Origin of the sequence: Flaviaestuariibacter flavus (assembly GCF_004337505.1) — a bacterium.
GTDB lineage: Bacteria > Bacteroidota > Bacteroidia > Chitinophagales > Chitinophagaceae > Flavisolibacter > Flavisolibacter flavus.
This window is the reverse complement of the sequence record NZ_SJZI01000002.1, coordinates 395288-452958: the sequence shown is the minus strand read 5'-3', so window position 1 is coordinate 452958 and position 57671 is coordinate 395288. Positions and strand designations below refer to the sequence as shown.

Genomic DNA, 57671 nt, shown 5'->3' with positions numbered 1-57671 from the left:
TCGAGGATACCGGAATCGCCCTGGGCGAGGCTTTTGCAAAGGCGCTTGGCAACAAGCGGGGAATTGAGCGCTATGGTTTTGCATTGCCGATGGACGAAACGGAAGCGAAGGTGCTGCTTGACTTCGGCGGCCGCAACTGGATCGTCTGGAACGCGGTCTTCCGCCGCGAAAAAGTAGGCGACCTGCCGACCGAGATGTTCTTCCACTTTTTCAAATCCTTCTCCGACGCCGCCCGTTGCAACCTCAATATCGAATGCCGCGGCGATAACGAGCATCACAAGATCGAGGCGATCTTCAAGGCCTTTGCCAAAGCCCTCAAAATGGCGGTGCGCAAAGATCCGCTCAACGATCAGCTGCCCAGTACGAAAGGCGTGTTGTAGAAAGTCTCTTTGTAAGCAAAAACGACGCAATCATGCGTCGTTTTTGTTATTGTATTGCCGGCTTACCGATAGACTAACAGACCCATAGGCCTGTTTTTCTTTTACCAGGTTTTCTGTCCTTTCTTCATCTTCTCGATCGTCGTCTTGAAGCTCTCTTTATCGGAAGCCAGGCCCATGGCTTTTGTTTCTACCTGGACGGCTTCCGGCGTGCGTCCGAGCTTGTGCAGCAGGTTGGCGTACGTATCCATGAAATTGGGATCGTTGGCAACCAGCGAAGCCTTGCTCCAGGCGAGCGCTTCATTAAGCTGTTTGGTGTCGCTTACGTGCTCGAAGAAAGCCCACGCCAGGTTGTTCTTTTCTTCGGGCGAAACCTTCGGACCATACTTCTTCACGAAATCGGACGCAGCCTTCGTAAACGCGGGCCAGTTGTTTGTATTCATTGCATAATTAACGCGCGCGCGGGCATCGGCATATGCTACGGCAGCCGGGTATTTCGTTTTTAGTGCCGCTACCTGCTCGGTCGCGCCGTTATCCGAATTCCGGATCATCATGTTCTGAAGAAAGCTTTCATACAAAACTGTTCCGATGCGTTCGTTGGCGGCCCCGGTTTTGCCCAGGGCTTTATCGAAGGCTTTCGGGTCGGCGGCCATCAGCTCGAAAGCCAGGTCGGAAGGCTTGTTGGCCATAAAATAGACCAGCTGCGCGTTTTCGGGTGTCACCTGGCTGCCGGTAGCCTGCATATAATCAGTGAAGGCTTTTTCAGCCGCTTCCGGCTTGTAAGCTTTCAGCGCAGCATTGCTGAAGTTGCGCAGCAATTCCACGTCGCGGTCGCCGGAGCTGTACCGCTTCTGAAGCGTGTAAAACTGCTGGTCGGGGTTGAGCGCATTGGCGGCGTCTGCAAGCAGCCCGTCGGCATTTCCCGCTCCTGAAAAACGGTGAACGGGTTGGCCGTTTGCGTCGAAGAAGAGGAGTGTCGGGAAAACGTTTACCTGGAGCCCGTTCATCACTTTGCTCGCATAGGGGTACCACTGCTTTACGTAATCGTCGTCCTTGTCCGTCGTATCGAGCTGTAGTTTTACGGATACGAAGTGCTCATTAAAATATTTGCCCACTTTGTCCTGGGTAAAGACCTCTTTGCTCAGGTATTTGCAGGGCCCGCACCAGGTGGTGAAGGCATCTACGAAGATCATTTTCTTTTCTTTCTGTGCCTGCTGCATCACTTCCTCCCAGGAAGAAGCATGGGTAAATTGAATGCCTTTGTCTTGTGCGGCGGCCAGCAGGGGGAGGCTGCACAGCACCGCGAACCATTTTTTCATATTGCTCTTTTTGCTTTTCGAATTTAGGAAATTTCCCGCGAGCCCTATGCGGGCAGGGCTCAGCGAAGCTGCCCGTTCTTGATCACCAGGCGCACCTGGCGTACCGCGCGGATATCGGCTTCCGGGTTGCCATCGATGGCCACCAGGTCGGCGAGCAGGCCGGGACGTATGCGCCCGATGCGGTCGGTCCAGCCAAAGACGTCGGCGTTTACCGAGGTGGCGCTCCGGAGAATGTCGAGGGTTTTCATCCCGGCGGCGGCCATCAGCTCCAGCTCGCGGGCATTGTCGCCATGGGCAAACACGCCCACATCGCCTCCCATGCAGATCGTAACGCCGGCCTTCAGGGCAGCGGCGAAGCTCTCTCGTTTGGTACGGATGCGCGCCGGCTCCGGGTCAGTACCTTTCTTCCAGCCTCCGTATTGCGCGGTCGCGTCGCCGGCAGCAAGGGTCGGGCAGAGCGCGATGCCGCGCTTTTTCATTTCGACGAACGTCTCGTAGGTGCCTTCATCGCCATGCTCGATGGTAGAAACGCCGGCGCGGATGGCACGCAGCATACCTTCGTTCGTGGCGGCATGCGCCACCACGGGCCGGCCCGTTCCATTTGCTGTTTCCACCGCCATGCGGATCTCTTCTTCGCTGAGCGTAGGCACAGCCTTGCCGTTCAGCCCCGAGCGGTAATCGGCGTATACTTTAATAAGATCAGCGCCCCGGGCGATCTGGTCGCGCACTTCGCGGCGCATCTCTTCGGCCCCGGAAACCTCGGCCGCGCCCTGCGGCAGGTCGATGTCGGCATTTTTAAGGTTCGGGCCGTAGGCACCTTTGGCAACGATGGCACGGGTAGCGATGATCATGCGCGGGCCAGGCACGATCCCTTTTTCAATCGCGGCTTTCAGCCCCGCATCGTCCCAGGCCGCGCCTTCGGTGCCGAGGTCGCGCACCGTGGTGAAGCCGGCCCGCAGCGTGCGTTCGGCATGCACCACGGCCCGGGCGATACGCTCGGCGCGGCTTTCGCGAAGCACCTGGTCGTTCCAGCTCGTTTCATTATAGGGGTGCAGGAAAAGATGCGCATGTCCCTCGATCAGCCCGGGCATCAGCGTCTTGCCCGGAAGCTCAATCACCCGCGCTGGCTGGGCCGGTTTCACCTGCATATTGCCTGCCTGCAGGATCGTATTTCCACGGATCACGACGATCCAGCCGGTATGCATCGTTTCGCCGTCAAACACCCGGTCGGGACGCAGCACGTAGGTGGTGTCGTTCTGTGCGGATGCGAAAAGGGTTAGCAGTAGCGCGACCAGCAGCGAAAAGGGTTTCATGCAGGCAAGGTAAAAAAAAGATCCCGACGCTGTCGTCGGGACCGGTGGAAGAGAAAATGTCGTTGAGTGCGGCCGTCAGCCTTTCTTGAGCTTTTTTGCGAAAACCTTTTGAAACTTTTCCAGCTTGGGCCGGATCACCATGGCGCAATAAGGGTTCGAATATTTATTGTTCTGGTAGTAATCCTGGTGATAACTCTCGGCGGAGTAAAACCGGTGGAACGGTGCGATCTCGGTTACGATCGGCTTGCTCCAGGCGCCGCTCTTGTCGAGCTCCCGGCGGTAGTACTCGGCTTTTTCCTTTTGCGCCGCATCGTGGTAGAAGATAGCGCTCCGGTATTGCGGTCCCTCATCGGCGCCCTGCTTGTTCAGCGAGGTAGGATCGTGCACCTCAAAAAATACTTCGAGGAGCTCGTCGTAGGAGATCTTGGCCGGCTCGTACACTACCTGCACACATTCGGCGTATCCGGTGGAACCCGTACTTACTTCCTCGTAAGTTGGGTTCGGCTGCTTGCCGCCCGAGTAGCCCGAGGTTACCTTGAGCACGCCATTGAGCTGCTCGAAGATCGCTTCGGTACACCAGAAGCAACCGGTGGCAAAAGTGGCAGTGTCCGTACGCTCATTCATCGGGGAATCCATGGCCAGGCTCATTTTATTGGTTTGCGTTTCGGCCACGCAGCCGATCAGCACTCCGAAAAAGAGTACTGCCGCTAAAACTCTATGGTTCATCAGGTGCGTCACTTGAAGTACAAATTTCAGCCGGACAGCGGCAAATAAAATGCAAAAGGGCCTTTTTAACAAGGAGTTTCATCCTGCTTTGGCTTTCCTTTAAGAACAGGAAAAACGGCTACGTACCTTTGTGCACTTAATTAAGCAAGTAGCATTCATGAAGTTATACCCGGAATCGGCCCCGGTGCAGCTCGAGTTCGACAAGATCCGCAGTCTCCTCCATGAGCGCTGCCGCACTGAGTATGCCCGTGAGAAAGCGGCCAACCTCCGCATCCATACGCGAAAGGATATCATTGACCGTGAGTTGTTGCAGACCCACGAATACAAGCAGATCACGCAGAATGCCATTTATTTCCCCGCCGACTACGTGCTCAACCTCGGGCGCGAGCTGCGCCTGCTCGCCATCCCCGGCTCCATGCTGGTGGGTGAGGAGCTCGTCGGTATCCGCAAGCTGGCGGCGTCGCTGGAAAAGATCTTCCGCTGGTTCGACTCCGAACGCCGCGAAGCATACCCCGGCCTGGCTAACGTGATCGCCGGTACCTATTACGAGAAGGCCATCCAGGAAATGATCGATGAAGTGATCGATGATACGGGTATGGTGAAAGACAGCGCATCGCCGGAGCTCGCGCAGATCCGCATGAGCCTGTACCGCCGCCGCCAGGAGCTGCGCCGTGTGTTCGACCGCATTGTGACGAAGCTCAATAAGAACGGCTACCTCGCCGATATAGAGGAGAGCTTTATGAACGGCCGGCGGGTGATCGCGGTTGTAGCCGAGCAAAAGCGCACCATCGGCGGTATCCTCCATGGCGAAAGCGACAGCCGCCGTACCGCCTTCATTGAGCCGGAAGAGACGGTGGAGCTGAATAACCAGGTTTACGAGCTGGAGGCAGATGAGCGCAAGGAAGTGTACCGCATCCTCAAGCAGCTGACGCAGAACCTATCCGCATATGCGCCCCTGTTGCAGACCTACCACGCAATCGTGGGCGAGTATGATTTCATCTATGCGAAAGCGCAACTCGCCACCGCGCTGCATGCCGAGTTCCCGGTTGTGCACGAAAAGGCGCACATTAACCTGGTGAACGCGCGCCACCCGCTGCTGTTGCTGTACAACGAGCGGGCGGGCAAGTCCACCATCCCGATGAACCTCACGCTTGACGAGGATCGCCGCATCCTGGTGATCTCCGGTCCGAATGCGGGTGGTAAAACGGTAACGATGAAGACCGTCGGCCTGACGCAGATGATGGTTCAGGCCGGCCTGCTGGTGCCGGTGCATCCATCCAGCACCTTCGGCATCTTTAAGCAGTTGCTGATCCATATCGGCGATACCCAAAGCATCGAGTTTGAGCTGAGTACCTACAGCAGTCACCTGATGCATATGAAGTCGTTTATGGAAGTGGCCAATGGCCGTACGCTTTTCTTTATCGATGAACTCGGTTCCGGTTCCGACCCCAATCTCGGTGGTGCGTTCGCGGAAGTGATCCTCGAGGAGCTGGCGCGGAAACATGCCATCGGCATCGTTACCACGCACTACCTGAACCTGAAGGTAATGGCGGGAAAGACGAAAGGGATTGTCAACGGCGCTATGGCCTTTGATGAAAAGAAGCTGATGCCGCTTTACAAGCTGCATATCGGCAAGCCCGGTTCGTCGTACACGTTTTCCATCGCCGAGCGCATCGGCCTCGACCGCCGACTCATCGACAGGGCCCGTAGCCTGGTGGACAATGAGCACTTCCAGCTCGATAAGCTGCTCAACCGCACGGAGCAGGACCTGCAGGTGGTGGAGCAGAAACAAAAGGAACTAGACCGGCTCGTGCGCGAAAATCAGCGCCTCCGCAAGGAGATGGAGCAGGTGATGGATAAAGAGAAGCACCGCCAGCAGGTGGAACTGCTCAAGCACCAGAATATGGTTACGGAGGAGCGCCTGGCCTACCTGAAAGACATGGAGCGCAAGCTGCGCCAGATAACGCTCGACTGGCGGAAGGCCGAGAACAAGAACGATGTGTTCAAGGAGATGGCGGCCCTTCTTTTCAAGCAGAAGGACGAGCAGAAAGTGGTGAGCAAAAAGCAGAAGCAGCTCAATGCGAAATACGAGGAGCTTGCCGGTGAGATCAAGGTCGGCGACCGGGTGAAGATGAAGAAAAACCTGCAGGTGGGCGAGGTGCTGGAGCTGCGCGGCAAGCGGGCGGTGGTGAAGATCGGCCAGCTGCCGATGCAGGTGGACCTCAATAACCTGGTGCTGGTAAAGGAAAAAGAAGAGGAGGAATAAAGCCCCGCGGGTTGGCCGCGCCGGTAAGACTTCAGGCCGCGCGCAGCCATGATTCTGGCGGGGGTAAGGGTGCTGGCGGTGATGGCTGGGCGGGTTGATGTGGGAAAACTCATTTTACGGTAATGGCAGAAGTACTTACCTTAAGCAGGACAATCAACCTTTCCTACCAAAACCAACCCTTATGCGAAAGATCTTTACGCTGGCACTTCTGTGTGCGATGCTTTCACCGGATGCGGATGCGCAACGCGCTGGCAGCCGCCGGATTTCCACAACTTCCCCCGCCCGCGTGCTTACCTGCCCGGCAACGACTGTTGCCAGTACCACCCCCGCCTCCCGTTGCGGCGTGGGAACCGTTAACCTCCAGGCCACGGCGCCAGCGGGATCCGGTATCGTCTGGTACGATGCCGCCACCGGTGGCAACCAACTGGCTACCGGCAATTCCCTTACCACACCGGTGATCGGCAGCACCACTACCTTTTATGCCGAGCCGCAAACGGTCAGTACACCCTTTGCTGTCGGCCTTGCGTCCGACAATGCGGCGAACCTGACGGCATACAGCGACTATGGGATGTTTTTCGCCACCACCGATGCGGCCATCATCCAGTCGGTGGACGTTTACCCCGCCATTGCAGGCGATCTGACCATTTACCTGTACGACGATAACGACAACGAGATCGCGTCGCAGACGGTCAACATCCTGCAATCGGAGGTGAGCACCACCACGAAGAAGACCATCACGCTCAACTTCCAGGTGCCGGCCAACAAGTCGGGCTGGTATCTGTATTATGACAATGACCTCTACCGGGGTGCGGGCACCTATACCTACCCGGCCGCAGTGAACGGCTTTTCCATTACCGGCAACACGCTGGATGGCGACAACCTGACATCGGGCTCCCGGTACTATTTCTACAACTGGCAGGTAAAAACCGTTTGCGCGGGCGCCCGCGCCGCGGTTGTCGCTACCGTGACGCCGCCCCCGGCGATTACCGTGAGCGCAGGCCAGAATTCCATCTGCGCCGGGGCATCCACCACGCTTTCGGTTGCCAGCGCCAACAGCAACTACACCTATTCGTGGTCGCCCGGCGGGCTCACCGGTGCCAGCCAAACAGTTACACCGTCGGCATCGACGCGGTATGTACTCACGGCAACCGACAATGGTACCGGCTGCGTTGCTAAAGATTCGGTGTCGGTGGCTGTGAATCGTAATCCTTCCCCGGTCGTGATTTCCCCGGCAACAGCGGCGGCCTGCAGTGGTGCGCCTGCTTCGCTGGCAGGCACCGGCGGCCAGATAAACGGCCTGGTGCTGTTGCGCGAAGACTTTAACAGCGGCGCGCCCGCCTGGACCCGCACCAACCTGTCAACAGGCGGCACGCCGACGGCGGCCGACTGGACCGCGCACAACAGCGGTTACGTGTACAGTTTCGTGACGTTCGCGAGCAACGACAACTCTACCTTTATGATGAGTAACAGCGACGCCCAGGGATCCGGCAGCACAACGATCGCGCAGTTGCGCTCGCCGGCTTTCAGCACCATGGGGATGTCGACGCTCAGCCTTGAGTTCTACCACTACTTCCGCTATTATTCATTTGCGCCGACCGACTCGGCTACGGTGGAAGTATCGGTTGACGGCACTACCTGGACTTCGGTTCAAAGCTATAAGGCTGCGACCGTGGGCGCCGCCGACCAGTTCGAAACGGCAAGTGTCAGCCTTGATGCATGGGTGAACCAACCTACGCTCTACATCCGCTTCAAATACACTTCGAATTATGGATATTATTGGGCAATTGACAATGTCACCGTCCAGGGCGACCAGCGCACCAACATGACCTGGGCACCGACGACGGGATTGTTCACCGACGCGGCTGCTTCGGTACCCTATACAGGCGGTCCGGCAGCAAACGTCTATGCCAACCCTGCATCCGCCACCACCTACACGGTTACGGCCACGAGCCCCGGGGGCTGCACCAGCACGGGTACGGTCGCCGTTACGCTGGCGCCGGGTACTTCGATTGTCACCCAGCCCGTGGCTGCGCAAACGGTTTGTGCCGGCAGCCCGGTTACGTTCTCGGTTACCGGTAGTGGTTCCAACCTTACCTATCGCTGGCGCCGCAACGGGTTAGTGCTCCCGGGTGGCTTCAACCCCACCTATACCATCGCCAGTGCTACGACCGCCGACGCAGCCACCTATACAGTGGATGTGATGGGCGCCTGCGGCTCCGTTACTTCAGCAAATGCTGTACTGACGGTAAACAGCGCCACAGCCATCGGCACCCAGCCGGCAGCCACGGTTTCGGTTTGCAATGGCAGCCCGGCTACTTTCAGCGTCGGGGCCACCGGCAGCGGTACGCTAACCTATCAATGGAAGAAAGGCGGAACTAATATCAGCGGCGCCAACGCGGCTACCTATACCATTGCCGCCGCAACTGCCGCTGATGCCGCGACCTATACCGTAGATGTTACCGGCACCTGCGGCACGGTCACCTCGTCGGGCTCAGTGCTTTCCATTGCCCCGGTTACGGCCATCACGACACAGCCGGCGGCTACGCTCGCAGTATGCGCCGGTGCCCCGGCCACCTTCTCCGTTACGGCTTCAGGTGGCTCACTTACCTACCAGTGGCGGAAGAATGGCGTCAATATCAGCGGCGCCACTTCAGCTACTTATACCATTCCGGCTGCAGCTGCGGCTGATGCGGCCAACTACACGGTTGTTGTTACCGGCGGCTGCGGTTCCAGCATCACCTCAACTGCAACAGCCCTCTCGCTGAACGCCAATACCGCCATTACGACCCAGCCGACGGCGGTCACCACCTGCGCCAACACCTCGGCCACTTTCAATGTCGGTGCAAGCGGAACCGGGCTGGGCTACCAGTGGCGCAAAGGCGGTAACAATATTAGCGGTGCCAACGCGGCCAGTTACACCATTGCCTCCGTAACCGCGGCAGATGCGGCCAACTACGACGTTGTGGTCAGCGGCAGCTGCGGCAGCGCCACCTCCAACCCGGTGGCCCTTGCGGTGAACACCTGTACCGCCGTGTCGTCGATCGATCCGAACATTGGCGGGGCCGCGCTCTTCCCGAACCGGGTGCTGGCATCGGCAATGCTGCGGGTGCAGGCCGCCCGGTCGTCGCGTATCCAGTGGCAGGTGCTTGACGCCTCTGGTCGCCGCGTACTCACGTTCACCCAGAACGTTCATGCCGGCACCAACGAACTGCAACTGCGCTTTGCAGCACTGCAGAGCGGCACTTACCTGCTCTCGGGTAGCACCGAAAAGGGCAAGACCGAAGTGCTCCGCTTCGTGAAGCTTTAATGAACGCAGCAGCTGAAATAATAGAAGCCCCTCCCCGGAGGGGCTTTTTGTTGACTCATTCAGGAGCATTCCGGACGATGTTGCTACAGATATGGCGCAAGCCCCTCGCTGCCCGCGCACGGCATATATTTTGGCCTGGTGTGTATGATCAACGCAACACCTTGTGAAAGAAGTTCCTGATGATAATAAAGCATTTGTGCTGGAGGTGCATCGTCTCCTTACTGATGTATACGGGAGCGAGATCAGTTATTTCCACGACCTTGATCCGCTGAGTGAACTGGTGTCGGCGCTGCTGTCGCACCGTACCAGGAACCGGGATTCCGGCGCTGCGTTCCGGCGCCTGCGGGAGCGGTTTGCCGATTGGGAGTCGGTCCGCGACGCACCGGTGGGGGAGGTGGAAGAAACCATCAGCGTCTGCACCTGGCCGGAGCAGAAGGCGCCGCGGATACAGCAGGTGTTGCGACTACTTACCGAACGGCTTCCCTCACTCAACCTGGACTTTCTGGAAGCGATGCCGGTAGCAGCAGCACGGGCCTGGCTGGAAGCACTCCCGGGCGTCGGTCCCAAAACAAGCGCGGCGGTGCTTTCCTTCAGCACGATCCGTGGACGGGCTATGCCGGTAGACGCACACCACTTCCGTGTGGCGGTGCGCCTCGGGATCATTGAAGAAAAGCTCGGGGAGGCCAGGGCCCACAAGGTGCTGGAAGACCTGCTGCCGGAATACTTCACGGCCCAGGAAGTATACGACCATCACCAGGTGATGATGCGACACGGGCAAAAAACCTGCTACCACTTCCGGCCGGATTGTGCCCGTTGTACGCTGTTGCACCTGTGTCCGACGGGGCAGGTGCAGCTGCAAAAGAAGCGGGCTTAGGGAAATTGAAAACCCCGACAGGGCTGTCGGGGTTTTGCGGAGAGACAGGGATTCGAACCCTGGGTACAGTTGCCCGTACTTCGGTTTTCGAGACCGACCCATTCAACCGCTCTGGCATCTCTCCGGTTGGGGCGGCAAAAGTAAGACGATTCGTGTAAAAGAGCGCAACAGGAGCGCTTTTTTTCACCGGCCCTGTACATTCAGTCCCTTCTAGTGACTCGGAATTGGTGATCGGATCACCGTATAAATGTGCCGGCATTACCAAATTTGGTGAAACCGGACTGTTTATGGGTCGGTTTTTTTCCTCGTTTTTTGAAAACATTGAGTATTTCATCGACGAAAAGGTGCAGTCCCTGAAGTTTCATAACGAATGCTAAGTGTACGGTGGCGACGGCTTCCCGGTGGGCATGATCCGGCAGCACGTGCCCGGCTGGCAAAAGGTGCTGCGCCCGGTGCTCAACAAAAAATAATGAGGCCGGCGGCGAAATCTCCGCGATCAAAGGAGATTCGAAAGCGCGGAAATTTTCCATCGCCGATGCCGGAGGCAACACCAACGGTAGCACTAATAAAAAAGGGCCCGGACTTGCAAAGGAGCTATTCACTTCCGCCGATAAATACAATGTGAGCCTCGCACCGGATTTTGCCGACAACCGTACTAAGATCAATATTGTTGCAACGGCAATCACCATCGACATGGTCCTTAAAGAAAGCAAGTAGGATGTTCAGGCGGATGATTTTATAAAGCCTCCCGGTTTGGGAGGCTTTCTTCTGGAATGATAGTCGGCGCATAACCGCCTCGCATTCAGAAGCTTTTTTTGCGATTTGTTTCGCCGACCTTACATTTGCCGCGGAGAGATGGCAGAGCGGTCGATTGCGGCGGTCTTGAAAACCGTTGAGGGTCAAACCTCCGGGGGTTCGAATCCCTCTCTCTCCGCCCACAGTATGTAGCGCCTCCGGCATCAGCCGGAGGCGCTTTTGTTTTTGCTACCTGTCAGGTACCGGAATTTTACACTGTAGTACGGTAGGATTGGTGTCGCTAGGCGATTTTCTCCGGCTTTTTTGAACGTGTCATCCTGCGATAGATATTATTCGTCAACAGGCTCCATTTGAAAACATGTGGTGGCTTCCGGTCCGCACTGCCCCTTTCGAGCCTGAACCGGGAAGGCCGCACGAACAGGAAGGATAGCTGTGTCCGGCGCACGCTCCACCAAAGCAACAGAGCGCCGCTTACTGCCGCAACGGAAGTTATCATCGCCATCATACCTACATCCGGAACCAGGCCGGTCTTCAGCAATATGGCCTTTGTGGCATGCATCGGAAGGAAAAACGCGAGATAAACGACGATGGAGTTCTGCCCGCAGTAGCGGATGGGCCGGGTAGCCGCGGTACGGGCAAGCAACACCGCGACGATGACTACAGCCGCCGCGCCGGCAAAACCAAGGGGCAGGGAGATGAAGGGTTTCGCGGCGTAGCCGCCAAAGGCAAGCGCGCCATTCAGCAGGAACCACACGGAAAGGGCAAGCGCCGCAAGGGAGGTCCGGGACTGGGCCCAGGAAGCCAGGGCGAAGATTTTTGGCGCCAGCCAGTACCCGGTATAAAAATAGACGAAGCGGGAAGCAAACTGGTCGATAACGATCCAGCCGGTGTTGATATGCGCGATCTCGAGTGCGGCGCCGAAAGCGAAGATGACTGGCGGCGGTATGCGCCACACCAGTTTGATGAATACGAAAAAAACGGGAAGCTGGTAGATGAACCAAAGCGTACCGAGCGGCTGTATGAACGCTTTGCAGTAATCGGAAATTCCGGCTGCGAGCTCGTGGCTGCGCACATAACCGGGTAGTTTCAAGGCAAAGTGAATGCTGACCCAGATGAAATAGAAGTATGCAAAGTGCAGCACCTTCCGGTCAAGGTAGGAGCGCCATCCGCGGTGAATGACGCGGGAAAGAAACAGGCCGGAAATCATAAAGAAGTCCGGCATCCGGAAAGGCTTCGCAAAGGTCACGAGGTAACGCATAAAGCCTTCCCGCCCCACGGCTTCTTCTATTTCTGCCGTTGAGTGCAGCATGACAACCATAAAGATGCAGAAGCCTTTGGCAAAGTCCACCCAGTCTACCCGGGGTTCTGAGCCATGCCGGGCCGGATTGCCCGCGATCGTTTGTTGGGAAAGGTCTCCCATAGTCAGGCGGTTTGAGGTAAGACAGTACAAGTCCACACAAGCTGTCAACCGGTTAAACATGGTCAATGAAGAACGGGACTCCCTGCAATCATTGAAGACGTCCGCATCCTGTTGAAGCGCCGACACCCGCAAAGACGCCTCAAATCTTAAACCAATGCGGAAAGGATCGCGGCAGCCTGAGCCGCCCGGGAGTTTGCTCCGGACCGGCTGTCGCTTGCAGGCAGAGGTTGTGGGCCCGGTGGCATGCGAATTGTGCGCATGCTGTGCCTGCGCCAATGCAGGGCCTAAACTATGCGACTCCGACTCCAGCCCGCCTCAGCGGCCATTCAGCTCGCCATCGCTGCTTGCCCCTTATTGTTTGCATCCTGCGTTGATACACGCAAGGTCACCTACTTCAATGATATCCCGAACGATCTCCGGATGGCCAGCCCGGCGCCGGAGCTCCAGCGGATCAATCCCGGCGACCTGCTCAGCATCCAGGTGAGCAGCCCCAACCCGGAGGCCACAGCACTCTTTAATAACAACTCCAACACCACCATCAACGGCACCAACACGACTGTGGCTACGGGTTACCTGGTGGATGCCGACGGAAATATTCAATTCCCGATACTCGGCAAAATGCGCGTGGCGGGGTATACCAAGAAGGATATCACCGAAACCTTGCGCACCCAGCTGGTCGATAAAAAGCTCCTGCTCGATCCCGTGGTGTCCATCCGCTTCCTCAATTTTCGCGTGACCGTTCTTGGTGAAGTGGCCCACCCCGGCGTTGTTCCGGTGCCCAACGAAAAAATTTCTGTGCTCGAAGCCATCGGTATGGCCGGCGACCTCACCATTTACGGACGCCGCGATAACCTGCTGCTCATCCGGGAGGAGGGAGGCGAAAAGATCCTGAAACGGATCGATCTAAACGACAGGAGCCTGCTCAGCTCCCCGTATTTCTACCTGCACAATGGCGATGTTGTTTATGCCGAGCCAACGAAAGCCCGCGTCGGTCAGGCCTCGAACGGCCGGCAAATATTACCAATCATACTAAGTGGCCTCTCATTTGTTACAATTATTGTGGATCGAGTGACCCGATAAAACCGTGAAGACATGCCTAACCGACCGAAAGCGAAAAACACCCCTTTTGCTGAAGAGCTCCTTACACGCTATCTGCCATATTGGCCGCTATTCCTGGGACTGGCCATTGTATTCCTCCTGGCCGGCCTGGCGTACATACGTTACGCAACGCCGCGCTACGAAGTGACCGCGACCCTGCTGATCAGCGATGAAAAGAAAGGATCCGAAGAGATTACTGTCAGTGAATCGCTCAATATTCTCAACTCCAAAAAGATCGTCGAAAACGAAGTGGTCGTGCTCCAGTCGCGCAACCTGCTCGACGCCGTAGTGCGCCACCTGCACCTGTATGCGCCCATCAGCGAGCAGGGCCGCGTTTCCGACCGGTCGGCTTATACCACCAGCCCCGTCCTGGTGACGGCCGTCAATCCCGAAACAATCCGCACAACCAAGGAGCCCGTGCCGCTCGCCTATGATGCCGCCCGCCAGGTGGTGCATGCCGGCGGCCATAACTACCCGCTTAATATTCCGGTGAATACCCCGTGGGGTGAGCTTCAGTTCGTGACCAATCCGCACTTTGAAAAGCAAGCCGCCAAGCCGCTGCGCTTCAGCCTTGTAAAACCCAAAGTGGCTGCGGCCGATATTTCCAAACAACTGGAGGTGACCGCTGCCGGCAAGCTGTCGAGCATCGTGAAGCTGAAGTTCCGCGACGAGGTGCCTCAGCGCGGTGAGGACATCCTCAACGACCTGATCGCAGACTACAACCGCGCCGGCATCGATTACCGCAATGCCATTGCCCGCAATACAATCGCCTTTGTAGACGAGCGGATGCGCATCGTGCAACGCGAGCTTAACTCGGTAGAAAAGCAGATCCAGAATTATAAGTCGAGCAAGGGGATTGTAGATCTCAGTGAACAGGGGCGCATGTACCTTAAGAATGTTGGCGACAACGACCAGCGGCTTTCGGAGATCAATATGAAGCTTGCCGTGCTCGACCAGGTGGAACGATATGTGGTAAGCAAAGAGGGCACTTCGATTGCGCCGGCTACCCTGGGTGTTGCCGACCCGCTGCTTTCCCACCTGCTCGAAAAGCTTTACCAGGCCGAACTCGACCGGGAGCGCCTGAGCAAGACGACCGCCGAGAACCATCCGAGCATGATTGCGCTCAACGACCAGATCGAGCGGATGCGGCCGAGCGTGCTTGAGAATATCCGGAACCAACGCCGCGGCCTGCAGGCAAGCCAGCGCGATCTTTCCTCCACGAATTCGGGTTATAACTCGATGCTCCAGACGATTCCGCAAAAAGAGCGCGAGTTGCTGGACGTAAGCCGTCAGCAGTCGATCAAGAACAGCATTTATTCCTTCCTGCTTCAAAAGCGCGAAGAAACCGCAATCGGGTCGGCATCAAACATCGCCGATAGTAAAGTAGTGGAAACTGCCCGGGCATCCACGCTGCCGGTAAGCCCCAATAAGCCTTTCATACTGCTGGCCGCACTCATTGCGTCGGTGCTTACCGGTATCGCTTACGTGATCAAGCGCGAGGTGCTGAGCCAGAAGCTGCTGTTCCGCTCCGAACTCGAGCAGTATACTTCGATCCCGGTCAGCGGCGAGGTCGCTTACGACCAGGGAAGCGCGTCATTGCGCAGCAATCCCGCGATCGAGGAGCAATTGCGCCAATTGCGTGTGGCAACGGGGCTTTTCAGCAAGTCGGGCGGCAAGAAAAAGATCCTCGTCACTTCCAGCCTTAACGGGGAAGGAAAAACTTTTATCGCGGAGCGCTTGGCCGTTAGCATGTCGCTCTCTGGCAAGAAAGTTGTTTTGTTAAAGTCGGACCTTCGCCCCGCGCAGGATTCACAACTGTTATTGACAGGGTCGCCGACAGGGCTTGCCGAGTTTCTGGAAGAAGAGACAGAGCCCTATGAGGTCATTAAAGGAACGGAATATAAGAACCTATTCGTGATACCGCCCGGCACTGCGGAGACCCAACCCACGGAATTGCTCCTGAACGGAAAACTCGGCGTGTTGTTCGAGTACCTGGAAGAAACCTTTGACTTCATCATCATGGACGCCGCGCCGGTAGGAACAGCCACGGATGCCTTTATCCTGGCCGAATGGAGCGATCTTACCTACTTCGTGGTTCGCCATGCACAAACGCCGAAATCCGTAATCCGTAAGCTCGACGAAGCCTACCCGGTAGCTGCGTTGCCCAACCTGTCGATCGTGTTCAACGCGGTGAAGGCCAGGGGCTTCCAGAAAGCGGGTGGCTATGGCTACGGTTTCGGGGCCCAGGGGGGCAAGCCGTACAATAGCAATGCATCATCCTGGAGCTTTGGTACATTGTTCCGGATGCTGCGCCCACAGGTGAAAAAGGCCTGATCCAATATCGCGGGAAACCGATGAACTTGTTTTTTTCCGCCACACAGGCGGTTGATGCTAACCTATAAAACCAATTGAATGAACACCCCTTTACCCAACGGGCATTGGTATGCCTTATGCACCCGTTCCAAGTGCGAGAAAAAGGTGGCCCATCTGCTGGCCAGAAAAAAGTTCGAAACCTATCTTCCGCTCCGCACCATCACATCAAACTGGTCCTTCCTGAAAAAGACAGAGCAGGAACCGCTTTTTCCCGGGATCGTATTTGTACGGATAACTGAAGCCCAGCTCGCGCAGGTGCGTAGCATCAGCGGTGTTTGCGGCGTATTGCATTGGCTCAACGCGCCGGCGCTTATCTCGGATGAGGATATCGCCATGATCCGCTGCTTTCTTTCCGAATACAGCCAGGTGCGTGTAGCGCGGACCCCCGTTCACCCCGAGCCGGTATGCCAGGAAGAGGAAGCTGACTATAAGGTGGCCCGCATGCAGAATACGGTCAGCCGCTCCCTTGCTTCCCTTGGGTTCATTCTCGTGGCCGACATGCCCGCGCCGAGAAAGGCACACGATACACCTGTGCCGCAGATCTACCCCTATTACCGTTTCACTGATGCCGGCTGAGCCCGGGGCAACTGAAGACTATGAAGACTAGTGCAACAGGCATCGGCGGAGGTAAACGCATTGCCATGGCCAACTTCCTGGCCCTGGCAATGCTCCAGGCGGGCAACTACGTGTTGCCCCTGGTGACGTTACCGATCATATCAAGGATCATCGGTCCGGGGTATTACGGCGTGGTCAACTATGTGTTTGCCTACGTTTATTACTTCGTTTTGTTTATCAACGCCGGCTTTGACCTTTATGGCATTCGCCGTATCGTAGAGGCGCAGGGCGATAAGGAAGCGGTGAATGCCGTGGTGAGCCGCGTCCTGGTGGCGAAAACTTATATACTCGGTGCCTGCGCACTGGTGTTTTCGGTGCTGGTATGGACGGTGCCGCAGCTGGCGGCACAGAAGCTGGTGTCGTTCTTTGCGTTTTTGTATTGCATCGGCTGGGTCATCAACCCGAGCTGGGTATATCATTCAATGCAGGAAACCCGGCGCTTCGCGATATTCAGCTTTATTTCCAAACTTTGCTTTTCGATCGCCATTGTGCTGGCCATCCGTGAGCGGAGCGACTACGTGTTGCACCCGCTGATCACCAGCCTGTCGCATGTGGCGGTGTCCTTCTTCTCGCTGCGCTATGCCCTGCGGCGCTATGGCATCCGGGTGTCGTGGACGAAGGTGGGCGCAGTGAAGCAAACCCTGCTCGATATCCGCCACATGTCGGCTATGGAGTTGATCCGAAACCAGTCCCACCTCACCAACCTGATCCTGGCGGGCTCCCTTCTGAGCATCCCGGATACGGGCCTGTACTCGGCCGGACTGCGGATCGTGGTCATCTTCCAAAGCATTATTTCGATGCCGCTCAACACGGTGCTTTTCCCCTATATCGGTGCTTCCTTCCGGGAGTCGGAAGCCGCGGGGCTGGAACGGGTGCGGCGGATACTGCCTTACGTGGTGACGCTGACGCTTGGTATCTCGCTGGCGGCGCTGCTCTTTGCCGAGCCACTGATCGGCTTCGTATTCGGGCATGAGTTTGCCGGCGCTGTACCCTTATTGCGGATCTTCGCCTTCGGTCTCCTGCTTTCAAATCTCAACCTGGCCCTCGGGCAGCAGGTAATGCTGCACCTGAAGTACGAAGCCGTGTACGTTCGCTACCTGATTGCCGGGTTCGGTGTCAATATTGTATTACTACCCTTGTTGCACCACTACCGCGCCCTCGAAGGCTCGGCGCTGGCGTGGCCGCTGGCCGAACTGCTAGTGTTTGGCCTGCTGGTAGCGTTTTTGCGGCGGCGCAGCATTCGTCTTGTTGACCCTTTATACTGCCGGCCGAGGCAATTCTGCCACAATGCGCTTAGCCTGATCGCGCTCCGCAGGTAACCGTTATTCGACACCGACAAAAAAATAACCATGGAAAGCCTATCCAGGATCCTGTTTAAGGTGCGCCGGAAACTGAGAAAGAAATGGCGTGACGTTACCCTATTTCATAGCTACCTGACGCGCCGCAGCCCGGGGCGCAGCAGCACGGCGGCGCCGGCCGTGTGGTTCGACCTGACCAATAATACCTACGTGCGTTACCTCTATATTCTTTTCAAATATTTTGAAAGCGCCGGCTACCAGGTGTATGTGAACGGGAACCTCCGTTTCCTCCTGAGCCTGGGCGACGACTATTCCCGCTTTATCATAGAAGAGGAAAAAGTGCTCTTCAGCGCGGAGCCTCCGGCGGGTGCCATCACCTTTACGGACGGGCGCCGCCGCACACCGGAGCAACGGCAGCTTTCCAATGATTATTTCCGCGAAGAGCCCGGCCCGGGCACTTACCACATCCCGATCGGGATGCATCCGCACATGTATAAATATGGCTGGTGGAACGCTCCTGTTGACGACGGCAACCGGCAGCGCTCGGTGTTCTTCGCCGGAAACTTCGATGCGAATGACTACAAGATCTTTTCCGCCACAGGGCGCTTTACGATGATGGATCGGCTGGCGATGGCCGGGGCTGTTGCCGAACTGCCGGAGTGCCGGTTCCCGAAGAGCGCGGGTGAGCTGGAGAGTGGCCGCCGCCACGGTACAATCGACATCGTGGACAAAGCCAACTTTGTGGTGGAGCAAAGCGAGCTCCGCCCCACGATTGCGCAATACGCGTTCTTCATTGCCTGCCCCGGAGTCTTCATGCCGCTATCGCATAATATCTACGAAGCCATGTCGGTGGGCACCATCCCCATCCTGCACGAAGAGTATGCGCAGCTTTTTGCGCCGGCGCTCGTTGATGGCAAAAACGCCGTGGTTTTTCATAACGGCAATTTTACGGAAAAGCTCCGCGAAGCACTGGCTTACCCCGAGGAGCAGGCGGCGACGATGGTGGGCCAAGTAAAGGCCTACTACCGGAAGCACCTGAGCCCCGAGGCGATCGTCAATGAGCTCGTAAACGGCCGCCCACGCGCCCTGTACCTCAATGCAGAAAAGACCTCGATCGGCCTGCTGGTAGCGCGCGCCCGCCGCGTTGCCCGCGCCGCCTGACCCGAACCAATCATTCATTAACCCATCCCGCATGAACCTGATCACCAGCAAGCCCGCCCGTTTTCTCCTCGGACCGCTGCAACTGCTGCTGTTCATCCTCCCTTTCTCGGCGATCTTTCTCGCCATCCCCGCGCTGGCCCCGCTCGACGCGGTGCTCAACCTGCTCGGCACCGTTTGTATCGCTCTTTCAGTAGCCTATATTTTTTTCGCCGACGATATCTGCGTAAGCCTGGAGGGCAGTATCCCCTTATTCGCGGTACTTGCATTTTATGCGCTTTCCATCAGCTGGTCGCCGGTAGAGCTGCGGAGCAACAGTGTACACGATACCGTAAGAATGCTGCTGACGGTACTCCAGGCATTTGTCGTTGTAAATGTGTTAGGCCGCGAAGCACTCTTCCGCACCCTGAAGCACATAGCGATTTTCGTCGTGGTGCTCAACCTCGGGTTCATCTTTGCATTCCCGGCGCAGGCCTCCTGGTATTTCGAAGATGCGACACGCACACAGGGGCTTTTTTCATCGCCCAACAACATGGGACAGTTCCTGGCCTTTGCGTTTATCGTCATCAACCTTTTCGAGCCGCGCAGCCTGCCCTGGTTAGTGCTGCTTGCACTTGATGCCGCGATCGTTTACCAGCTGCTGCGCTGCGACAGCATGACCTCCCTGGGCGGGGTGATTGTTATTTTCATTGCCTACCGCATCCGCTTCCTGATGCGCCCGCTGTTTTATGTCGTGATCGGCCTTGGGCTGCTCGTTCCGTTTTTGAGCCAGATCATGGGGAGTACGGATATGCCGCTTGGTATCAACAACCGCGACCTTACGTTTACGGGCCGTACCGATGTATGGGAAATCATCCGCAGTGACCTGGCGGCACAGGACCGCGTCGCTACCGGCTTCGGCTCGGGGGGCTACTGGCTTTCAAAAGAGGAGTACAACCCGTTCTCGCATATTCATGAACTTTCCTGGGACCCCGGGCAGGGTCACAATGGCTATATGGACGTGCTGGTCAATACCGGAGTCGTCGGTCTTGTTTTTGTGCTGCTTTTTCTCTTCGCCATGATCGGGAGCATCTTCCGGCGGGTGCCCTGGTCGGAGCCGGTAGCGTATTTCCTGCCGCTGATCGTGCTTTTCAACAATATCACCGAGGCAAGCCTCTTCCGCGAAAAGCACCTCTATTTCGTGCTGCTGCTCCTTGTGTTCTGGTACCTGTTCCTGGAGCCCGCCGAAGCCGCCGAGCCCGAAGCAGAACCGGATGGTACCCTTTTGGCGCAACCGAACTGATCAACGATGAATTACCTCGTAAAAAAGCCCTGGTGGGTAAGAAAACTCTATGGACGTTGCACCTGGCAGGTAGCGACAAGGGAACGGTTGCTGTTTCTTACGTTCGATGACGGCCCGCACCCGGAGCTTACACCCTTCGTACTCGACGAGCTGCGCCGGTATGACGCACAGGCAACCTTCTTTTGCATCGGCGAAAATGTAGCCCGTTACCCGCAGATCTACAACAGGATCCTAACGGAGGGGCATGCCGTTGGCAACCATACCTGGCAGCACCTCGACGGGTGGCGCACCAACAACAGCTGTTACTACGCCGATGTTCAAAAGGCGCGGGGAAAGATCGCTTCGCGCCTTTTTCGCCCGCCGCATGGACATGTTACGCCCTTCCAGGTGCGCCGCCTCCGCGCAAAGCCGCTGGGGCTACAAGTGGTGATGTGGAGTATCCTCAGCGGTGATTTCGACCCCGACACAACCCCGGAGCGGTGCTACACCAACGTGGCCGGCCATGCGGAGCCGGGTGCGATCATTGTGTTTCACGACAACGATGCGGCAGCCTCCAACCTGCGCTCCGCGTTGCCCCGCATTCTTTCAGATTTTTCGGCACGCGGATACCGCTTTGCCGCGCTTTCGGAGCAGTATTTGTGTCGTTAATGCACAGCACCCCTGACGTAAGAAACCCTAAGCCCTAAATAAACCGTCTATGAAAGGCATTTCTGCCGTTGTAGCAACGTACCAGCGCAAAGATGAACTGCAACGCCTTTTTGATTCCGTGCTCGAAAACATCGTTCCCGACCTGGAGCTGATCATCGTTGACCAGAACCGCGACGGTCTCCTCGACGAGTTGATTGAAAGCTACAGCACCGTTCTTTCCCTGAAGCATATCAAGCTGACCGAAGCCAACCAGTCGCGCGCCCGCAACGTCGGCGCCGCCCAGGCACGCTTCGGGATCATCTGTTTTCCCGATGACGACTGCTGGTTCGAGCGCGGCGCCTTTGCGGCCGTGGAGCGGCATTTCGAGGAAAACAGCGATACAGAGCTGCTCATCATCAACTGGGCGCAGGCTCCCGGGCGTATTGAAACCTCGCAGGCACTCACCCGCAACGAAGTGTTTTCATTCCGGTCTGTGGGCTATGTAACGTATGTGCAGTTTTACCGGGCGGAAGCCTTCCGCAGCCTCGGCGGCTTTCTTGAAGATGTGGGCATCGGCCGCTTCATCGGCGGCGGCGAAGACAGCGAGCTTACCTTCCGCGCCCTCCAGCGCGGGATGCGGGTTTATTATGAAGCCGGCATCCGGGTCAACCATCACTACATCCCGGTGCAGGCGCGTGCCCACCACATAATCCGCGCCCGCCAGCGGGGCATGGGAATGGTGTATGCTGCATACGATATTCCTTACTATGTGATCTTCCGGGGAATGGTAGCGCCGCTGCTGAAAATGGTGGTTGCCATGAACCGGAAAAAATCGGGAGAGTTCTACAACATATTCCGCGGGCGGCTGGAAGGGTTTGTTTATACACTCCGCAACCGCCGCCGGCAACACCGGCCCGCTACCGCTCACCTCTAAATAACCATTGACGATGCCAGCCATGAATTACCTGATCTATCCGACTGTTACCAGCTGGGACGAACCGCCCCGGGCGCGCCACCAGGTAGCGCATGAACTCGTAAAGCAGGGAAACGTTTATTTCGTCGAGAAGAACCGCACCGGCCGCCCACGCATCGAGGTACGCCAGGTCGCGCCGAATCTCTATGTCATTACCCCTTATTTCTGGATCGACTACCGGGTTCGTTACCGGACGCCCGGGCTCAACGAAGCTTACCATAACTGGCTGCTGCGCGGCATCCGCGGCCTCGGGGTTACTTTCGATATGGTTTTCTGCTTCGACTTTACGGCTCCGGCGATCCACCGCTTTTTCGATAATGTGATTTTCTATGCCGTGGATGATAATGTCGGGTTCGGGAATTTCAACCCGTTTTTCATCAACCAATATCACACCCGCACCGAGCGCGCCGTTGCCAGCCGCGCGCAGCTTTGCATTGTCAGCTCCGAGTATATGGGTGAAAAGATCCGGCGCTATAACCCCAACACGCATGTGGTTCCGCTGGGAGCGCCGCTCATCGATCACCGGCCGCAGACGGCGCGGATCGATCGCAAGGGCCCATCGGTGCTGGGGCTCGTGGGTTATCTCGATAACAACCTGGATTATGAGTTGCTGGCGAGCCTGCTCGGGGAATTCGAGATCCGGTTCATTGGTCCGGCCAGCGAAGCGAATCAAAAGCGACTCGCCCGTTTCCCGAATGCCCGCCTGCTGGGACCGAAAACAGGGGAAGAGCTGTACCGGTGCCTCGGGGAGGTGGATGCCTGTATCGCGCCTTATGATGTGCGGCTGCTGAACAAGGGCGCAACGCCCAATAAGTTGTGGCTCTACCTGGCCATGGGCAAGCCCCCGATCATTACCGAGATGCCCAATACGCGCAACTGGAAGTTTGAAGAAGGCCTCGTGTATCAATGCACCAATGACCTTTTCGCGGATCAATGCCGGAAGGCGGTCCGCGAGGATAGTGAAGAACGCGCGCTGAAGCGAATTGAGCTCGCCCGGAACAATTCCTGGGAAGCCCGCATCCAACAGGTGCACCGGCTTTTCCGGGAGTGCAGCGGCGCGGGTGAGCGTCCCTTATCCGTCGTTCAAAATGCGCCCATTGTATGATAGCACTTCAAGACCAGGTTTGCCGCCTGATCCACAGGATCACGCGCTTTGATTCGTTTTCGAAGGCACGGGATTACATCAACGCACATCTCGAAGGCTGTACCATTCCGATCGTTCTCTCCTTTGTGAATGCCCATGCCGTCAACCTTTGCTATTCAGAGCCTGGTTTTATCGCGGCTTTGCTGGAGTCGGATGTGCTGCTGCGCGACGGCGTCGGGGTGTCGACGCTGTATCGCATCCTGAATATCGATCCCGGCTTCAATTTCTGCGGCACCGACTTCATCCCCTTCCTTCTTCGTACCGGTGGCCCGCGGCGCATTGCGTTGCTGGGTACAACAGAGCCCTACCTGGGCAAGGCGGCCGACCGACTTCGTGGAGAAGGGCACGAAATCGTGCTGATGATGGACGGGTTCCGGAAGCCGGAAGACTACCTGGATGCGCTTGAACCGGCCGCTCCGGACGTAGTGCTGCTGGGCATGGGAATGCCCAAGCAGGAATTTGTTTCGGCGATGATCCGGACGCACTATACAAAGCCGCTCCTGGTGATCAACGGCGGCGCCTGTATTGATTTTATGGGTGAGAAAGTAAAACGCGCGCCGCTTTGGATGCGGCGTGGCAGCCTTGAATGGGTTTTTCGCCTCCTGCAGGAGCCGCGCCGGATGTATCGCCGCTACCTGGTAGGGAACATGTTATTTCTTGCCCGGGCTGTTTGCATGCGCGGCAGGATGATTCCCCTCTTTTTATCTGACCCTAAACTCCAAGTACATGAAAATAGTAGCCATCGCATCGGGTGGCGGGCACTGGATTGAGCTGGTGCGCCTGCGCCCGCTGCTGGAGCAGCATGAGGTTGTTTTTTGTTCTACCAACGCCGGTTTTGCAGAAACGGTAAAGGGGCACCCCTTCCACCTGGTGCCGGAGGTAAGCCGTTGGAAGAAGTGGCTGGTGCTACCCGTATTTCTGCGGATCGCCGGGGTCATCCGGAAAATCCGGCCCAAGGTGGTGATCTCTACGGGCGCCGCCCCGGGCGTGCTGGGCCTGCTTGCCGGTAAGCTGCTGGGAGCCCGTACGATTTGGATCGAAAGTATCTGCCATGCCGAGCGGATCTCCCTGAGCGGAAAGATCGCGCTGCGTTTTTGCGATCGGGTATACACCCAGTGGCCGCACCTTGCCAATGATCGGGTGCTTTATAAAGGAGCTGTGTTATGAATGTTTTTGTCACCATCGGCAGCCAGGAGCCGTTTTCCCGGCTGCACCATCTTGTTGACGAGCTGGCCCCGGAGTTTCCTGCGCTGCGCTTCCTGGCGCAGACCACCGGAAGCGACAGCTTCCGGGGCAGGCACATCGAGGTGCTGTCTTTCATCCCGCCGGTGGCCTTTAAGAAGCACCTGGAGGAAGCGGACCTGGTAATCGCCCACGCTGGTATCGGAACCATCCTCAATGTACTGGAGCTGCAAAAACCGCTGATCGTCTTTCCCCGTCTTGGCCGCCTGCACGAAACCCGCGACGACCACCAGGTGGCCACAGCGCGGGCCTTCGAAAAGCAGGGTTACCTCCATGTAGCCGAAGACGGGCCGCAGCTGCGTGCTCACCTGGAGGCCTTCCTGCAGGGCCGGTTGCCGCCCGCCGCGCCAATTGCGCCGCATGCATCGCCCGGCCTGCTCGAGTCCTTGTCCGAATTCATCGGTAAATAGAAAAGCCCCATGCATAGCAAGGGGCTTCTTCGTAGTGCTGTTGCGTTGATTATTCGCCCAGGGTTACCTGGTGGTGCACAACGTTGTTGATGTTGTTGATGATCGTTTGCAGCATCGATACATTGGAATAATAGGCTATTACGATCTCGCCGTTCGTGCGGGCTGCATTGTTGAGATTCGCTGCCGTGACGCCGTTCATGATGGCTGCCAGGTCGAGGGTGATGAGTGCATTGTAGGTTTTGCCGCCCGCCAGGGTTACCGAGGGTAATTTTGTCGCGATTTCGGCAAACTGGTCAATATTTACCCGTACCGGCGTGCTCACACCGCCGGTGGTGTAGGTGCCGATCAGCTGCAGTGCGGGGTCGCGCGATGGGATCATCTGGTAATTGAATTCGGCGTCGGTATAGGTGCCGGCCGGTACGCGGACGGTGATCAGCTCGAAGGCAGGCGAATCGAAGCTGGAAGGCATAAAATTGAACTTGTACACTTCGATACGGGTGGTGCCGTTGCCTTTGAAGGCGACCTGCTTGCCCGCGCCCTTGACCGTGGTCCAATTGACCAGTCCGCTGCTTCGGTTACTGGAGGTTACCTGGTAGCGTACCGTTGCCGAGTCGGCGGCCGGCGGGGTTACGGGTTCTTCGGTGTCACTTGATTTTTTTCCGCAGGAAGCTACGAGAGCCAGGAGCAGGGCAATACCCAAAAGCTGGCGAAGGTTGGCGTTGTTCATGTTTCAGGTTATGACGGTTAGGAATATGCCGGGCGGCATGAAAATTACAGGTAGCAGGTGCTACCTGTGTAACTGAATTGCAATAGCGATGCCACGCCTAACCGTCACCATTTATGAGTAAAAGACATCTCAGCGCCTTTCAGCTCTTGTTTGCGTTTCTCGACCTGACGGCGCTGAACGTGGCCTATGTTCTATACCAGTTTTCCGACGAAAGGACCAATACGCAAAGCCGGGGTTACCTGCTCCTTTTCTTATTACTCAACGTGGCCTGGATGCTGTGCAGCGGCGCATTCTCGCTTTATAAGCGCGCCAATCTTTTTCGGGGCGAGCTTTTCCTGCGGAGCACCGCCAAGGCCTGGTTTCTTTTTCTCCAGGTGACGATACTGTATATGTTTGTAACCAGCGACGAACTGTTCCGCCCCTTTATTACCTCCTTTCTTTTTGGTTTCGGCGGCATCCTGCTCATCACCCGGCTGCTGTATACCTGGTTGTTCCGTTTTGTGGATTTTGAGGAGCGCCTTGTTCGCAAGGTGGTGATTCTTGGCTACAATGATATCGGCAAACGCATCGCCAGCATGCTTCCCGAAGAAGAGCAGCATGTGTCGATACTGGGCTATTTCGAAGACTACAACCGGGTGCAGGAGCTGTCGATGTACCCGATACTGGGCAACCTCAAGGAGTGCCTCGACTATGCGATCGCCAACGAGGTATCGGAGATCTATTCGACCTTGCTGCCGCGCGACAATCAATACCTCTACGAGCTGGCCGAGGTGGCCGAGGACAACTTTATCCGCGTGCGCTTCGTGCTCGACTACAACCTGTTCATCAACCGCAATATGCACGTGGAGTTTATCGACGACGTGCCGGTGCTTTCCCTGCGGCATGAGCCGCTCACCGAACTCGGCAATAAAATCAAGAAGCGCGCCTTCGATATCGTCTTCAGCCTGCTGGTGATCGTTTTCCTGCTAAGCTGGCTGGTGCCCCTGATCGCGCTTGTGATCCGGCTCGACAGCAAAGGCCCGATCTTCTTTACCCAGAACCGCCTCGGCCGCGATAAGAGGATCATCAAGGTTTTCAAGTTCCGCTCGATGAAAGTGGCCGAGAAAGATGCCGAATACAAGCAGGCCACCAAGGATGATGACCGGGTCACCCGCGTCGGCCGCTTTATCCGCAAAACCAGCCTCGACGAGCTGCCCCAGTTCTTCAACGTGCTTTTGGGCGACATGAGCATCTGCGGGCCAAGACCGCACCCGCTGAAGATGAACGACACCTACCGCCAGGTGATCAATAAATACATGATCCGGCACTTCCTAAAGCCGGGCATCACCGGGTGGGCGCAGGTGAACGGCTACCGGGGCGAGACCAAAGAGCTGCGCGATGTGCAGGGCCGTATCGAGCACGATATCTGGTATATGGAGCACTGGAATTTCTGGCTCGACATCAAAATCATCTTCCTCACGGTCTACAATATCATCCGCGGCGAGAAAAACGCCTATTGAACTATGGGTAGACCGGGGCTGAATCTGGCTCATAACCACGTCATCCCATTAGCACATAACTCCATCAGCACATTATCCCGCGCTTACCTTTGCGCAAACCCCTTTTGTGAAGCACCTCAGGCACCTCGGAAAATATTTTTATAAATACCGCCTGCGCCTCGCCGCCGGCATTTTCTTTATTCTTATCTCCAACTACTTCGGTGTGCTGGCGCCCCAGGTCACCGGTTTCATCATCGAGTATGTTCAGTCGGCGCTCGGCCACAAGGCGGCACATAAGGTTGCCGCCGGCGCCGGCTACGATGTTCTGGTGATGCGCTTTATCCGCTATGTGGAAGGAGCGCGGTTTACGGTTTCAGGGGCTGTGACCCTGGCCGGCATCACCATCCTGGCACTGGCCCTGCTGCGCGGGCTGTTCATGTTTTTTATGCGGCAGACCATCATCGTGATGAGCCGTCACATCGAGTACGACCAGAAGAACGAGGTATACGCTCACTACCAGCGCCTTGATGCCGGCTTTTACAAAACGCACAGCGTGGGCGACCTGATGAGCCGCATGGCCGAGGATGTGAGCCGCGTGCGGATGTTTACCGGCCCTGCCATTATGTACCTAACCAACCTCACCGCGCTCATTGCCATGACCGTGTTTTTTATGTGGAAGCGGAGCCCGGAACTGACCCTGTATGTGCTCGCACCGTTGCCGCTGCTGGCGCTTACCATCTACCGGGTAAATACGGTGATCCACCGTCGCAGCGAGGCACTGCAGGCAACGCTGGCGGCACTCACTACCAACGCGCAGCAGTCTTACAGCGGCATCCGGGTGATCAAATCCTTCGTACAGGAACGGGCCATGCTCGGCGCTTTCGAGGACAACAGCGAAAAATACCGCCGCGATGCCACCACGCTCGCCAAGATCGAATCGCTCTATTTCCCATCGATGGCCCTGTTTATCGGCATCAGCACCCTGCTGACAATCATGATTGGCGGCCTCGCCGTCATCCGTGGTATGATCGACCTGGCAACGATCGTCGAGTTCGTGATCTATATCAATATGCTCACCTTTCCGGTGAGCGCCATCGGCTGGACGGCCTCAATGATCCAGCGTGCGGCGGCTTCGCAAAAGCGGCTCAACGAGTTCTTGCATGCGGTTCCGCTGGTGCGGGACGCGCCCGACGCGGAAGACATGCCGATCTCCGGTGCTATCTCCTTTCGTGGTGTCGACTTCGTTTACCCCAACACCGGCATCAGAGCCCTGAGCAATCTCACACTCGATATCCTTCCGGGACAAAAAGTAGCTGTCGTCGGTCGCACGGGATCGGGGAAGAGCACACTCGTGCAGCTCCTGCTGCGGCTTTACGATCCGACAGCGGGCACCGTGCTGCTCGACGGCTCCGACATCCGCAGGATCCGCCTGGAAAGCCTGCGTGGGCAGGTGAGTTATGTGCCGCAGGATGGCTTTCTCTTCAGCGATACCATTGCCCGCAACATTGCCTTCGGGGCCGATGGGGCAGGACAGGAGGCGATCGAGGCGGCGGCAGCGGCGGCGGCCGTGCACCGCGACATCAGCGGCTTCCCCGCTGGCTACGAAACGGTGGTGGGCGAGCGGGGCGTGACCCTCAGTGGTGGCCAGAAGCAGCGTGTGTCCATCGCGCGGGCACTTGTGCGCGAAACGCCGGTATTGCTGCTCGATGACAGTCTTAGTGCCGTGGACACCCGCACGGAGCGGGAGATCCTCAACCACATCGGCACCTACCTGCAAGGGCGCACCTCCATCCTGGTTACTCACAAGGTGCTGAGCCTATCCGGCTTCGACCAGATCGTTGTGCTGGAGAGCGGTCGGCTGGCGGAAAAAGGCACACACGATAGCCTGCTCGCGGCAGGAGGAATCTATGCCGAAATGTACCGGAGCCAGCTGGCACAGGATGCCGGAGGGTCTGTTTAGCAAATTTGGCTGGACAAAAAATAGGATTATATTTGTAAGGGTATAAAACCAAACCGTTTACCTAACTGTAAAATTTGTGACTGTGGCGTACGAAAACAACGACAAGAAGATGGAAAGCATCTACAGCAAGCGGATCCGTGCCGGGAAGCGCCGTACCTATTTCTTCGATGTGCGCGCGACACGTGGCAACGATTACTACCTGACCATTACCGAAAGCCGGAAGCGTTTTAACGACAACGGCTACGATCGCCACAAGATTTTCCTGTACAAAGAGGATTTCAACAAATTCATCAAAGCGCTCAATGAGGCAGTGGATTATGTGAAGACCGACCTGATGCCCGACTTCGACTTCGACGCCTATAACCACGACGATCTGCTCGACGACCACGATGGCGACGAGCTCGAAACAGGCGCTGAAATCAATGTAACAACGGTTACGGCCACCATTGAGATCACCCCGGAAGCCAGCAATATCCCCTCCGCCGCCACACCGGCCGACGAAGTGGATAAATGGTAAACCCGTATTGGCTAAACTTCAGTCCCTCCTCCGGAGGGATTTTTTTTGCGTAACCCGCAAGGCCAGCGCCGAAATATGTAATTTTAAACTGCTTAGTCAACACCGAACTGACTGCCATTAACGCACATGAAAAAACAACTGCGCCGGGCCCTGCCCCTTGCCGGAGCCTGCTTGCTCCTTACCCTGTTTTTCCAGTTACAACAAAAGCCCGCATACCTCGACGACCCCTTCCACACAGAAAAAGAACTGGAAGAAGAGGAAGAGCACGAAGGCTACGATGGTGCGGCTGCGCGTGCCGAATTTGAGTTTGAGCGCCTCAAAGACCCCGCGCTGGGGTACGTGCCGGGCGAGCGCCTGGTGGAGACCCTCGAAGAACTGCACCAACAGCGAAGCGGCATCGCTTCCCGCATCACCGGCGCGCTTCCCTGGCAGGAGCGCGGTCCTTCCTACGACGTGGTTGGCCCCGACGGCAACCCGCGCGGCGGCACCGGCCAGATTGCTTCGGGCCGCGTAATCGCGGTTTTTGTCGATACGCTCAACGATCCCTCCGGCAATACCGTATGGGCTGGCGCAGCCGCCGGCGGCCTCTGGAAGTGCAGCAATTTCCTTTCGGCAATTCCCAACTGGAGTCATATCGACGACCGCTTCGATAACCTCGCCATATCATCGATTACCCAAAACCCGGCCGCACCGCAGACGCTGTATTTCGCTACCGGCGAGCCTACCTCGAATGCCGATGCGGTGTATGGTGCGGGCATCTGGAAATCGACCAACGGGGGAAGCACCTGGAGCCGCCTGCCTTCAGCGACGGGCTTCCAGCGGGTGTTCCGCGTACGCTGCGATGCTGCCGGCAACGTGTATGTGGGCAACCGCAGCTCGGGGCTGGCCGGCGCTTCGGCGTCCGGGCTCTATCGGTCAACCGATGGCGGCACCACCTGGCAGAATATCACGCCTTCGCCGCTGACGGCCACCAACGGCACCTGCACCGACATCGAGATCACCGCCTCGGGGCGCTTCCATGCCTCCCTCGGGTACGGCGGAAGCCGCGTGCAGCACGTTTTTACCGATAATCCCGCCACGGTTACGTCCGGCACCTGGACCAACAGCACGGGCATCCGTAATTCTGCGGCATCGGCCTACCGGCTCGAGCTGGCGGAGCAGGGCAACACTTTGTATGCTGTCACCGTAGTCAACGGCAATCTCGACAGCACCTATAAGTCGATAAACGGCGGCCTGACCTGGACCAAGCAAAACACGATAGCTTACCCTACCGCGGTGCTCAACGGCCAGGGATGGTACGGCCTTACGCTTGCCATCAACCCGAATAATGCCACCGAGTTTGTCGTTGGAGGCCTCGATGCCTATAAATTCACGTCGAGCGGCGTGGCAACGCCCACCCGGCTTACTTATTGGGTGACCTCGGCCCCATATGTGCACGCGGATCATCACTTTATCCAGTGGTGGCGCGCAGGCACCGAAAGCCGCCTGCTGATGGGCACCGATGGCGGCGTTTTCTATTCGAGCAATGGCGGCAGCACCTTCACCGACAAAAACCGGAACCTGGCCATCAAGCAGTTCTATTCTGCTGCCATCCACCCGGACGCCGGTTCCAACTACATGCTCGCCGGCGCGCAGGACAATGGAGTCCATCGCCTTACCAACGCCGGTTTGAGCTGGTCAACCGAAGTGCTGGGCGGTGACGGCTGCTTTGTTCATATCAGCCAGTCGGACCCGCAGATCCAGATCGGTACTTATGTCTATAACAGTTACCACGTGTCGGCCGATGGCGGTAACACCTGGGTGGATACCGACCTCTCCTCTGACGGCTCCTTCGTCAATCCGTTCGACTACGATGATGTTACCAACACGATGTATGCCTGTAACCGTACAGCGATTGTGAACGGGCAGATCAACCGCTGGCGCAACCCCCATATCAATGGCGGCACCAATACGACGCTGGACCTGATTGGCATGACCCGCACCACGGGAGGTGCATCCGGCTTTGCCACGGCGTTCAAGGTATCACCGTTTACCCGCGACCGTGTTTTTGTCGGCAGCTCCAACGGCAAGGTGCTGCGCATGGAGGGCGCATCAACGGCCACGGCGGCCAACGTAAATTCGAACACCACCGATATCTCAGGTACCCAGATCGCCAGCGGTAATATAACCTGTGTTACTACCGGAAGTACCGATGCCGTGCTTGTGGCGACGATCTCCAACTATGGTCTGAAGCACGTATGGTACAGCAGTAACGGCGGCACTGTGTGGACGGCGATCGATGGCAACCTGCCCGACATCCCGGTGCGCTGGGCTATAGTGGATCCGCAAAACAACAACAAGCTGTATATCGCCACCGAAGCGGGTATCTGGTATACCGATGCCGTCAACGGTGCGTCGACCGTTTGGACAAACGACGTCAATTTTCCGCTGGTGCGCACCGACATGCTGAAGCTGCGCATCAGCGACAACACCCTGATGGCGGCAACCCACGGCCGCGGGGTGTTTACCGCCCGCATTCCCTCCACGCCGGAGGTGCGTTTTTCCGCCCCGTCCGTAACCGCAGTAGAATCCTCCACTGCGACGTCGGGATGCCGCGGCTATACCGATTACACCATCCCGGTGAACATTACCGAGGCGCCGGTGGGCAATGCAACCGTACAGTACAGCGTGCTGGCCGCCGGCACCGCCACGCTGGGATCGGATTATGAAATCTCCACCACCGGCACCTTTACTACTCCTGCTACGCAACACATCTTTGCTTCCGGCAGCACCTCTGGCAAAACCCTGACCGTGCGGGTGTACGATGATGGCGAGGTTGAAGGCCCGGAAACGGTCCGGATAACCTGCGCGGTTTCGGGGAGCACCAACGCGATTACCGGGGCCTACGGGACAGTGCAACTGGTGATCGATGATAATGACCGGGCTCCTGTGCTCCCGGGAACGGGCGAAGCGCAGGTAGGCGTCGGCAGCTACGGTGGTTATGTGCAGCCCCTGCGCGGCTCCTATGGCAAGTCGAAGAGCCAGTATCTCTACCTGGCATCCGAGCTGCAGGCTGCCGGACTCACGGCGGGTAATATCAATGGCATTGCCTTCAACGTTACCTCGGTGAACTCCTTCAGTGCTTACCAGGGCTTTACGGTCAGCATGAAAAATACCGCAACGTCGGTGTTCCCAAGTGCCACCTTCGAAGCCGGCGCCGTGCCCTGCTTCAGCGGCAACTACACACCCGTGGCGGGAACCAGCCCCATTAATTTCACCAATGCATTCAATTGGGACGGTATATCGAACGTGCTGGTGGAGTTCTGTTATGACAACACCACGGGTCCCGGCGGTGACGACCAGGTGACTTCCACAGCCACGCCGACGCTGATGGGCGTTTGGAACCGGACCACAACCGGCACCGGATGTTCGCTCGCCGCGCAATACGGAAGCGCCAACGGCTCTAATATCCGCCCGGTGCTCACCTTCAAGGGGCAACTTTCCGGCAACCCGGTTGAGACGGCCCTGAACGCCACCCGCACCCTGCCCCTGGGCATCGGCAACGGAACCGTTAACTTCTTTAGCGGAAGCGGAAAGCTGATGGCAAGCCTCGTTAACCTCGGTGACTTTGACTATGGTTGCACGGCGCTGACGGTAGACCGTGCCGGCAACAACGCGCTGCCATTCAACAGCACAAACACAGGAAATTTTGTTACAGCGAAAACCTTCCATTTTGCACCGGCAATCAACAATATCACCGGGCAATACCGGGTAACGCTTTATTATACGGAAGCTGAGAAGGCGGGCTGGGAAGCGGCTACCGGTAATACCTGGCCGAACATCAAAATCGTAAAGGTGAAGAGCCGCATCAGTAACTATTCCCCGCTGAATCCGACACCCGATGGCGCCAACGCCGTTGAGGTGGTACAACCGGTTCATGGACGGTACGGGAACGACTATACGCTCACGTACACGTTCAGCAGCGGTTTCTCGGGCTTTGCCGCGGGCATCGTTAACGCAGCCGGCAGCAATGTGGCCGTTCCGTCACTCGATGCCGACCTTTCGGTAACCAGGCTGATCCCGAGCCTGGTGCAGGATGCAACCACCTTGCAGGTGCGCAGCCGCCGCGCGATGAAAATCGATTGGACGGTGCTCGATGCCGGTGGCCGCGCCATAGAGCGCTTCCAGCAGCAGGTGGCTCCCGGCACCAATGAGCTGCGCCTGCACTTCGGTCGCCTCGCAGCCGGCACCTATACCCTGAGCGGAAACACCGGCAAGGGCAGGGCGCTGATCCGCTTCGTACGTTCCTGAAACAATTAACCCAACATGATGCAGCCCTTTCCGGGGCTGCATCATCATTTATGCAAACGGTGTTTATGAAAATCCAACTGTACGCCCTGCTCGCCATCGCTTTCTCGGCCACCACCGCGGTGAATGCGCAGTGCGGAACGCGCAACGCGCAGGCATTCCTGGAAGTGCGGATGCCCGGTATTATTCCGGTTGACGAAAACCGCCAGCCCCTGCGCTCCGGACCTGATTCCAGCTATTCAGTTTTCCTTGAATCTTCGTCCCGGAAGGCCGGCGACGGCTTTGCCTGGATCAATGGCCGGGTGTATTCGGCGCATGTATCCCGCTGGGAGGGTAGCGCCGATATCGGAAAGGAAAAGCAATCAGGAGAGACCGTACGATTAGCAACAGCTGCCGGTGCATCCGATGCCCTTTGGCGGGTCGAGTTGGTGCCGGTGAAGAAGAAAATGAAAGCCCCCGCAAAAGCAGGGGCTAACCAGGTAGTTCTTCAGTTGAATTTTTCGGGCAAAAAATGCACGCAGGTCATTCGGCGTGTCACCGAGCTGGCGGTGCCCCCGGCCGTATAACTACAGTTTGCGCATTTGCTTCCACGCGTTGATCAGCCCGTTGGTTGACGTGTCGTGGCTGCTTACCGGTGCATCGTCCTGCAGTTCGGGGAGGATGCGGTTGGCCAGCTGCTTACCGAGCTCTACGCCCCACTGGTCGAAACTGAAGATATTCCAGATGACACCCTGGGTGAAGATCTTGTGCTCGTAAAGCGCTACCAGTGCGCCCAAGGAGCGTGGTGTGATCTTCTTCAGCAGGATCGAATTGGTGGGACGGTTTCCTTCGAATGTTTTAAAAGGCGTCAGCCGCGCGATCTCTTCATCGGTTTTGCCGGCCTTTTGCAGCTCCAGCTCCACCTCCTCGTCGGTCTTTCCATTCATCAATGCTTCGGTTTGCGCGAAGAAGTTGGACAGCAGTTTTACATGGTGGTCACCCAATGGGTTATGCGAAATGGCAGGCGCAATGAAATCGCAGGGGATAAGCAGGGTTCCCTGGTGAATGAGCTGGTAGAAGGCATGCTGGCCGTTGGTGCCGGGCTCTCCCCAAACGATCGGACCTGTAGCATATTCCACCGGCTCGCCGTTGCGGTCGATGCTCTTGCCGTTGCTTTCCATATTTCCTTGCTGGAAGTAGGCCGCAAATCGGTGCAGGTATTGGTCGTAGGGGAGGATCGCCTCGGTTTGCGCGCCGAAGAAATTGGTGTACCAGATGCCGATAAGCGCCATCAGCACCGGGATGTTTTCACCGAAGGCTGCTGTCCGGAAGTGCTCGTCGGTGCTATGCGCACCGCGAAGCAGTTCCTCGAAGTTGTCGTATCCGATCGTAAGCGCGATGCTGAGACCGATGGCGCTCCAAAGCGAATAGCGGCCGCCGACCCAATCCCAGAACTCGAACATATTTTCCTTGTCGATGCCGAAGGCAGTCACTTCCTTTTCGTTGGTAGACAGCGCCACGAAATGCTTTGCTACGTAAGCCGCGTCTTTCGCGCTTTCCAGGAACCAGGCGCGGGCCGTCTGCGCATTGGTCATCGTTTCCTGTGTCGTAAAGGTCTTGGAGGCGATCAGGAAAAGGGTCTCCTCGGGGTTAACGCGCTTCAGCACCTCCGCGATATGGCTTGCATCTACGTTTGACACAAAATGTGCGCTGATGCCTTCCTTCCAATAGGGGCGAAGTGCTTCCGTCACCATCAGCGGTCCAAGGTCGGAGCCGCCGATGCCGATGTTGACAATGTGCCGGATCGGCTTGCCCGTGTAGCCTTTCCAGGCGCCGGAATGTACCTTTTCGCAAAACTGCTTCATCTGCGCCAGCACGCGCCGCACGTCGGGCATGACATCCTTGCCCGCCGTGAACACCGGGTTGCCGGAAAAATTCCGCAGCGCCACGTGAAGCACGGAACGGCCTTCTGTTTCATTGATGAACTCGCCCGCAAACAGCGCATCGATCGCAGCGCGAAGCCGGCAGTCGTCGGCAAGCCCGAGGAGGAGGTCGATTGTTTGTGCCGTGATCCGGTTCTTTGAAAAATCGATCATCAGGTCGTCAAGACAAAAGGAAAATTTACGGAAGCGGTCGGGATCTTCGGCAAAGAGCGTACGCATATGCCGGCCTTCCATCTCGCTGAAGTGTTGCTGCAACTGCTGCCAGGCAGGCGTCGTTGTCGGATTTATTCGGGGAAACATGGGTTGCTTGCTGTTTTTGGGAGGGTAAACTTACGGTGATTCAGTTTGCGGCCACCTTACGGAAGGTGCTGATGGTGTGGTCAACCATTTCGGGGCTGATGTCGAGGTGAAGCACCAGGCGTACCTGCTGCGGTGCAATGGCATAAGCCAGGATGCCGGATTCTTTTAATTGCGCAACGAGCTGCGCTGCCGTTTTACCGGCGGCTACATTAAAGATGATGATATTCGTTTCCACCGGCAGCACGCTTTCAACAAGCGGGTTGTTTTGAAGCGCGGCGGCGATGGTCCGGGCATGGGCGTGATCCTGGCTCAGCCGCTCCACATGATTTTCCAGTGCATACAGGGCACCCGCTGCGATAAAGCCCGCCTGGCGCATGCCGCCACCAAATACTTTACGTACCCGCCGGGCGCGCTTGATGAAATCGGCGGGACCCAGCAGGAGGGAACCGACCGGCGCGCCAAGACCTTTGCTCAGGCAGAGTGAAACGGTGTGAAAGGTGCGCCCGTAGTCTTTCGGGTCTTCGTTGTTGGCCACAATCGCATTATATAGGCGTGCGCCGTCGAGGTGGAGGATGAGCCCCTGTTCGTCGCACACGGAGCGGATCGCTTTCATTTCATCCATGGAGTAGCAGGATCCGCCGCCGCGGTTGGACGTGTTTTCGAGGCACACGAGGCTCGTGCGGGGCTTGTGCACGTCGTCGGGGTTGACGGCAGCCGCTACCTGTTCGGCCGTCACGCGGCCCCGGTCGCCGGCGAGCAGGCGCACGGAAGCACCTGCGTTGAACGCGATGCCGCCGCCTTCGTATTGGTAAACGTGGGCCGTCTGGTCGCACACCACTTCGTCGCCGGGCTGCGTGTGCACCTTAATGGCGATCTGGTTGGTCATGGTGCCGGAGGGGCAAAACAGCGCGGCCTCCATGCCAAAGCGCTCGGCACCCAGTGCTTCGAGGCGGTTGACCGTGGGGTCTTCGCCATAGACGTCGTCGCCTACGGGGGCGCTCATCATGGCCTCGAGCATCGCCGGTGTCGGCTTGGTAACCGTATCGGATCGGAAATCAACTATCATGCTTCAAATGTAAGGCCCGGTAAGGCTTAACGGGCGCGGCGCGCGGAACCCATTGACGGCCTCTCGGTCGGGTAGCAAAGGCCGTTGCCGCTCTTCCGGCTGTTGCCGCTTCTTGCCGCTTATCCAGAAATAACCATTTCCTGTAACGGCTTCGTCTCCCGCGCGTCCTATGCCCATACTTCCAGGCGCCGGTTATCCCTGAAAATCACCGTTCCTTATCAAACTATGTACTATGCGTTGCATGGTACCTACATTTGTAATGTAATTGACAAGGGCTAGTAATTGATGAAGGCTAGTATTAAATCACACGTAATGAATCATTTATTTACCATTATAGCGCTTTCTGCCGCTTTTTCAGCATCCGCGCAAAGCACCGGCTCCATCCAGGGCCAGGTTGCCGACGGTAGCCAGAAGACGGTCGAATCCGCCACTATCTCCCTGCTCCGCGCATCGGACTCTTCCGTGGTAAAGATCGCGGTGGCCGGTAAGGAAGGGCGTTTTGCCTTTGAAAACGTAGCCGCGGGGAATTACCTGGTTTTGGTTTCGGCGGTGGGACATGGCAAGGAATATTCGGCACCCCTGTCTGTAGCGGGCGCCGGCAGCTACACGCTCCCGGTAATCCGGATCCTGCCGGTAAGCAAAGACCTCGCGGCTGTGACCATAACGGCCCGCAAGCCGCTCATTGAGCAGAAAGCAGACCGCACGCTGATCAATGTAGAGGCTTCGCCCACCAACGTGGGTGCCAACGCACTTGAAGTACTGGAAAAAGCGCCCGGCGTGTCGGTGGATAAAGATGGGAACGTATCCCTCAAGGGCCGCGCCGCGGTGCAGGTGATGATCGACGGGCGCCCGGCCTACCTGTCGGAGACGGCGCTTGCCAGCTACCTGCGCACGCTGCCGGCCACCGCCATCGAGCAGATCGAGATCATGACCAACCCCTCGGCGCGCTACGACGCCTCGGGCAATTCGGGCATTATCAATATCAAAACGAAAAAGAACAAGCTGAAAGGCTTCAATGGCAACCTGTCGCTTTCCGCAACGCAGGGACATCGTACCCACTCCAACAACAGCTTTAACCTGAATTACCGCAACGGCAAGGTGAATCTCTTCACCAGCATCAACCATAGCCATTTTGAACGTTACCAGAACCTCGATATAGAGCGTCGCTATACCAGTAACGGCGCACCCGGCGCGATCTTCGAATCGACTACCCAGCAGCGCGATCACAACAACTACTACGGGCTGAAGCTCGGTGCCGACTATTTCCTTACAAATCGCACCACGCTGGGCTTCGTGCTCAACGGCGGTACCAACCCCGAGCGGGGCATCAGCCACAGCACCTCCTTCCTGAAAAATGCGCACGGACAGCTCGACTCCATTGTGTCGGCTGAAAGCGACCTGTTCAATACCTGGAAAAACGGTTCGGTGAACCTGAATTTCCGTCACCAGTTCGACTCTGCCGGCCGCGAGCTGACGGCCGACCTGGACGCCATTGGCTTTCGTACCGGCTCGGAGCAGATCTTCGTCAACAACGCTTTTAACACGGGCTGGGTAAAACAATCGGGCGAGCGCCTGCGGGGCGACCTCCCGGTGCGTATCAGCATCTATTCGGCAAAGACCGACTACAGCCAGCCGCTCGGTAAAGAAGGCAAGCTCGAAGCGGGCCTGAAGGGTAGCTATGTACGCACGAAAAACAGCGCCTTCTATTTCAACCAGCTCCCCGCAGGAGATGCGGTAGACACCACAAAGACCAACCGGTTCAACTACGAGGAGCGCATCGTTGCTGGCTACGTGAATTACAACAAGCAACTGGGAAAATGGGGGCTGCAGGCCGGGCTGCGCTACGAGCATACGGCTTACAACGGCTACCAGTTCGGTTCGCCCGACCAGGCGAAGCACCCCGACTCCAGTTTCGGGCGTAACTATGGCAGTCTCTTCCCGACCGTTTTTGTAAGCTATGCAGCCACAAAGAAGCACCAGTTCTCCGCATCCTACGGCCGCCGCATCGATCGTCCGTCGTACCAGGATCTGAACCCGTTCCTGTTCTTCATCGACAAGTTTACCTACGAGCAGGGCAACCCGTTTATGCGGCCGCAGTTTACCGACAACATCGAGTTGACGCACACTTTCAAGGGCTTTCTCACCACGACGCTCAACTGGAGCAGCACCCGCGATATGATGAACGAAACCTTTGAGCAAGCCCGTAATGCGAATGGTGAGTTTGATTATGCCACGATTGTTAAGGACGGCAACTTCGGCCGCCGCAACACCGCCGGCATCGCGGTTAGCGCGCAGGGCGCCCTGCGCAAATGGTGGAATGCCAATGTTTACGTAAACTACAACTACACCGGGTTTACGGGCCGCATCAACGGCGCAGGGGAGGAGTTCTCCGCAAACACCAAAGTCTTCCTGGTGAACGCCGGCAACCAGTTCCAGTTTGGCAAAGGCTGGAACGGAGAGCTCAGTGGCTGGTACCGCTCCAGCGGTCTCGACGGGCAGATCCTGATCTACCCGCTGGCGCAGGTTTCGGCGGGTGTGGGCAAAACGATCCTGAAAGGTGCCGGCAATGTGAAGCTGAATGTCCGGGACATTTTCTTCACCAATAAAGTAGAGGGTGCGATGAGCTTTCAGAATACGGATGCCCACTTCTGGCAGACCCGTGACACCCGCAATGTGAGCCTTGCCTTCAACTGGCGCTTCGGCAAACCCGCCAAAGAAAGTTCTCGCCGCCGGGCCGGTGCCGCGTCGGACGAGCTCAATCGTGTGAAGGGTGCTCAGTGACGGACGAGCCCGTTCATGGGGCGCATTCACCACTCGTAACAGGCAGGATCAAACAAGTTGTAACACCGATATCGTTCAACCCAATTAATGGCTTCTTTATCACAATTCAATCATTAACCGTTGCGTGAGCCGGCACCTTTGTGTCAGCTTTACAAAACCAAAGCAAAGACCATGAGAAAGATCATTACACTCGTTGCACTCACAATAGCCACAGCAGCACAGGCACAGACCGGCGCGCGTGTTACGGGTGCTGTTAAAGACGCAGAAGGCAAGCCCCTGGCCGCTGCCACCGTGTCGCTGCTGCGCGCCAAAGACTCTTCGCTGGCGAAGCTCGCAGTCACGGATAAAAACGGACAATATGAATTTACCGGTATCAAGGACGGCCGTTACCTGGTGTCGTTTACCTCTGTCGGCTTCGACCGCAGTTTCGCGCCGGCTTTCGATGCAACCGGCAGCTTTGATGTGCCTGCAGTGACGCTTCACCGCGCTGCAAAAGAAATGTCGGGTGTTACTGTTGCCGTACGCAAGCCGCTCGTGGAAGCGCGTCTCGATAAAATGGTGGTGAACGTGGACGCATCGCCCACCAACGCCGGCAGCAGCGCGCTCGACGTGCTGGAAAAGTCGCCCGGCATCACGCTCGACAAAGACGGAAACGTTTCGCTGAAAGGCAAGAGCGGCATCATCGTACTCGTCGACGGCAAGCAGACCTACCTGAGCGGACAGGACCTTACGAACCTGCTGCGCAATATGCCGGCCAGCCAGCTCGACCAGATCGAGATCATGACGCAGCCTTCCGCCAAGTACGACGCCTCGGGTAACTCGGGCGTGCTGAACCTGCGCACCAAGAAGGGCCTGCAGACCGGTCTCAACGGCAGCATCAACCTGTCCTTCGTGCAGGCACGCTATGCCAAGGCACCGCAAAGCTTCAACCTTAATTACCGCAAGGGCAAGGTGAACCTGTTCACCAGCCTGAGCTACAGCTACTGGGAAGGCTTCAACGAGCTGCAGATCGACCGCCGCTTCCCGGGTAAATATTTCCAGCAGAACAGCTACCCGCATTTCTCCAACAACAATTACTCGGCACGTGTCGGTCTCGATTATAATATCAGCAAGAAGACCTCCATCGGCTTCATGGTGACCGGTACGACCCGTCCCGGTCAGAGTACGGTTAATTCCGAAACCATCATCACCGACGATAATGGCACGTTGATCAATACCAACGAAGCCTTCGGCTCCAACAAGGACACGTGGAAGAATATCGGTGCCAACCTGAACTTCCGGCGCCAGCTGAAAAAGCAGGGCGCGGAGATCACAGCCGACGCGGACTACGTTCGCTACCGCTCCACCAGCGACCAGGTACTGGACAACCGCTACTACAATGGCACCAAGCAACTCGATGGCGATCCGTACTACCTGACGGCACTCCTGAAACAAAACATCGACATCTATAGCGCAAAGACTGATTTCGTAACGCCTGTGGGCAACAAAGGCGGAAAGCTCGAAGCTGGCCTGAAGAGCAGCTACGTGAAGACGGACAACGATGCGCCCTATAAATCGCGCGATTACCTGACCGGTGTCGATACCATTGATCAGCGCAGCGACCACTTCGTTTACGAAGAGAACATCAACGCGGCATATGCCAACTGGAGCCAGCAGCTGAAAAAGTGGAGCTACCAGGTAGGGCTTCGCTTCGAGCACACGCATTCCATCGGCAACTCCATTGCCATGAACAGTCGCGTAGAGCGTGATTATGCGCAGCTGTTCCCGACCGGCTATGTGAGCTACAAGGTGAATGACAAGAATACGGTAGGCGTTAGCTACAGCCGCCGCCTCGAGCGCCCGGGCTACCAGGACCTCAACCCGTTTGAGCGCATGCTGGACCGCTTTACGTTCCAAAAGGGCAACCCCTTCCTGACGCCGCAGTTCTCGAACAACATCGAGGTGAGCCACAACTTCCGCGGCGTGGTGAACACCGTGTTCAACTGGAGCAAGACCACCGACATCATCAACGACCTGCTGAAGCAGAACGATGCCGAGCAGAAGACCTTCCAGACGAAAGAAAACCTGGCTTCGCGCCGCAACATCGGCCTGGCCGTGAGCGTCAACGTGCCGGTGAAGAAGTGGTGGTTCCTGAACGTTTACGTCAATGCCTACAACAATCAGTTCAACGGCTTCATTAACGGCAAGCCGCTGGATGTGAACATGACCGCCTGGATGGCCAATATGAGCCAGCAGTTCCGCCTCAACAAGGGCTGGACGCTCGAGACCAGCGGCTTCTACCGCTCGAAGACGCAGGACGCCGGTATCATCGTTGCCAATCCTATGGGTGTTGTTTCCTTCGGTGTGTCGAAGTCGATCCTGAAGAATATGGGTACCATTAAAGTGAACCTCAACGACCCGTTCTGGATCCAGAAGTTCAGCGGCTACACCAAGTTCGACAACGTGGACGCCGTGATCCGCAGCAAGTGGGACAACCGCCGCGTGGGCATCACCTTCACCTGGCGCTTCGCGAAAGGACAGAGCGCTCCGCAGCAGCGCCGCCGCACTTCCGCCGCGCAGGATGAGCAGAACCGCGTGGGCGGTGGCGGACAGCAATAAATCTCGGATGTCTGATCGCAGATCGCACATCTAAGTTCCGATTAAAGAGACCCTTACATTCTATAGTTTCTCATGTGCATACGGCCCCTCGCTCCCGAGGGGCCTTTTTCGATTTAAGGGTTCTGGATTGGGGAAGTGTGATTGAACTTTATCCCACAAAATCGGAGATCCGACATCAGAGATCGGAGATTCGTTCAACTGTATATTTGCCCAAACCACAAGCATATGCCTTCATTCGATATCGTATCCAAGGTAGACGCCCAGGCGCTCGACAACGCCGTAAACGTTACCCGCAAGGAGATCACCAACCGTTTTGACTTCAAGAACAGCCACGTGGTGATCGACCTCAACAAGAAGGATTACAAGATCTCCCTCGAAACGGAAGGGGAGATGCAGATGAGCCAGCTGATTGACGTGCTGATCAGCAGGGCCCACAAGCAGGGCATCGTGCCCGAAGCATTCGACACTTCCAGGGAGGGGGCGCAGAGCGGCAAGGTATGGAAGCAGGAAGTGAGCGTTTCCAATGGGCTTAAGCAGGAAGATGCCAAGAAGATCGTGAAGCAGATCAAAGATTCCGGGCTCAAGGTGCAGGCCTCCATCAACGACGACCTGGTGCGGGTTACCGGTAAGAAAATCGATGACTTACAGGCAGTTATACAGGCTTCCAAGGGCTGGAACCTCGGCATTCCGCTACAGTTTGAAAACATGCGGAGTTAAAAAAATTAACAGGGGAAAGTTTGGGACAGATGCTTTTTTCGTCTTAACTTTGCGCGTCGCTTTGTAAAAAATACAGCCGCCGTATAAAAATAAGATATTATGAAAAAGGGTTTGCATCCGGAGAATTACCGTTACGTGGTTTTTAAAGACATGAGTAACGGCCACGCATTTCTGAGCCGCTCTACTGCTGGTTCTAAAGAAACCATTCAATGGGAAGATGGTAACGAGTACCCGCTCATCAAGCTGGAAATCTCGTCGACCTCGCACCCCTTCTTCACTGGTAAGAACGTACTGGTAGACACCGCCGGCCGTATCGACAAGTTCAAGAAGAAATACGCCAAGAAATAACCGAGCTTTGTTCTATTTATAGATCCCCTCCGCAAGAGGGGATTTTTTATTTTTACCGGAGCCATGGAAAAAATCGTTTTTACAGAAGAGTTTTGCAATCCCGGGCAGCTTTTTCCCTTCACCCTTACCCGGTCGATCCCCGATTTCCGGGTGGGCATCCTCACCATCCGCGAAAAATGGGAGCGCCTCCTGGGCCTGCCCTCCTTCGATAAGCAGGAAGGTGATTACAAAGACGGCCCGGGCGCCCTGGTGATCGACGAAAGCATCGGCAAGGATATCATCTACCTCGTTCATGGCAACATCCTGCCCACGCCCGCCCTCGCCGGAGAGGTGCAGGCGCTGCGCCCAGGTGAATTCCTGAGCCTTCCCGAGCGGGAAAGCTTTATTTACTGTATCTCCCGCAAGCAGGTGCTCGACGCCAACCGGGTGAAGATGGAAAAGGCCGTGGAAGCGAAATCCGAGTTCCGTGAGCTGCGCGCGCCCTGGGACATCACCCGCTATAATGCCTGGGCCATCGAGCAGGACTTTGCCCTGCTCACCCAGAAACGCAAAAGCCAGGGCGCGCCCCGCACCACCGCCATGACCAACGCGGCGCGCATCTTTATCGAGAAAGGCGCCCGCGTGGAGCATTGCATTCTCAATGCCACCGAAGGGCCGATCTATATCGGCAACGGGGCGCAGGTGATGGAAGGCAGCCTCCTGCGTGGGCCCGTCGCCATCTGTGAAGGCGCCACCGTTAAAATGGGCACCCGCATCTATGGAGCCACAACGATCGGCCCGGCCTGTGTGGTGGGTGGCGAAATCAAGAACAGCGTGCTGTTCGGAAACTCCAACAAAGCACACGACGGCTACCTCGGCGACTCGGTGCTGGGCGAATGGTGCAACCTCGGCGCGGGCACGTCCAATTCCAACATAAAAAACAACGCATCCGCGGTGCGCGTTTACCTGCCCGACGGCATAAAGGAAGCCGGAACCAAGTGTGGACTTTTTATGGGCGATTACAGCCGCACCGCCATCAATACCTCCATTAACACCGGCACCGTCGTAGGCGTCTCCTGCAATCTTTTCGGTTCGGGTATCCCGCCGAAATACGTGCCATCATTTTCCTGGGGACAAGACGGAATCGAACGCTACGAGCTGGAAAAAGCGCTGGAGCATATCGCCAATTGGAAAAAGCTGAAAGGCCTTGAGCTCGGAGCCGAAGAAGAAGCGATACTACGGGAAGTGTATCGGCGTTATTAATCCCGGATTGCCGGTCCCCGATGCCGGATTTGCTCCTGCAATTCCGAAGTGTACATGTAGGATTATGTTGCCGGATTCTGCTTAGTTTGCGCATTCAATCCGCCTGACAAAAAAAGATTATCGAATCAGGAATTGACCAATTAACCATCAGACCAATCGACATTATGAGACAACAGATCGCAGCCGCCAACTGGAAGATGAACCTGACTTATAAAGGAGCCGAGGATCTTCTCGATGCCGTGCTTGCCGAAAAGATCGCGCCCGCCCCCGACCAGCTGGTCATCTTTGCCGTTCCTTTTCCCTACCTGATCATGGCCAGGAGCGCCGTTGATGAAGAGCCCGGTTATGCCATCGCGGCGCAGAACTGTTATGCCGAGGTCAACGGAGCGTACACCGGCGAGGTATCGGTTGAAATGCTCCAGTCGCTGGGGATCCGTTATTGCATTCTCGGCCACAGCGAACGCCGTCAATATTTCCACGAGGACAATGCCTTGCTTGCGCGTAAGGTGGATCGGTGCCTCGAATACGGCATTCAGCCCATTTTCTGCTGCGGCGAGGCCCTCGAGGTGCGCGAGGCAGGCACGCAAAATACCTTCGTGCAGCGCCAGCTTGAAGAGTCGCTTGCGCACCTCACGGAAGAGCAGCTGCGCCAGGTGATCATCGCTTATGAGCCTATCTGGGCCATCGGAACAGGCAAGACCGCCAGCGCCGCGCAGGCCCAGGAAATGCACGCCCACATTCGCTCCGTGCTTGCGGGAAAATGGGGAAAAGAGACGGCAGATGCGATCTCCATTCTCTATGGCGGATCGGTGAAGGCGGGCAATGCGGCAGAGCTTTTCAGCGCACCCGATGTTGACGGCGGCCTTGTTGGCGGCGCCGCGCTTGTGGCACAGGATTTCGTACAAATTATCAAAGCCCTCCGATCATAAATAACCTGCAGCAGCCATACCGTATCGTACTGATCCGGAAGGACCAGTTCCTGCTCCGCTTCCTTAAAGTGCGGGTGGTAGTGGATGGTATGTCAATTTACAACCTCGAAAAAAGGGTGCCGGTCATTATCCCCGTTGGCCCGCACCGGCCCTTGCTGGTGGCCACCGACGGATATCACCATACATCTCCTTTCGTACTCAAAACACTGGCGCAGCCGACCTATTACTTCAAGGTGGGCTGCGCCATTGAGGACGACCAGCTGATCGCGGGAGGATTGCTCCTTACGCTGTTTTATGCAATCGGGCTGATTACCGGCAACGACTTCATGAAGGTGCTCAGCTTCCTGCCGGTATTCTATTTCCTGTTTCTCTATTATATCAACCGCAAACGCTTTCTCCGTTTTCAGCCGGCATGATGCTGGGGCAGGAGATCGAAGTCGTTCAGCTTATCCACTTCCAGCACTGTCATTTGTCCTGATGAATGATACATCGGACGGAAGCGGGCATTCGGTATGATCTCATCGGCCGTGTAGGAGGTGCGTGCTACCACGCTGTTGGCAAACACCTCGTCGTATGCTTTTACAAACACAAGGATTTCCGCTTCCATTTCGGCCAACTCGCGGACCGTATAGCCATGCAGCGGGCTGTCTTCGTTGATCGGGTGAACCACCGTCCAGTTGAGCACAAGCGTGTTGATCCGGTTGAATTCTACTGGCAGTGAATAAAACTCGTTGCGCTCACGGTTGCCCTCTTTGATCTGCAGCGCCAGTGTCAGTTTCACTTCGGCATCGGTGAGCTGGTTGTTTTTCTCGGGAACCATCCGGAACATGAGTGCTTCTCCCTCTTTGAAGGGCGCGATGAGCGCCACGCTGCTGAAGCGCAGGAAGGCACGCGGCATCGAGAAGCGACCGAAGAAAATACCGCTCGCCAGGGCAAGGGTCATAACGCCCAGGAAGGATTCGAAAGCCGCCACCGAAGAAACGGCGATGCCATCGGGACTTACATGGCCGTAGCCAACGGTGGTATAGGTTTGCGCGCTGAAGAAGAATGCTTCGATAAACTGGTTGGCCTTTGATGCGCCTCGAAGCGTACCGTTGAGATGCTCCACGCCGATCAGGAAATACACAACCGCGAAAAGCAGGTTGACCCCTACATAGACTCCCGTGAGTGAAAGCCAGAAGCGTAGCGGCGACATGGAGAGCATCGTATGAAACCAGCTGAAGCGGTTGAAGAAGGGAACGCCACGACGCAACACGTTGGCCGACCCGTCTTTGCGGTAAAAGCGACCGCTGCCCGTGTTGCTGCTGGTGCCAAAGCCGGTGGTGAGCTCATTCTTGAATTTTTTCCGGTTGATGTCCATCCGGTAAAATTACGCGAGGTGGCTTATCAGGCCGCGCAACCGCGCGCGAACGTCGTCCACACGCACCTTCCCGGCCTGCTCGCGCGCCAGTTGTTGCAGGCGATGCCGGGCGGCCGGGTTTTGCTGCAGCGCCTCTAGTAAGTAAAAAAGATAGGTAGCGTCGCTGTAGCGCAGCAGCGCCGACGCAAGCAGGCCCGGTACGGGCAGGCCATCAGGGGCCAGTACGGGCTTGCCGAAGCGAAGTGCGTCGAAGTAGGCCCCGGAACTTTTGGTGATCCCGTAATATTCCGACGGGTGGCCATCGCGCCTGAATGTTTCCGCAAGCGGTAGCCAGGCCAGCTCGCTGCTTTTGAGCCGGTTGTCGAATTCCGGCTGTAAAAGCCCGCCCGGATCGAATTCCACCAGCCCCTGGAAACTGCCGATCCATCCGGGCGCTCGCCCGCTTACGCTTCCCAGCAACCGGATCGCGTACCCGTTTTCTATTCCCCGCTTTTTCAGCAGGTCGGCAAATGCTTTAACATCGCTGTAATTCCGCCGCGCGCTGTCGATCGACCCGGGGATGGCGAGCACCATGCGGTCGGGCTCCGGATCTGTAGCAAGGGCGGCATCGTAAAACGCACCTGGTATCACCAATACCGGTTTGCCGGTTGGATTTTTTTTCTCCAGGTAAGCTTTCATTTCGTCCAGCAGCACCACGTAGGCGCTTACGGCGCGGCGCAGGCGCAGCTTGCCCAGGTAGCGGGCCCATCCACGCAGGCCGGTGCCGCGTTGCGGCGTCAGCAGGTCGTTCGCATCGTGCACGTAAAGCAGTGTTTGCATCCCGGGCGCCAGGCTGCGGCACACGGCAGCAAACTGCCAGTGACGAAACGACACCGTGCCGAGCACGAGCAGCTCCGCGGACTTTTCACGACACAGTTGTTCTACGGCTTTCGGGTGTGCCGCCGGCTCTTCGGGGAGATGGTGAACCGCCGCGCCTGGCGGCAACGTGTCGCGGTAATTATCCATCCAAGCCGGTAGCAGGAGGTGCAACCGGTGCGCGCCGGTATTCAGAACCTGTAGCAGGCTCCCCAGTATCTCAAAATGCTCCCGTTCGTACAACACGATGTTCACAGGCTAAATATATATGTTTGCAGGAAGGCGGCAACAAACGCCACCCCACGCCGACCGTGAGCCTGAAAAAGAACCTGGCATATAACTTCCTGCTGTCGCTGAGCCAGGTGCTGTTTCCCCTGCTTTCGATCCCCTGGATTTCACGCGCCCTCGACCCGCAGGGACTGGGCCGCGTAGCCTTTATCGACGGACTAACTTATTATTTCATGGTGCTTGCCGAGGCCGGAATCATTACGTATGGTATCCGCGCGGTGGCACGCAACAGGTATGATCCGCCTGCTCTGAAGCAGCTTGTGTCTGAGCTGCTCTCGCTGCACCTGCTGACCACCCTTTGCTCGGCAATCGTTTATATCATTACCGTATTTATACTGTATGGCCGAATCGGCGACCCTCGGCTCATCTGGTTTTCGCTATCCTTACTGTTGCTAAACGGGTTTGCCTGCGAATGGTACTACTGGGGCCGCGAGGAATTCCGTTACATCACGCTGCGCTCCCTGCTGGTTCGGGCACTGGCGCTGCTGTCGCTTTTCCTGCTGGTGCGCCGGCCGGAACATTACGTGCGTTACTACGCTATAGTTGCCGGCTCGGCCATCGTTATCCTGCTGCTCAACCTGCTGCGCCTGCATGCAACCGCCGGGATCAGCTTTCGCAGGCTGCAGTGGAAAAAGCACCTGCGCTTTACCGGTATCAACTATGGAGTGAGCATCGTTTACAGTATTCCCCTGCTGCTTGACAATGTATTGCTCGGCCTGCTGGCCGGCCCGGCGGCGGTGGCTCTTTATGCTTATGCCGTAAAGATCGTGCGCCTGCTGGCGTCTTTTCTGACGGATGCTTTCCTGGTGCTTTACCCGCGTACGGTGACGCAGCTTCATGGCGACGACCACGAGGGTGCCCGCCGCACCCTGCGGCTGTCGGCCGATGGGCTGCTGCTGTTGGTGCTCCCGGCGGGTGCCGGACTGTGGCTCGTGGCCGAGCCGTTTACGGCTTTTTATTTCGGGCCCGGCTTCGCGGGTGTGGCGCCGCATCTCCGCATTCTTGCCATCTTCCCGGTACTTATGGTCGGCGCGCTTTTCCTCAACAAGCAGGTGCTGCTGCCGCGCGACCGGGAGCTGCTGGTGCTCTACGGGCTTATTGTTGGCGCGGCGGTGTTCCTAATGACCGCGTTGTTGCTTTGCCCGCACATGCGTGGACCCGGCATGGCCTGGGCACTCATCGCCGGTGAAGCCGCCACCTTGCTCTGTAACGTCTTTTTCGTGCGTCGTATGTATCCCGGGCTGCTACAGCTGAAAGCGCGTGTAGTGGTGGCCGCATTCGGCTCGGCAGCCGCCTTCTTCGCCATCGGCGCCGGGCTCTCCGCGCTCGACCTTTCACCACTTTTACGCGGAGCCCTGCTGGTGCCCGCCTGTGTGCTTGCATGGCTTGCCATCATCCTGACGCTTCGGCCGGAGGTGACCCAGGTAGCCATTTCCTATTTTTTCAAACGAAACAAAACGCTTCCGCTTGCCTGAAGTACGCATCGATACGGGGCTTTATTTCCTGGCCGAGCATTCTGCCCGCGGTGCCCTGGTGCATGGAGGCGTCGGCAATGTGGACATCGAGCGGATCCTGGTGGAAGACGGCTGGCAGCCTGTGGCCTTCGGCGACCAGGAAAACTTCAGCGGCGTCGCGAAGATCCGGCGTACGATCCGGATGCTGCGAACGCTGGCCAGCCTGCCGCGCGGTGCCACCCTGCTGCTGCAGTGGCCGGTATATGCCGGGCAAAGCCGGATGCTGCTGCGTGGTCTGCGCCGCTTCCGGACCGATGTACGGATTATTTGCTTTCTTACCGATATCAACGGGCTTAAAGACGCAGATCCCGCCTTGCTGGAGCGCGAGCTGGCGGTGTTCCGTGGGCTGACCCATTTCGTTGCCCACAATGATACGATGCGCGACTGGCTTTTGGAGAAGCTACCGGCGGCGCGTGTGGCCACGATCGATTTTTTCGATTTCCTGGCGCCATGGAATGCCGGTGAACGGGTACCCGCACCCGAGCTGTGCTTTGCCGGCAACCTGGAGAAGAGCCCATTCATAGCCCGGCTGGGCAGCCTGGCGGGTCTGCGCTTTCACCTGTATGGGGCACCGGCTGTTTTTATCCCGACAGCGCCCAATTGTTCGTACCATGGATCATTTCCGCCAGCGGTGCTTCCTGCCCGGGTTGCCGGCGCCTACGGGCTGATCTGGGATGGTACCGAGATATCAAAGCATGGGGGCGCCCTTGGCACCTATGCCCGCTGGATCAGCCCGCACAAGATGTCGCTCTACATCCTGGCCGGTATGCCGGTGGTTTGCCACAGCGGCAGTGCCGCGGCCCGGCTGGCCGAAAAATATGGGATCGGCTTCGGTGTGGATAGTCTCTTTGAGCTGGAAGCCCGGATCGCTGCACTGCCGCCCGAAGAATACGCATCGATGCGGGACCGGATGGCGGCGCTGGCACCGGGTATCGCGGCCGGTGACCGGCTGCGTGCTGCCCTGCGTGAGCTGTCGGGTGCATGAGCCGTTTTGCCGGCTCCGATGCCGCGCTGGCCGGATAAGGGGAATACAGCCATAGGAATTAACACCAAAAACGCAGCGGGCCGGCTCTTTTCGTTACCTTTGCGAACCTTCGAAGAGGAGGGTTTTGCAATGAAGAATATCCGCAACTTCTGTATCATCGCCCACATCGACCACGGTAAAAGTACCCTGGCGGACCGTCTGCTCCAGACCACCAACACCATCTCCGAACGCGAGATGATGGACCAGGTGCTGGACGACATGGACCTCGAGCGCGAAAAAGGCATCACTATCAAGAGCCACGCGATCCAGATCAACTACAATCACAAGGGAGAAAAATATGTGCTCAACCTGATCGATACCCCCGGTCACGTCGACTTCTCCTACGAGGTGTCGCGCGCGCTGGCCGCCTGCGAAGGCGCCCTGCTGCTGGTTGACGCCACACAGGGCATCCAGGCGCAGACGATCTCCAACCTTTACCTCGCGCTCGAGAACGACCTGGAGATTATCCCGGTGATCAACAAGATCGATATGGACGGCGCGATGATCGAGGAAGTAAAAGACCAGATCATTGATCTCATAGGCTGCAAACCCGAAGATATCCTGCTGGCCTCCGGCCGCTCCGGCATTGGTATCGAAGGTATTCTCGAAGCGATCGTACACCGCATCCCCGCTCCCAAAGGCGACCCCGAGGCGCCACTTCAGGCCCTCATTTTCGACTCTGTTTTCAACTCCTTCCGCGGTATCATCGTATACTACCGCGTGCTCAACGGCACGATTAAAAGTGGTGAGAAGGTGCAATTCGTGAGCACCGGGCAGGAATATGAAGCCAGCGAAGTGGGCGTGCTGAAGTTGAAGCCTTCCCCCACCAAGGAAGTGCGTGCCGGCGACGTAGGCTATATCATTACCGGGATCAAGAATGCGAAAGAAGTGAAAGTGGGTGACACACTCACTACTGCTTCGCGTCCCACACAGGAAATAATCAAGGGTTTCCAGGAAGTAAAGCCGATGGTATTCGCCGGCATCTTCCCGGTGGAGACCGACGAATTCGAAGAACTGCGCGACTGCATGGAAAAGCTGCAGCTCAACGATGCCTCGCTCACATTTGAGCTCGAAACTTCGCAGGCGCTGGGCTTCGGCTTCCGTTGCGGCTTCCTCGGGCTGCTCCACATGGAGATCATCCAGGAGCGCCTCGAGCGCGAGTTCAACCAGACGGTGATCACCACGGTTCCGAACGTATCGTTCATCGCCTATACCACGAAGGGGGAGAAGGTGATTGTAAACAACCCCGCCGAAATGCCCGAGCCGGTGAAGACCGACCGCATCGAGGAGCCTTATATCCGCGCCGAAATCATCACCAAGGGCGAGTATGTGGGCAATATCATGACGCTGTGCCTTGGCAAGCGCGGCATTCTGATCAATCAAAGCTACCTCACCACGACGCGCGTTGAGCTCATCTTCGAGATGCCGCTCACCGAGATCGTGTTCGACTTCTACGACAAGCTGAAGAGCCAGACCCGTGGCTATGCTTCGTTCGACTATAACCCCATCGGCTACCGCGAAGCCGACATCGTGAAGATGGACATCCTGCTCAACAACGACAAGGTGGATGCCCTTTCAGCGCTCATCCACCGCAGCCGCGCGCAGGACTTCGGCCGTAAGCTGTGCGAAAAACTGAAAGAGCTGCTGCCACGCCAGCAGTTCCAGATCGCCATCCAGGCCGCCGTGGGCGCCAAGATCCTTGCACGCGAAAACATCTCGGCCATCCGCAAGGACGTTACCGCGAAGTGCTACGGTGGCGACATCTCCCGTAAGCGCAAACTGCTCGAGAAGCAGAAGGAAGGTAAGAAACGCATGCGCCAGATCGGTAACGTTGAAGTGCCGCAAGAAGCCTTCCTGGCGGTGCTGAAGCTGGATGACTAGAGAAGAAGCTGATTCTTTTATAAGGTGAATAGTTAACTGGTAAGGGCCGTAAAAATACGGCCCTTGTTTTTGCCTGTCAGAAGGCGATGCCGCCAGCAAAGCTGTCATTGCGGGCGAAGCCAGAAATCCTACCACTCTTTATACGGCTTTACCGCCAGCTGCGAATTGTAGTACTTCTTGTCGCCGGTCACCTCAACATCAATGAACGGCGGCAGGGTAAAGGTTTCTGTTTCTTCGGTCAGCTCGATCTCGGCTACCAGCAGTCCTTCGTTTTGCTCAAGAAAGACATCCACCTCCCAGATCTTTCCCTCAAAGGGAACGATATAGCGCTGTTTGGTGACTACCGTATCGCAAAAAGCCGACAGCAGGTCTTCCGCGTCCTGCTTCGGGATCTCGAATTCGTATTCAGCCCGGCTGATGCCAATGGTTTTGCCTTTGACGGTCATGTAACCGGTATCATCACTCACCCGCACCCGGGCCGTTTTTACCAGGTCCTTGAAGAGGTAGCCCTGCCGCAGGTAGTGCGGTGGCTCTTTTTCCCAGTTTTCCCAAACGTCTTTCTTGACCAGGAACTTCCGTTCGATCTCCATTGCCATATGCGTAAAAATAAGGCAGGGACGATGACGTAATTTCTTTGCCTGGCTGAAGCGGGACTTAACAGGCAAGCCGCAACTGATCAATAAAAAAGTCCCCTGCTGAAGCGGGGGACGTCCTTGTCATTGATTCGGAAAACTTATTCTAATCCTGATCCTTTTTGCGGTTTTTTTCGGTCTTGACCTTCAGCTTCTCTTCATCCACATTTCCTTTCCCGTCGAGCAGCGGTTCGCCCATCGGTGGCTTGCCCAACAACGGGTCTGCACCGCTCATGTCGATCTTATAATGGAAGACCTTGTCGATGTGCACCCAGCGGCCATTTTCCCACTTGAACCCTTCGGAGTCACCGTCGGGGATCATCGTGTAAGGCAGGTCGGGCTGGTTTGTTTCGGAGATCAGGTGATCGTAGAGGATCATATCCTGCTCATCCACCCAGTTGACGAGCGTGGATGCTTCTTTCTTGTAAGCAATGTAGAAACGTTCGGTGCTTTTGCGCGGAACGCTGTCTTTTGAAAAGTCGAAATAGTTGCCGCCGAAGCGGGGCTGGCCTCCTTCGTCGAAGGTGAGTACTTCCACCCATTTGCGTTTCGTGCTGATGCCGTAATCGTCGAGCCCGAAGAGTGTATAGAATTTCTTTCCGTTCCACTCGGTCTTCACCATGTTGTAATACACGGCGCCGATCCAGTTGTCGCGGCCGCGTACCGAATCCTCCGGGCGCTCGGTAAATTCCGTCACATCCCGCAGCGGAAGCAGCTTCAGCGAGCCGTCGGCTGTACGCATCTGGATGGCACCGCGCTTGCGTTGGTATGTGCCCGGGATATTGATTGCCCAGGTGAAGATGCGGAAGGTGCTGTCGGGCGCATAAATATGGCCGACTCCGAGAACGGAATCAAAAGGATATTGGAAGGAATGCCTCACCTGCAGGCTACGCACCAGTGTTCGCACAAACTGGGAGTCGCTGCGCAGGCGCACCGCCGGGTCGTCGTCCATATAAAAGGCCTGGACGAGCTTCTTGAGCGAGTCTTCCTTAGCGCGCAGTGTGCGCAGGTCGCTGTTGGCAATCTTCTGCGCTCGAAGCTGCCCGCCCAAAACGACGATCAGCAATAAAAAAAGAAGCCCGGATTTCTTCACGGAGGATGTGTTTAAATACACCTCTAAGAACGGAAAAAGCGTTCAAAAATTATCTTAAGATTCGCAGGAAGAACGAACGGAGATCTTCCAGGATCCATATGATTTGTTAAGAAATACAAAGGCGTTGCAAATCAGGAATGCCCCGTGTTTTTCTTTTCAGTCAGCGCCTTTGCGAAATCGAGCAGGCTGTCGAAGCGAAGGTCCGTATCCGGGTGCGGGAAAGGCTCGTTCGGGTTGGTGCTGGTTACGAAAACCGTGAAGGCTCCGGCCGCGCGCCCGAAGCGCATGTCGCTGGGCTTGTTGCCCACCATGATGGTTTTCCGGAAATCGATATCGGGGAAGTCGGCTTTGGCACGTAGCGCCATACCCGGGTTGGGTTTGCGGAAAAAGCAATTGTTGTCTTTGTCGGTGCAGTAATAAATTCCGTGAACCGTTCCGCCGGCTCCATTGATGCCTTCGGTCATAAACGCGTGCACATCCTGGAGGTCGGCCTCGCTCATCAGGCCCCGCGAAACACCCCGCTGGTTGGTAATCACGAGGATGCGGCCGAAATGCTCCGCAAGCAGGGGCATGGCTTCCAGCACGCCGGGGCTGAAGCGGAACTCGCCGCGGTTGAGCACATAACGGTCCTTGAATTCTTCATTGATAACACCATCGCGGTCGAGCAGGAGGGTCCAGCTGCGGTCAACCTGCGCCAGGTCGAGCACCGGTGCCTGCAGTTCGCGCTGTGCGCGCGCAAAGTCTTCCGGGATGCCGATATCGATAAAGTAGCCATCATGCACGGCACCTGCGAGTTTGCCGGCGCGCGCGGCCGGCTCGAGGTATTCTTTTTCGAAAGAAAATTTTTGCGGCAGGCCGAGGCCGGTGAGGGCCTCCCGGTCAACGAGGTACACGCCTCCGTTGATGAGCCCTTCATTGAAATAACGCTTTTCTTCAAAGCCGGTTACAATGCCGGCGGCGTCGATGGCGACGGCGCCATAGCGATCAAACTCGCGCATGGGTTTAAGCCCTAGGGTGCATTGCGCGCCTGTGCGCGCGTGGACAGTTGCCTGCTTTGCCAGGTCGATCTCGAACAGCGTGTCTCCATTGGCTACGAGCACCTGCGCCGTATTGGCGGCGCTCAGGGCCAGCAGGATGCCACCGCCGGTGCCCAGCGGTTCGGCTTCAATGACGCATGTGTAGGTGAGGGTAGGGTAGGCCTGCGCCAGCCAGGCCTGGATGGGCTCCGAAAGGTACCCAAGGGAGAAAACGAAACGCTCGATTCCCTGCCGGCGCAGGCTGTCGATCACATAGCCCAGGAAGGGGCGGCCCGCAACGGGCGCCATGCATTTCGGCAGGTCGGGCACCGCCGAACGGAGCCGGGTGCCTAATCCGCCGGCCAGGATAATCGCTTCAGTGATAGCCTGTCCATCGACCGGGGCACTTTGTCCCGAAGCATTGGTTTGCACTTGTTCGTTCATAGATGTTATGATCCCAAAAATAACGGTTCGCAAAGCGAACCGTCGACTGATAAAGAATTGCTTTAAAAAGAATACAACCGGAAGATTTAGCCGGCCATAGTGCTGAAGTAACGTTCCTCCACCAGCTGGCAAATGATGTGGCCGAGCAGGATATGGCTTTCCTGGATGCGCGGCGTGTCGGATGACGGCACGTTGAGGAGGTAGTCGCTCAGGCCCTTCATGACGCCCCCGGAGGCGCCGGTGAAGCCAACGGTTGCGATTCCTTTTTCACGTGCCGTTTCAAAGGCACGGACGATGTTGGCGGAGTTACCCGAGGTGGAAAGTCCCACGAGTACGTCGCCTTCCTGGCCAATGCCATCAATCAGACGCGCATAAACCACATCGAAGCTATAGTCGTTGGCAACGGCGGTGAGGTACGACGTGTTGCAATGCAGCGCCTCGGCCGGAAGGGCGCGGCGGTCGGTGTAGAAGCGGCCGGAGAACTCCGCCGCCAGGTGCTGCGCGTCGGCGGCACTGCCGCCATTGCCGCAAAAATAGATGCGACGACCCGAGCGAAGCGCGTTCACCATCGTCGTTGCTAGGGCATCAACCGCCTGCAACAGCTCTTCGTTTTCGAGCAACTGTTGCTTTACGTCGATCGATGCCTGTATGATGTTTCTGATCTTTTCCATGTGTTTGGGTTGGGAACAAATCTAACACGCGTCATTTACTTTTCCTGAGCATCGACGCATCGACTTAGTTTCCCGTTGTCTTGTTCTTTCTTTCTCTTGTTCTCTTTTTCTCGCTCAGATGCACCACGTCTTCAGTCCATGCTCCGTAAACTGGTACGGCCGATGGACGCCGCCAAAGCGCTCGAGGCTTTTCACCACGCTGAACTTGGTGTTACCGGGACAATAAAAGATCATGAAGCCGCCACCGCCCGCGCCGGAGATCTTGCCGCCGCTGGCGCCGGCCTTTCGCGCCGTAACGTAGATCTCTTCCATCAGCGGGTTGCTGATACCTTCGGCCATCAAGCGCTTTTGCTGGTAACCATAATCGAGGATCTCGCCCAGTTGGTGGATCTTGCCTTTGAGCAAGGCTTCCTTCATCATCTGCGCCTGCTGCTTCAGCTGGTGCATCGCCTCGATCGAGCCTTCTTTTTTGGCCACCACGTTTTTCGTCTGCTGCTCGATGATCCGCGCCGACTCGCGGCTGGTGGCGGTATAGTACAGCACCAGGTTATTTTCCAGCTCAAAAAGGTATTGCTGCTTGATGCGCAACGGGTTTACGATTACCTTGTCGCCTTCATAAAATTCCATGAAGTTGACGCCGCCGAAAGTGGCGGCATATTGATCCTGCTTGCCGCCGGCCATCTTCAGCTCGTTGCGTTCGATCACGTAGGCATAGTGGGCGATGTCGTATTCGCCGAGCGGTAGCCGCATCCATTCGGCAAAAGCACCGATAATGGCAACGGCAAGCGTTGATGAAGTACCCAGGCCCGACCCGGCGGGCGCATCCACGAATGTAGACAGGTGAAAGCCGCCGTTGATGGTGCCGTAGTCGCGCTGCACGGCATTATAGACGCCCTTCAGCAGGTCGAGGTGTCCATCGATGGGAAGCTCACGGGCGAAATCGTATTCGATGCGCTCATTGCGGTCATTCGTCTCGAGAATGATTTTCGGCTCCTCCAGCGGTTGTATGGAGGCATGGGCGTAGAGCGAAATGGTAGCGTTCAGAATGGTGCCGCCGTAAAGGTCGCTGTAAGGACTGACATCGGTACCGCCGCCGGCGAGACCGATGCGGAGGGGCGCTTTGCTGCGATAGATCATGGTAGTGTGCGGTGTTACCCGGCGGGGCAAGTTAGTGGATTCGTAAATAAGCAGAGCCGCACGCCGTAAATTCGGAGGTGCAGGGCGGTAACGGTCACCGACTATTTCCTCATCCCCGCTAATTCGAGGATAGCTGCCGTGATATTGCTCCAGGCGTATTTCTTTTTCTCTTCGCGAAGCCGCGGCACAAAGAAATCCTCGCCCAGCCGGTAGCATTCAGCAACCGCTTCGGCAATGGAAGCTGGGTTGGGTTCGCAAACGATCCCGCATTCATGATCGGGCACCAGGTCGGGCAGACCGCCCACA

47 protein-coding genes and 2 tRNA genes (2 of these 49 running past the window's edge) are annotated in these 57671 nt (G+C 57.0%); 33 read left to right on the top strand and 16 right to left on the bottom strand.

Annotated features, from left to right (window positions below; all coding sequences use genetic code 11):
- On the top strand, positions 1 to 380 hold the 3' portion of the coding sequence (hisB, locus tag EPD60_RS02640) for a bifunctional histidinol-phosphatase/imidazoleglycerol-phosphate dehydratase HisB (protein WP_131446558.1). Its footprint begins 772 nt before the window's first position; only the last 380 of its 1152 coding nucleotides appear in the window; the start codon falls outside the window, past its left edge; it ends in the stop codon at positions 378 to 380.
- Positions 381 to 481: 101 nt separating this feature from the next.
- Here hisB and EPD60_RS02635 read toward each other — a convergent pair whose 3' ends face one another.
- The 3 genes from EPD60_RS02635 to msrA form a co-directional block, all read right to left on the bottom strand.
- Entirely contained in the window at positions 482 to 1696 is a 1215-nt protein-coding gene (locus EPD60_RS02635) for a thioredoxin family protein (protein ID WP_131446556.1), read from the bottom strand.
- A gap of 59 nt (positions 1697 to 1755) precedes the next feature.
- Positions 1756 to 3009: a metal-dependent hydrolase family protein gene (locus EPD60_RS02630; RefSeq protein ID WP_131446554.1), complete on the bottom strand. Its 1254-nt coding sequence runs from the start codon at positions 3007 to 3009 to the stop codon at positions 1756 to 1758.
- Positions 3010 to 3084: 75 nt separating this feature from the next.
- Positions 3085 to 3735, bottom strand: a complete 651-nt coding sequence (msrA, locus tag EPD60_RS02625) for a peptide-methionine (S)-S-oxide reductase MsrA (protein ID WP_131446552.1) — start codon at positions 3733 to 3735, stop codon at positions 3085 to 3087.
- 157 nt (positions 3736 to 3892) lie between these two features.
- Here msrA and EPD60_RS02620 point away from each other — a divergent pair, with 157 nt between their 5' ends.
- From EPD60_RS02620 to EPD60_RS02610, 3 genes are all read left to right on the top strand, one after another.
- Entirely contained in the window at positions 3893 to 6001 is a 2109-nt protein-coding gene (locus EPD60_RS02620; RefSeq protein ID WP_131446550.1) for an endonuclease MutS2, read from the top strand.
- 181 nt (positions 6002 to 6182) lie between these two features.
- Positions 6183 to 9308: an Ig-like domain-containing protein gene (locus tag EPD60_RS02615; RefSeq protein WP_165871376.1), complete on the top strand. Its 3126-nt coding sequence runs from the start codon at positions 6183 to 6185 to the stop codon at positions 9306 to 9308.
- 163 nt (positions 9309 to 9471) lie between these two features.
- Positions 9472 to 10182 carry an endonuclease III domain-containing protein gene (locus EPD60_RS02610; protein ID WP_131446546.1) on the top strand — a complete coding sequence of 237 codons (711 nt, stop codon included), beginning with the start codon at positions 9472 to 9474 and terminating at the stop codon, positions 10180 to 10182.
- A 37-nt stretch (positions 10183 to 10219) separates the two neighbouring features.
- On the opposite strand, the gene EPD60_RS02605 is transcribed toward EPD60_RS02610, so the two are convergent.
- Positions 10220 to 10306, bottom strand: a tRNA-Ser gene (locus tag EPD60_RS02605).
- Between the two features lie 362 nt (positions 10307 to 10668).
- On the opposite strand from EPD60_RS02605, the gene EPD60_RS17360 reads away from it, so the two are divergent.
- The gene (locus tag EPD60_RS17360) at positions 10669 to 10899 is read left to right on the top strand and encodes a phospholipid scramblase-related protein (protein WP_207896527.1); all 231 of its coding nucleotides are present in this window, start codon (positions 10669 to 10671) and stop codon (positions 10897 to 10899) included.
- A gap of 132 nt (positions 10900 to 11031) precedes the next feature.
- Positions 11032 to 11116 (top strand) — tRNA-Ser (locus EPD60_RS02595).
- Positions 11117 to 11218: 102 nt separating this feature from the next.
- Here EPD60_RS02595 and EPD60_RS02590 read toward each other — a convergent pair.
- Positions 11219 to 12634, bottom strand: coding sequence for an acyltransferase family protein (locus EPD60_RS02590; RefSeq protein ID WP_207896520.1), 1416 nt, complete (start codon positions 12632 to 12634; stop codon positions 11219 to 11221).
- Between the two features lie 15 nt (positions 12635 to 12649).
- Between EPD60_RS02590 and EPD60_RS02585 the strand changes: the two genes are divergently transcribed.
- The 12 genes from EPD60_RS02585 to EPD60_RS02530 all read left to right on the top strand — a co-directional run bounded on the left by EPD60_RS02585 (position 12650) and on the right by EPD60_RS02530 (position 24578).
- Complete coding sequence (locus EPD60_RS02585; RefSeq protein ID WP_207896519.1) at positions 12650 to 13438, top strand: polysaccharide biosynthesis/export family protein; 789 nt, start codon at positions 12650 to 12652, stop codon at positions 13436 to 13438.
- A 12-nt stretch (positions 13439 to 13450) separates the two neighbouring features.
- Positions 13451 to 15790: a GumC family protein gene (locus EPD60_RS02580; RefSeq protein ID WP_131446544.1), complete on the top strand. Its 2340-nt coding sequence runs from the start codon at positions 13451 to 13453 to the stop codon at positions 15788 to 15790.
- A gap of 78 nt (positions 15791 to 15868) precedes the next feature.
- Positions 15869 to 16405, top strand: coding sequence for a transcription termination/antitermination NusG family protein (locus EPD60_RS02575; protein WP_131446542.1), 537 nt, complete (start codon positions 15869 to 15871; stop codon positions 16403 to 16405).
- Between the two features lie 20 nt (positions 16406 to 16425).
- The gene (locus tag EPD60_RS02570; RefSeq protein WP_131446540.1) at positions 16426 to 17763 is read left to right on the top strand and encodes an oligosaccharide flippase family protein; all 1338 of its coding nucleotides are present in this window, start codon (positions 16426 to 16428) and stop codon (positions 17761 to 17763) included.
- 30 nt (positions 17764 to 17793) lie between these two features.
- Complete coding sequence (locus tag EPD60_RS02565) at positions 17794 to 18903, top strand: glycosyltransferase (RefSeq protein ID WP_131446538.1); 1110 nt, start codon at positions 17794 to 17796, stop codon at positions 18901 to 18903.
- Between the two features lie 31 nt (positions 18904 to 18934).
- A complete protein-coding gene (locus tag EPD60_RS02560; protein ID WP_131446536.1) occupies positions 18935 to 20182 on the top strand; it encodes an O-antigen ligase family protein in 1248 nt (415 codons plus the stop codon).
- Between the two features lie 6 nt (positions 20183 to 20188).
- Complete coding sequence (locus EPD60_RS02555) at positions 20189 to 20830, top strand: polysaccharide deacetylase family protein (protein ID WP_131446534.1); 642 nt, start codon at positions 20189 to 20191, stop codon at positions 20828 to 20830.
- A 49-nt stretch (positions 20831 to 20879) separates the two neighbouring features.
- Complete coding sequence (locus tag EPD60_RS02550; RefSeq protein ID WP_131446532.1) at positions 20880 to 21743, top strand: glycosyltransferase family 2 protein; 864 nt, start codon at positions 20880 to 20882, stop codon at positions 21741 to 21743.
- Positions 21744 to 21756: 13 nt separating this feature from the next.
- Entirely contained in the window at positions 21757 to 22887 is a 1131-nt protein-coding gene (locus EPD60_RS02545; RefSeq protein ID WP_131446530.1) for a glycosyltransferase family protein, read from the top strand.
- Positions 22884 to 23696 carry a WecB/TagA/CpsF family glycosyltransferase gene (locus EPD60_RS02540; protein ID WP_131446528.1) on the top strand — a complete coding sequence of 271 codons (813 nt, stop codon included), beginning with the start codon at positions 22884 to 22886 and terminating at the stop codon, positions 23694 to 23696. Before EPD60_RS02545 ends, EPD60_RS02540 begins: the two co-directional genes overlap by 4 nt.
- Positions 23653 to 24093: an oligosaccharide biosynthesis protein Alg14 gene (locus EPD60_RS02535; RefSeq protein ID WP_131446526.1), complete on the top strand. Its 441-nt coding sequence runs from the start codon at positions 23653 to 23655 to the stop codon at positions 24091 to 24093. Before EPD60_RS02540 ends, EPD60_RS02535 begins: the two co-directional genes overlap by 44 nt.
- The gene (locus EPD60_RS02530) at positions 24090 to 24578 is read left to right on the top strand and encodes a glycosyltransferase (RefSeq protein ID WP_131446524.1); all 489 of its coding nucleotides are present in this window, start codon (positions 24090 to 24092) and stop codon (positions 24576 to 24578) included. The genes EPD60_RS02535 and EPD60_RS02530 overlap by 4 nt, the downstream gene beginning before the upstream one ends.
- 49 nt (positions 24579 to 24627) lie before the next feature.
- Here EPD60_RS02530 and EPD60_RS02525 read toward each other — a convergent pair whose 3' ends face one another.
- Positions 24628 to 25305: a hypothetical protein gene (locus tag EPD60_RS02525; protein WP_131446522.1), complete on the bottom strand. Its 678-nt coding sequence runs from the start codon at positions 25303 to 25305 to the stop codon at positions 24628 to 24630.
- Between the two features lie 113 nt (positions 25306 to 25418).
- Here EPD60_RS02525 and EPD60_RS02520 point away from each other — a divergent pair, with 113 nt between their 5' ends.
- The 5 genes from EPD60_RS02520 to EPD60_RS02500 all read left to right on the top strand — a co-directional run bounded on the left by EPD60_RS02520 (position 25419) and on the right by EPD60_RS02500 (position 34113).
- Positions 25419 to 26804, top strand: a complete 1386-nt coding sequence (locus tag EPD60_RS02520) for an undecaprenyl-phosphate glucose phosphotransferase (protein ID WP_131446520.1) — start codon at positions 25419 to 25421, stop codon at positions 26802 to 26804.
- A 106-nt stretch (positions 26805 to 26910) separates the two neighbouring features.
- Positions 26911 to 28743 (top strand): ABC transporter ATP-binding protein, encoded by a 1833-nt coding sequence (locus EPD60_RS02515; protein WP_131446518.1) that lies wholly within the window; start codon positions 26911 to 26913, stop codon positions 28741 to 28743.
- An 82-nt stretch (positions 28744 to 28825) separates the two neighbouring features.
- Positions 28826 to 29260 (top strand): DUF3276 family protein, encoded by a 435-nt coding sequence (locus tag EPD60_RS02510; protein ID WP_131446516.1) that lies wholly within the window; start codon positions 28826 to 28828, stop codon positions 29258 to 29260.
- A 126-nt stretch (positions 29261 to 29386) separates the two neighbouring features.
- Positions 29387 to 33550, top strand: coding sequence for a hypothetical protein (locus EPD60_RS02505; protein WP_131446514.1), 4164 nt, complete (start codon positions 29387 to 29389; stop codon positions 33548 to 33550).
- 65 nt (positions 33551 to 33615) lie between these two features.
- On the top strand, positions 33616 to 34113 hold the full coding sequence (locus EPD60_RS02500; RefSeq protein WP_131446512.1) for a hypothetical protein: 498 nt from the start codon (positions 33616 to 33618) through the stop codon (positions 34111 to 34113).
- Here EPD60_RS02500 and pgi read toward each other — a convergent pair whose 3' ends face one another.
- Together pgi and EPD60_RS02490 are read right to left on the bottom strand one after the other, a co-directional pair.
- The gene (gene pgi / locus EPD60_RS02495) at positions 34114 to 35769 is read right to left on the bottom strand and encodes a glucose-6-phosphate isomerase (RefSeq protein ID WP_131446510.1); all 1656 of its coding nucleotides are present in this window, start codon (positions 35767 to 35769) and stop codon (positions 34114 to 34116) included.
- A gap of 40 nt (positions 35770 to 35809) precedes the next feature.
- The gene (locus tag EPD60_RS02490; protein WP_131446508.1) at positions 35810 to 36835 is read right to left on the bottom strand and encodes a threonine aldolase family protein; all 1026 of its coding nucleotides are present in this window, start codon (positions 36833 to 36835) and stop codon (positions 35810 to 35812) included.
- 312 nt (positions 36836 to 37147) lie between these two features.
- Between EPD60_RS02490 and EPD60_RS02485 the strand changes: the two genes are divergently transcribed.
- The 7 genes from EPD60_RS02485 to EPD60_RS02455 all read left to right on the top strand — a co-directional run bounded on the left by EPD60_RS02485 (position 37148) and on the right by EPD60_RS02455 (position 45866).
- Positions 37148 to 39616: an outer membrane beta-barrel family protein gene (locus EPD60_RS02485; protein ID WP_165871375.1), complete on the top strand. Its 2469-nt coding sequence runs from the start codon at positions 37148 to 37150 to the stop codon at positions 39614 to 39616.
- A 171-nt stretch (positions 39617 to 39787) separates the two neighbouring features.
- Positions 39788 to 42214, top strand: coding sequence for a TonB dependent receptor (locus tag EPD60_RS02480; protein WP_131446504.1), 2427 nt, complete (start codon positions 39788 to 39790; stop codon positions 42212 to 42214).
- Positions 42215 to 42439: 225 nt separating this feature from the next.
- Positions 42440 to 42931 (top strand): YajQ family cyclic di-GMP-binding protein, encoded by a 492-nt coding sequence (locus EPD60_RS02475; RefSeq protein ID WP_131446502.1) that lies wholly within the window; start codon positions 42440 to 42442, stop codon positions 42929 to 42931.
- Between the two features lie 99 nt (positions 42932 to 43030).
- The gene (locus tag EPD60_RS02470) at positions 43031 to 43279 is read left to right on the top strand and encodes a type B 50S ribosomal protein L31 (protein WP_131446500.1); all 249 of its coding nucleotides are present in this window, start codon (positions 43031 to 43033) and stop codon (positions 43277 to 43279) included.
- Between the two features lie 63 nt (positions 43280 to 43342).
- Entirely contained in the window at positions 43343 to 44521 is a 1179-nt protein-coding gene (locus EPD60_RS02465) for a putative sugar nucleotidyl transferase (protein ID WP_131446497.1), read from the top strand.
- Positions 44522 to 44685: 164 nt separating this feature from the next.
- Entirely contained in the window at positions 44686 to 45450 is a 765-nt protein-coding gene (tpiA, locus tag EPD60_RS02460) for a triose-phosphate isomerase (protein WP_131446495.1), read from the top strand.
- Between the two features lie 89 nt (positions 45451 to 45539).
- The gene (locus tag EPD60_RS02455) at positions 45540 to 45866 is read left to right on the top strand and encodes a hypothetical protein (RefSeq protein WP_131446493.1); all 327 of its coding nucleotides are present in this window, start codon (positions 45540 to 45542) and stop codon (positions 45864 to 45866) included.
- Here the strand turns inward: EPD60_RS02455 and EPD60_RS02450 are convergent.
- Positions 45854 to 46810 carry an ion channel gene (locus EPD60_RS02450; RefSeq protein WP_131446491.1) on the bottom strand — a complete coding sequence of 319 codons (957 nt, stop codon included), beginning with the start codon at positions 46808 to 46810 and terminating at the stop codon, positions 45854 to 45856. The genes EPD60_RS02455 and EPD60_RS02450 overlap by 13 nt on opposite strands.
- A 9-nt stretch (positions 46811 to 46819) precedes the next feature.
- The gene (locus EPD60_RS02445; RefSeq protein ID WP_131446489.1) at positions 46820 to 47920 is read right to left on the bottom strand and encodes a glycosyltransferase; all 1101 of its coding nucleotides are present in this window, start codon (positions 47918 to 47920) and stop codon (positions 46820 to 46822) included.
- A gap of 17 nt (positions 47921 to 47937) precedes the next feature.
- On the opposite strand from EPD60_RS02445, the gene EPD60_RS02440 reads away from it, so the two are divergent.
- From EPD60_RS02440 to lepA, 3 genes are all read left to right on the top strand, one after another.
- The gene (locus EPD60_RS02440) at positions 47938 to 49428 is read left to right on the top strand and encodes an oligosaccharide flippase family protein (RefSeq protein WP_131446487.1); all 1491 of its coding nucleotides are present in this window, start codon (positions 47938 to 47940) and stop codon (positions 49426 to 49428) included.
- On the top strand, positions 49421 to 50452 hold the full coding sequence (locus EPD60_RS02435; RefSeq protein ID WP_131446485.1) for a glycosyltransferase: 1032 nt from the start codon (positions 49421 to 49423) through the stop codon (positions 50450 to 50452). The genes EPD60_RS02440 and EPD60_RS02435 overlap by 8 nt, the downstream gene beginning before the upstream one ends.
- A gap of 129 nt (positions 50453 to 50581) precedes the next feature.
- Positions 50582 to 52372 carry a translation elongation factor 4 gene (gene lepA, locus EPD60_RS02430; protein WP_131446483.1) on the top strand — a complete coding sequence of 597 codons (1791 nt, stop codon included), beginning with the start codon at positions 50582 to 50584 and terminating at the stop codon, positions 52370 to 52372.
- 128 nt (positions 52373 to 52500) lie between these two features.
- Here lepA and EPD60_RS02425 read toward each other — a convergent pair whose 3' ends face one another.
- From EPD60_RS02425 to EPD60_RS02400, 6 genes are all read right to left on the bottom strand, one after another.
- A complete protein-coding gene (locus EPD60_RS02425) occupies positions 52501 to 52968 on the bottom strand; it encodes a CYTH domain-containing protein (RefSeq protein ID WP_131446481.1) in 468 nt (155 codons plus the stop codon).
- 142 nt (positions 52969 to 53110) lie between these two features.
- A complete protein-coding gene (locus EPD60_RS02420; RefSeq protein ID WP_131446479.1) occupies positions 53111 to 54097 on the bottom strand; it encodes a hypothetical protein in 987 nt (328 codons plus the stop codon).
- 131 nt (positions 54098 to 54228) lie between these two features.
- Positions 54229 to 55557 (bottom strand): HAD-IIIA family hydrolase, encoded by a 1329-nt coding sequence (locus tag EPD60_RS02415; protein ID WP_131446477.1) that lies wholly within the window; start codon positions 55555 to 55557, stop codon positions 54229 to 54231.
- An 86-nt stretch (positions 55558 to 55643) separates the two neighbouring features.
- Complete coding sequence (locus tag EPD60_RS02410) at positions 55644 to 56228, bottom strand: D-sedoheptulose-7-phosphate isomerase (protein ID WP_131446475.1); 585 nt, start codon at positions 56226 to 56228, stop codon at positions 55644 to 55646.
- A gap of 114 nt (positions 56229 to 56342) precedes the next feature.
- Positions 56343 to 57365: a GHMP family kinase ATP-binding protein gene (locus EPD60_RS02405; protein ID WP_131446473.1), complete on the bottom strand. Its 1023-nt coding sequence runs from the start codon at positions 57363 to 57365 to the stop codon at positions 56343 to 56345.
- A gap of 101 nt (positions 57366 to 57466) precedes the next feature.
- Positions 57467 to 57671 carry the 3' end of a glycosyltransferase gene (locus EPD60_RS02400; RefSeq protein ID WP_131446471.1) on the bottom strand. The gene runs 929 nt beyond the window's last position, so the window shows 205 of its 1134 coding nt (coding positions 930–1134); its start codon lies off the right edge, out of view — the gene reads right to left on this strand; it ends in the stop codon at positions 57467 to 57469.

Coding starts and splice junctions, on each gene's coding strand:
- EPD60_RS02635 (WP_131446556.1), bottom strand. CDS start 1,696: ATGAAAAAATGGTTCGCGGTGCTGTGCAGCCTCCCCCTGCTGGCCGCC.
- EPD60_RS02630 (WP_131446554.1), bottom strand. CDS start 3,009: ATGAAACCCTTTTCGCTGCTGGTCGCGCTACTGCTAACCCTTTTCGCA.
- msrA (WP_131446552.1), bottom strand. CDS start 3,735: ATGAACCATAGAGTTTTAGCGGCAGTACTCTTTTTCGGAGTGCTGATC.
- EPD60_RS02620 (WP_131446550.1), top strand. CDS start 3,893: ATGAAGTTATACCCGGAATCGGCCCCGGTGCAGCTCGAGTTCGACAAG.
- EPD60_RS02615 (WP_165871376.1), top strand. CDS start 6,183: ATGCGAAAGATCTTTACGCTGGCACTTCTGTGTGCGATGCTTTCACCG.
- EPD60_RS02585 (WP_207896519.1), top strand. CDS start 12,650: ATGCGACTCCGACTCCAGCCCGCCTCAGCGGCCATTCAGCTCGCCATC.
- EPD60_RS02580 (WP_131446544.1), top strand. CDS start 13,451: ATGCCTAACCGACCGAAAGCGAAAAACACCCCTTTTGCTGAAGAGCTC.
- EPD60_RS02575 (WP_131446542.1), top strand. CDS start 15,869: ATGAACACCCCTTTACCCAACGGGCATTGGTATGCCTTATGCACCCGT.
- EPD60_RS02570 (WP_131446540.1), top strand. CDS start 16,426: ATGAAGACTAGTGCAACAGGCATCGGCGGAGGTAAACGCATTGCCATG.
- EPD60_RS02565 (WP_131446538.1), top strand. CDS start 17,794: ATGGAAAGCCTATCCAGGATCCTGTTTAAGGTGCGCCGGAAACTGAGA.
- EPD60_RS02560 (WP_131446536.1), top strand. CDS start 18,935: ATGAACCTGATCACCAGCAAGCCCGCCCGTTTTCTCCTCGGACCGCTG.
- EPD60_RS02555 (WP_131446534.1), top strand. CDS start 20,189: ATGAATTACCTCGTAAAAAAGCCCTGGTGGGTAAGAAAACTCTATGGA.
- EPD60_RS02550 (WP_131446532.1), top strand. CDS start 20,880: ATGAAAGGCATTTCTGCCGTTGTAGCAACGTACCAGCGCAAAGATGAA.
- EPD60_RS02545 (WP_131446530.1), top strand. CDS start 21,757: ATGCCAGCCATGAATTACCTGATCTATCCGACTGTTACCAGCTGGGAC.
- EPD60_RS02540 (WP_131446528.1), top strand. CDS start 22,884: ATGATAGCACTTCAAGACCAGGTTTGCCGCCTGATCCACAGGATCACG.
- EPD60_RS02535 (WP_131446526.1), top strand. CDS start 23,653: ATGAAAATAGTAGCCATCGCATCGGGTGGCGGGCACTGGATTGAGCTG.
- EPD60_RS02530 (WP_131446524.1), top strand. CDS start 24,090: ATGAATGTTTTTGTCACCATCGGCAGCCAGGAGCCGTTTTCCCGGCTG.
- EPD60_RS02525 (WP_131446522.1), bottom strand. CDS start 25,305: ATGAACAACGCCAACCTTCGCCAGCTTTTGGGTATTGCCCTGCTCCTG.
- EPD60_RS02520 (WP_131446520.1), top strand. CDS start 25,419: ATGAGTAAAAGACATCTCAGCGCCTTTCAGCTCTTGTTTGCGTTTCTC.
- EPD60_RS02505 (WP_131446514.1), top strand. CDS start 29,387: ATGAAAAAACAACTGCGCCGGGCCCTGCCCCTTGCCGGAGCCTGCTTG.
- EPD60_RS02500 (WP_131446512.1), top strand. CDS start 33,616: ATGAAAATCCAACTGTACGCCCTGCTCGCCATCGCTTTCTCGGCCACC.
- pgi (WP_131446510.1), bottom strand. CDS start 35,769: ATGTTTCCCCGAATAAATCCGACAACGACGCCTGCCTGGCAGCAGTTG.
- EPD60_RS02490 (WP_131446508.1), bottom strand. CDS start 36,835: ATGATAGTTGATTTCCGATCCGATACGGTTACCAAGCCGACACCGGCG.
- EPD60_RS02485 (WP_165871375.1), top strand. CDS start 37,148: ATGAATCATTTATTTACCATTATAGCGCTTTCTGCCGCTTTTTCAGCA.
- EPD60_RS02480 (WP_131446504.1), top strand. CDS start 39,788: ATGAGAAAGATCATTACACTCGTTGCACTCACAATAGCCACAGCAGCA.
- EPD60_RS02475 (WP_131446502.1), top strand. CDS start 42,440: ATGCCTTCATTCGATATCGTATCCAAGGTAGACGCCCAGGCGCTCGAC.
- EPD60_RS02470 (WP_131446500.1), top strand. CDS start 43,031: ATGAAAAAGGGTTTGCATCCGGAGAATTACCGTTACGTGGTTTTTAAA.
- EPD60_RS02465 (WP_131446497.1), top strand. CDS start 43,343: ATGGAAAAAATCGTTTTTACAGAAGAGTTTTGCAATCCCGGGCAGCTT.
- tpiA (WP_131446495.1), top strand. CDS start 44,686: ATGAGACAACAGATCGCAGCCGCCAACTGGAAGATGAACCTGACTTAT.
- EPD60_RS02455 (WP_131446493.1), top strand. CDS start 45,540: ATGTCAATTTACAACCTCGAAAAAAGGGTGCCGGTCATTATCCCCGTT.
- EPD60_RS02450 (WP_131446491.1), bottom strand. CDS start 46,810: ATGGACATCAACCGGAAAAAATTCAAGAATGAGCTCACCACCGGCTTT.
- lepA (WP_131446483.1), top strand. CDS start 50,582: ATGAAGAATATCCGCAACTTCTGTATCATCGCCCACATCGACCACGGT.
- EPD60_RS02425 (WP_131446481.1), bottom strand. CDS start 52,968: ATGGCAATGGAGATCGAACGGAAGTTCCTGGTCAAGAAAGACGTTTGG.
- EPD60_RS02415 (WP_131446477.1), bottom strand. CDS start 55,557: ATGAACGAACAAGTGCAAACCAATGCTTCGGGACAAAGTGCCCCGGTC.
- EPD60_RS02410 (WP_131446475.1), bottom strand. CDS start 56,228: ATGGAAAAGATCAGAAACATCATACAGGCATCGATCGACGTAAAGCAA.
- EPD60_RS02405 (WP_131446473.1), bottom strand. CDS start 57,365: ATGATCTATCGCAGCAAAGCGCCCCTCCGCATCGGTCTCGCCGGCGGC.